The sequence below is a fragment of the Streptomyces sp. NPDC088707 genome (assembly GCF_044752725.1).
Lineage (GTDB): Bacteria > Actinomycetota > Actinomycetes > Streptomycetales > Streptomycetaceae > Streptomyces.
The window spans coordinates 1-51,677 of record NZ_JBIVLV010000020.1; the positions used below are offsets into that span (position 1 = coordinate 1).

The following is a 51,677-nucleotide window of genomic DNA, read 5'->3' on the forward strand; positions in this document are numbered from 1 at the left end:
CCCCGCCCCCCCTCCCGGCGCGCCGCGGGGGGCCCGCCCCCTCGCCCGGGCACCACCTTCCCCGCTTAGCCGGTGGGGGCCCGGGTGGGTGCCCCCCCCCACCACCGGAAGGGGTGAATGCACGTAACTTTCCCACCCCGATGGCGTTCTGTCGCGGTACGCGCCAGAACGGTCACGGAGGGTCAGGCGACGGCCAGTTCCTGGCGTCCCTCACGGCGCAGTTCCCGGCGTTCCGTCGCACGGACCGGGTCGAGCGAGGGGACGGCGGCGAGCAGTTGCCGGGTGTACGGGTCCCGGGGCGCGCCGTACACCTCGGCGACCGTGCCCTGCTCGACGATCCGGCCCGCGCGCATGACGGCGACCCGGTCGCTGACCTGCCGGACGACGGCGAGGTCGTGGGCGATGAAGACGAGTCCGAGCCCGAGTTCGGCCTGGAGTTCGGCGAGCAGCGCGGTCACCTGGGCCTGGGTGGTGACGTCGAGGGCGGAGACGGGTTCGTCGCAGACGACGATCCGGGGTTCGGCGGCGAGCGCGCGGGCGATGCCGACGCGCTGGCGCTGCCCGCCGCTGAACTCGTGCGGGTAGGCCTCGTACCGGTCGGGGTCGAGCCCGACCCGGTCGAGCAGCTCCCGCACCCGGCCCCGTATCCGGGTCTCGTCCCGCTGCCCCGCCACCCGCAGCGGGTCGGCGATCGACTCGCCGACGGAGCGGCGCGGGTTGAGCGAGGCGACCGGGTCCTGGAAGACCATCTGGAGTTCGTGGCGGTACGGGCGCAGTTCCCGATCTGACAGGGCGCCGATCTCCTGTCCCCCGTAGCGGAGTTCGCCGCCGGTCGGGTCGAGGAGCCGCACCAGCATGCGGCCGAGGGTGGTCTTGCCGCTGCCGGACTCCCCGACGATGCCGAGGGTCTCGCCCGCGTGGAGGGTGAGCGAGGCGCCTTCGACCGCGGTCACCGCCGTGGATCCCCGCCCGAACACCCGCCGCAGGTCGTGGACTTCGAGCAGCGGCTGCCCCTTCTCCGCGGGCTCGCGCACGGGTCCGTCGAGCCGGGGCACGGCCGCGAGCAGCCGCTTCGTGTACGGCTCCGCCGGCGCGCCCAACACCTCGCCCACGGGGCCGCGTTCGACCTCTCTGCCGTCCTGCATGACGAGCACCTCGTCGACGCTCTCGGCGGCGACGCCCACGTCGTGGGTGACGAGCAGCAGGGCCGTGCCCGTCTCGCGCCGCAGCTCGTGCAGCAGGTCGAGGATCTGGGCCTGCACGGTGACGTCGAGGGCGGTGGTCGGTTCGTCGGCGACGACGAGCCGGGGCTCGCAGGCGAGCGCCATCGCGAGCAGGGCCCGCTGCCGCATGCCGCCGCTGAACTCGTGCGGGCGGGAGCGGGAGCGGCGGGCCGCGTCGGGGATGCCGACCCGGTCGAGGACCTCGACGGCGCGGGCGCGGGCGGCCCGCCGTGAGCCGCCGGCGTGGACGCGGTACACCTCAGCGATCTGGTCGCCGACGGCGTAGTAGGGGTCGAGGGCGGACAGCGGGTCCTGGAAGACCATGGCGGCGACTCCGCCGCGCAGCCGCCGCAGCTCGCCGGGGCCCGCCGTACCGACGTCGATGCCGCCGACCCGTACGGTCCCGCCGACCCGCGCGCCCGTTCCCCGGTGGAGGCCGAGGAGGGCGCCGGCGACGGTGGACTTGCCGCTGCCGGACTCGCCGACGAGGGCGAGGGCACGGCCCTCGCCGAGGGTGAAGGAGAGGCCGTCGACGGCCCGTACGGGATCGCCGGACCGGGCGAACTCGACGGTGAGGTCCGTCACTTCGACGATCGGGGTCACGTCAGGACCACCCTTCGGTCGGCGGCCGCGTACAGCAGGTCCGCGAGGACGTTGGCGAGGACGACGAACGTGCCCGTCACCATGACCACGCCCACCACCACGGGCAGGTCGATCGCCTTCACCCCGTCGATGAGGGTCTTGCCGAGCCCGGGGATCCCGAAGAGGGACTCGGTGAGGACGGCCCCGCCGAACATCGAGCCGAGGTCGACGGCGCTGATCGCGATGACCGGCGGGACGGCGCCGCGCAGCGCGTGGCGGGTGACGACGGACCGCTCCCCCACGCCGTAGGCGCGGAAGGTGCGGATGTGGTCCTCGGCGAGGGTCTCCAGGGTGGCGCTCCGGGTGAGCCGGGCGTACTTGGCGGATTCGAAGAGGCCGAGGGTGAGCCAGGGAAGGAGCAGGTTCCAGCCCCACTGCTCGGGGTTCTCGCCGAACGGCACGTAGCTGGGGAAGGGCAGCCACTGGAGGTAGGCGCAGACGGCCATGAGGAGCAGCAGCCCGAGGATGAAGACGGGGGTGCCGCTCCCGGCGAGGGTGAGCAGGGTCAGGATCCGCTCGGTGGGGCCGCCCCGGCGGAGCGCGGAGAGCAGCCCGGTGCCGACGCCGACGACCAGCCAGACGACGAGCGCGCCGACGACGAGGGACGCGGTGGCGGGGAGCCGTTCCAGGACGAGCTGGGTGACCTGCTGGTCGCTCTGGTACGAGAGCCCGAGGCAGGGCGCGTCGCAGTGCACGAGGGAGATGCCGGTGGAGTAGTCGCGGCCGACGAAGACGCCCTGGAGGAAGTGCAGGTACTGGACGGACATGCTGTCGTTCAGGCCGAGTTGCTCACGGACCTGGGCGATCTGCTGCGGGTTGCAGCGCTCGCCGCAGGCGAGCCGCGCGGGGTCGCCGGGCGCCAGGTAGAAGAGCGAGTACACGAGGACCGAGAGGGCCAGCAGGACGAGCACGGCAGCCGCGAGCCGCTTGAGGACGAAGCGGGTCATCAGGAGGCCTCCTTGCGGGTGCCCACGCGCAGGCGGCTCGCCTCGCGCGGGTCGAGGGCCGTGCGGACCGCGTCGCCGAGGACGGTGAAGGCGAGCACGGTGACGAAGAGCAGTCCGGCGGGCAGCAGGACGTACGCGGGGTCGGCCCGGAACCAGGTCTGCGCGGTCGACAGCATCTGTCCCCAGGACGGGGTGGGCGGGGTGACGCCCACGCCGAGGAAGGACAGCGACGCCTCGACGACGATGTTGGTGGGGACGAGGATCGCCGCGTAGGTGATGACGGGCGCGGCGAGCGAGGGCAGCAGTTCGCGGCGGGCGGTCCGCCACGGCTTGGAGCCCGCGAGCCGGGAGGCCGCGACGAAGTCGAGGCTCCTGAGGGTGAGGGTCTGGGCGCGCACGATGCGGGAGGTGCCGGCCCAGCCGAGGAAGCCGATGACGAGGATCAGCAGCAGGGGCCGGGGGAAGCCGCGGGGGACGACGGCGGTCAGCGCGACGGCGAGGACGAGCATCGGCAGGGCGACGAGGACGTCGGTGATCCTGCCGAGGACGCCGTCGATCCAGCGGCCGCCGAGTCCGGCGGCGAGTCCGACGAGGACGCCGATGAGGATCTGGACGGCGGTGGCGCCGACGGCGACCAGCAGGGAGATCCGGGCGCCGTAGAGGAGGCGGACGAACAGGTCGCGGCCGGTGCCGGGCTCGACGCCGAGCCAGTGGTCGGCGCCCGCGCCGCCGAAGGCGCCGTACGGGACGCCGCCGCGGGCCGAGTCGACGAGGTCGTCGTGGTACGTGTTGGCGTCCTGGCCCTCCAGGGCGGCGAACAGCGGCGCGCCGAGGGCGAGGAGGACGAGCAGGAGGAGGACGGCGGCGGAGACGAGGGCGGTGGGGCGGGTGCGGAGCCGTCGCCACACCTGCCGGGCGGCGCCCGTGGCGGGGAGGCCCGCCACGGGCGCCGTCGTGTCGGTCAGAGCGGTCACTTGACCGAGACCTGCGAGATGTCGAGGACGCCGGTCCAGTCGCTGATGACGACGTTCTTGACGTTCTTGCCGACGAGCCGCTTGTAGACGGGGTGGAAGAGCGGCACGTCGAGCGCCTGCTCGCCGATCTTCTTGTCGAGGGCTCCCCAGCGGGCGGCGGCGGCCTTGAGGTCGGTCAGCTTGTTGATCTCGTCGATCTCCTTGTTGACCGCCGGGTCGTTCAGCTGCGCGTGGTTGTAGTTGGAGCCGTTGGTGACGATCTGCCGTCCGTCGAAGATCGGCGCGAGGAACGGGCCGCCGGCCGGCCAGTCGGCACCCCAGCGGGAGAGGAAGAAGCCGGGCGCGTCCTTGACGCTCCAGCGCTTCTCGTTGAAGGAGTTGGGCTGCTGGCCGTCGAGCTTGACGGTGATGCCGGCCTTGCCGAGTGCCTCCTGGACGGCGGTGGCGATCTCGGGGCTCGTGGTGCGGTTCTGGGCGGTGGAGTGGAGCAGGGTGATGGTGAGCCCGTTCGGGTGGCCGGCCTCCTTCAGGAGCTGCTTGGCCTTCTCCGGGTCGCCCGTCTTCCCGGCAGGGAAGTGGTCGTACGGCGTGAAGCCGAAGGCCTTCTGCTCGGGCAGGAAGGTGGTGGCGGGCTCGGCGAGCGCGGAGCCGCCGGCCGCGTTGACGACGCTGGTGCGGTTGATCGCGTACGAGATCGCCTGGCGGACCTTCGGGTTGTCGAAGGGCTTCACCTTGGGGTTGAAGGCGATGTAGTTGGTGAAGCCGAAGTGGCCGGTGCCGACGCGGGCGGCGAGGGCCTTGTCGGAGCCCACCTGGGCGAGCTCGGCCGGGCCGAGGTTGGTGTCGGTGGTGATCGCGGAGGCGTCGGCCCCGGTGGAGGTGGCGAGGCGCTGGTTGATCACGGCCTCGTCGAGACCGGACCGGACGTCGATCTTGTCCGGGTAGGCCTTGCGCTCCTCGTCGGTCTTGGGGTCCCAGTGCTCGTTGCGCTCCAGGGTGAGGCGCTCGCCGTCGTTCTCGTTCTTGACGACCTTGTACGGGCCGGAGGAGACGGGGTGCTCCTCGTACTTCGCACCGGTGTCCTTGGCCTTCGGGACCGGGGCGAACTGGGTCTGGGTGGCGACGAAGGGGAACTCGCCCTCGGGCTTCTTCAGCTTGAAGACGATGGTCCGGGCGTCGGGGGTGACGATGGACGCGAGGCCCTTCCCCTTCTTTCCGTCGGACGCAGCCTTGTACGGGCCCTGGTAGGTGTCGCCGCCGACGAGCCAGTCACGCAGGTACGGCGCTCCGCCGGAGAGTTCGGCGGCGAAGGAGCGCTCGATGCCGTACTTGATGTCGGCGCTGGTGATGGGCGTGCCGTCCTCGAACTTCAGGCCCTCCTTCAGCGTGTACGTCCACTCCGTGGCGTCCTTGTTGGGGCGGCCGGTGTCGGTGGCGAGGTCGGGGACGACCTGGGTGCCGGCGGCGCCCGCCTCGCGGTTGCGGGTGGTGAGCGTACGGAAGACGAGGGAGGGGACGTTGCCGCCGCCGGAGGTGTAGAGCCGGGCGGGGTCGAAGTCGGTCTGGGCCTCGGTGTTGAGGACGGTCAGCGTGCCGCCCTTCTGCGGGGCGCCCGCGGCCTTGCCGGAGGTGCCGCCCTTGGCGCCGGTGTCCTCGGGGCCCGCGCAGGCGGCGACGCCCAGGGTCAGGACGAGACTGACGGCGGTCGCTGCCACGCGGCGCGAAACGACGGACGATTGACGCATCGGAGAAAACCTCTCGGAGGACTGCGGGTACGGGAAAGGGAATTCCACGCAGGCAGCGGCGAGCGGCGGTATCCGAGGGGAATGACCGGGCCTGGGAAATCAGAGGAGAATGCCGCGCCTGCGGGGAGGAGACACCGGGCGCGGAGAATCGTCGGTAATGCGGGAAGGCAGGGCCGACGGGGCGCTCGGGCCGGGGGTCCGCCCGGGCCGCCAGGCCCGGGGGGAGTCAGCTACAGAGAATGTCGGCGACGGAATGTCCGGCCACGCCGATGAGCGCCAGCTCGAAGGCGGCTCTATCGGAGACGACGTGACGGTGCGACATGCCGAGAAATATGAACGAACGCGCGAACGATGTCAACGCGGTTCGCATGATTCCTGAGACGCACGTCTCAGGATGTGATCACCGGAGGAACGGGTCGGATCTCAACTCGCGGGGTGTACCCAGGGGTTGGGACGGCACTTGATTCCGCCGATGTTCAGGGACTTCGTCTGCTGCTGCATCACCGGCGCGAGCGCGCCGGGAGTGGCGCAGTTCACATGGCCGTACCCGAGCCGGTGTCCGACCTCGTGGTTGATGAGCATCTGGCGATAGGCGAACATCGCCTTGGGCCCGAAGGTGTCCGAGCCCTGCGCCCAGCGGTACGCGTTGATCATCACGCGGTCCGTCTGCGCCGAGTCGCAGGACACGTTCTCGGCCAGGGTGTCGAGCCCGGACTTCTCGCACCAGACGCCGGTGGTGCCGGGGCTGGCCAGCGTGATGACGAACTGCGGCTCGCCACTGGAGATGCGCTCGAAGGTCATCTCGCCGTTGCCGGCCCAACTGCGGCGGTCGTTGAGCGTCTTGAACACGGCCGTGGCGAAGAGGTTCTGATCGAGACCGAGACCCTCCTCGACGTCGATCCGGTAGCGGACCAGATTCCCCTTGCCGGGCGCCTTCTGGAAGCCGGGCACGGCCGCGAACTTGCCGGAGCCCTTGAGCTTCGGGTCGATCGGGTACTGGCGGGCGATCAGCTGCTCGTACGTCGGCGGCGGCGCGGCGGTCGGAGCGGCCGCGGCCGGGCTCGACGGGGTGGCACGCTCGTCGGAACGGGAGGCGGAGGTGTCGTCCGAGGCCCGCTCGTCCGGCTGCCCGGCGGCATGGGCCGCGCCCGGTGCCCCGTCCTGGTCGGCGACCTGTCCGGTGACGACGACGGCGAGGACGGTGGCGACGGCGGCGGCCGCGACGCCGGTCAGGGTGCGGCCGAGGCCGCCCCTGGCGGCCGGCTCGTCGGCCTCGGGGAGGGTCTCGCGGCGCGGGCCGGGGATGAACGGCGCCTGCGGAGCGGCCTGTTCGGTCTCCTCGGCGCGCGGCGCGCCGTGCCGTCGGGCGTACGGCCGGGGCGCGGCGCCCTCCGCGTGCGGCGGATGCCCGCCCCGTACGGAGCTTCCGTAGACGGGGACGCCGTGCGCGGGGGTCCCGAGGGCCGCGTGCGCCCCGGTGTCGTAGCCCCCACCGCCGTACCCGGGACCGCCGGAGGCGGGAGTCCCGTGCGCGGGGGTGCCGTACATCGGCGTGCCGTGCGCCGGAGTCCCGTACATCGGGGTGCCGTGCGCCGGAGTCCCCGCCGGGTCCTGGCCTCCGCCGCCCGCGGTCCTGCGGCGGCGTCCCGTGCCGCCCTGCGGCGGACGGCCCGCCTGCGCGCCCGCTGCCCCGGCCGCCGGCTGCGCCTGTGGGGCCGCCGCCTGCTGTCCGGTGTCGGCCACCGAGGGCGCGGAGCCCTTGCGACTATGTCGTCCCACGCCCCGGATCAGCTCCCGCCGTGATCGGCGATCAGGTCCCGGGCGGCCTGCGCGACCGTCTCGGGGTACTCCATCATCGCCACGTGCCCCGCCTCGGGAAGGGTCAGCAGACGCGAGCCGCGGAAGGCCGCGACCGCCTTCCGGGCCATCCGGTACGAGACGAGCTGGTCGCGCCCACCGTAGACGAGGAGGGTCGGCGCGAGAACCCGTTCGGCCTGCCTCCACAGTCCGTGCTGGCCACCGAGGGTGTACGCGTCGACGATGCCGCGCGAGGAGCGGGCCATGACGTCCCAGAAGTAGGGGAGTTCAAGGCGCCGCTCCATCTCCTCCACGGCGTGGCGCAGCCCCTCGTCCGTGACCTGGCCCGGGTCCCCGTAACAGAGCGCGAGGACGCCGCGGACGCGCTGCTCGGCCGTCCAGCCCTTGGTGAGCTTCGCGAAGGCCGAGGCGACGCCGGGCACCGCGAGCAGCGCCGTGGGCCAGGCCGTGCGCTGGGCGCGCAGCTCGGGCAGCGCCGGCGAGATGAGGGTGAGGGTGCGGACCAGGTCGGGGCGGGCCGCGGCGACCCGGGTGGCGACGGCGCCGCCCAGCGAGTTGCCGAAGAGGTGCACCGGTCCGCGCCGCGTGGAGTCGAGGAGCCGGATGACGGCGCGCGCGTGCCCGGTGACCGAGTAGTTGCCGTCGTCGGGCGGCGGCGAGTCGCCGAAGCCGGGCAGGTCGACCGCCTCGCCGTCGACGAGGTCCGCGAGCAGCGGCATCAGGGCGGACCAGTTCTGCGAGGAGCCCCCGAGGCCGTGGACGTACAGCGCGGGCGGCAGACCGGGCTCGGCGCCCGGCCGGGCACGCACGGTGAGGGTGAGCCCGGGCAGCGAGACGGAGCGGAGCTCCTCGCCGTCGGCGACCCGTACGGCGCGCGCGGGGCGCGACGCGGCGGGCGCGGCGGCGGTCCGGGTTTCCGGCAGCTCGGTCGACGACATGGCCGCAATATTACGAGACGATCACGCGCGGAGACGTGTGGGTGCCGTCACAGGTGCGTGTGCGGCGAGCCGCGTGTGCTCCTACGCTCGGAGAGAGGGCCATCGGAGAGGACCGCGACCCCGCAGCTCCGGAAGGAACCTCATGACCGTCGATCCGACCGACCCGGACACATTCACCGAGGAAGAGGACGTCGTGCTGGACCAGGAGATCCCGGAGGCCGACGCTGCCGAGCAGCACACCGAACTGCAGCAACGCGAGGACGAACCGCTCACCCATGTCGAGCGCGACTCGGCGAACGAGGCGGACTCGTCCGAACAGGCACGGGTCGTCACCCTGGACGAGGACGACTACCGCTGATCGGACGACTACCGCCGATTTGTTCGGTTTACTTTTGAATCGACTGTCGACCCGGACGTCCGGTCCGTGAAATTCTGCGTCCGCACCGCGCACAGCCGGGTTACCCAAAAGTACGATGGCGGCGCGCGCGACAGCGTGCATGGATCGATTTTTGGGAGGCCGCGTGAGCGCCATCGAGCAGACAGAGGCAGCACGCCCTCGGGGCACGCGCCTGCCGCGACGTGCCCGACGGAACCAGCTCCTCGGCGCCGCCCAGGAGGTCTTCGTCGCCCAGGGGTACCACTCGGCCGCGATGGACGACATCGCCGAGCGTGCCGGCGTCAGCAAGCCGGTGCTCTACCAGCACTTTCCCGGGAAGCTGGAGCTCTACCTGGCCCTGCTCGACCAGCACTGCGAGTCCCTCCTCCTCGCTGTGCGGACGGCCCTCGCCTCCACCACCGACAACAAGCTGCGCGTCGCGGCCACGATGGACGCCTACTTCGCCTACGTCGAGGACGAGGGCGGCGCCTTCCGGCTCGTCTTCGAGTCCGACCTGACCAACGAGCCCGCGGTACGCGAGCGCGTGGACCGGGTGAGCCTGCAGTGCGCCGAGGCGATCTCCGACGTCATCGCCGAGGACACCGGCCTCTCCAAGGACGAGTCGATGCTGCTGGCCGTGGGGCTCGGCGGCGTCTCCCAGGTCGTCGCCCGCTACTGGCTGTCGAGCGGGTCCGCGATCCCGCGCGACAAGGCGGTCGGACTGCTCACCTCGCTCGCCTGGCGCGGCATCGCCGGCTTCCCGCTGCACGCGGTGGACGGCCAGCTGAGCGCCGAGGGTCACTGAGCATTCCCGCGGGCTGTTCGCTCCTGGCGTGCGGCGGCTGAGCCGTACGCGTCCCCTCACCGGGCTAATGTGTGCAGCGTACGGCGCGGTATTCGCGCAACGCTGACCGTTCGGAGGGACATAGCCGTGGAGGTCAAGATCGGCGTGCAGCACGCACCCCGGGAGATCGTTCTGGAGAGCGGGCAGTCCGCCGAGGAGGTGGAGCGCGCCGTGGCCGACGCGCTGGCCGGCAAGGCGCAGCTGCTCAGCCTCTCGGACGAGAAGGGCCGCAAGATCCTCATCCCGGCCGAGAAGATCGCGTACTTGGAACTCGGCGAGCCCGCCGTGCGCCGCGTGGGTTTCGGCGCGCTCTGAGCCCAGGATCTGCGGGAAGGGCCCGGTGGACCGTCACGGTCCGCCGGGCCCTTCGGCATGCGGGCGCGGGTGCCGTCCCGCCATGCCCTCGGATGTCCGAATGACCACGTCATGGGGGTACGGGAGGATTGCGTTCCGGAGCGCTGGGGTAGGAGGGATCTCGACCGCACCACCCGCCCCGCACCCCTCGCGAGGTGATTCGCTGTGTTCCTGGAAGCCCTCGGCTCCGCCCTGCTCGGTTTCGCCCTGGCCTGGGCCGCCGTGCACCGGCTGCCCGACCGCCTCCCCGTCCGGGTGATCGTCCTCGCCACCGGAGCGCTGGGCGGCGTCTTCGGCGCGCTCGTCACCCACGGCGCCCTCGGCCCCGGCCATTTCCTCGCCACCCTGATCGGTGCGGTGGCGGTGGCGGCGGTGCTGCTCTCGCTGCTGATCCGGCCGGCCTCGCGCAGGCTGCGACGATCAGCGGCGGCGTGAACAGCGCCGCGCGCCCTCTTCCCGTGCGCTGGGAGCGCCTCCGTACGGGAACTCCTCCTGCGGGAGCTCCTCGTACGGGAACGTCTTCGTACGGGTGACGCTCAGGCGGCCAGACCGAGCGCGGCCATGCGCTTGGTGTGGGCCTCGGTGATCCGGGAGAACATCCGGCCGACCTCCGCGAGGTCGAAGCCGTCCGCGACACCGCCGACCAGCATGGTCGACAGCGCGTCGCGCTCGGCGACCACCCGCTGCGCCTGCGAGAGCGCCTCGCCCATCAGGCGGCGCGCCCAGAGCGCGAGCCGGCCGCCGACGCGCGGGTCGGCGTCGATCGCGGCGCGGACCTTCTCGACGGCGAAGTTGCCGTGGCCCGTGTCGTCGAGCACGGAGACGACGAGTCCGCGGGTGTCGGAGTCGAGGCGGGCCGCGACCTCGCGGTAGAAGTCACTGGCGATCGAGTCGCCGACGTACGCCTTGACCAGGCCTTCCAGCCAGTCCGACGGCGCGGTCTGGCGGTGGAAGTCGTCGAGCGCCTTCGCGAAGGGCTCCATGGCCGCGGTCGGCTCGGCGTCGACGGCGGCGAGGCGGTCGCGCAGCCGCTCGAAGTGGTGGAACTCGGCGGAGGCCATCTTCGCCAGCTCCGCCTTGTCCGCGAGGGTCGGCGCCAGCTTGGCGTCCTCGGCGAGCCGTTCGAAGGCCGCGAGCTCTCCGTAGGCGAGGGCGCCGAGGAGGTCGATCACGGCGGCGCGGTACTGCGGCTCGGCGGAAGCCGTCGCCCAGTCCTTGGCTGCGATCCCGGTGGGTGTGGCGTTGTCAGGCGTCTCCATGGAGCGCACAATAGCCCGCTCGGGCACGGGGGGAAGGCGCTGGTCAGTCAGTGTGACCGTGCCCTCATCACCATTTCTCCCAACACACATGCGCGATTCCGGGGTACAGTGATAAGGCGCCTGCTGAGTATGCGGACATGCTTTCGCACGTTCGGACGTATCCGGTGGGCCGACTCATGAATGAGGATGCCCGGTCGGTGGCCCGATCGGCTCCGGCCCGACAGCCCTTCCGGCGGACCCGCGGAAGGGTCACCTCAGCGGTACGACGCTCGAGCGACGGCAGTGGTCCCGTGCCACCCGGCAGCGATCCCCCGATCGCGCCGGCAGTTCCCGGCACGGTACGACCCCCTTCGTTCGCCTCGCACCGCGTCCACAGAAGAGGCAGCACCCTGACTACGACTTTCCGAGACCTCGGAATCCTTCCCGAGACGGCCGAAGCCCTTGAGGCGGTCGGCATCGTCACCCCCTTCCCCATCCAGGAGATGACTCTCCCGGTCGCCCTGACCGGCACCGATGTCATCGGCCAGGCCAAGACCGGCACCGGCAAGACCCTCGGGTTCGGCCTGCCGATCCTGGAGCGCGTCACCGTCCCCATGGACGTCGAGGCGGGCCGGGCGAAGCCCGAGCAGCTGACCGACGCCCCGCAGGCGCTCGTCGTCGTCCCCACCCGCGAGCTGTGCCAGCAGGTCACCAACGACCTGCTCACCGCCGGCAAGGTGCGCAACGTCCGCGTGCTCGCCATCTACGGCGGCCGGGCGTACGAGCCCCAGGTCGAGGCGCTGAGGAAGGGCGTCGACGTGATCGTCGGCACCCCCGGCCGCCTGCTCGACCTGGCCGGCCAGCGCAAGCTCGACCTGTCCCACGTCAAGGTCCTCGTCCTGGACGAGGCCGACGAGATGCTCGACCTGGGCTTCCTGCCCGACGTCGAGAAGATCATCAACATGCTTCCGGCGAAGCGCCAGACCATGCTGTTCTCGGCGACCATGCCGGGCGCGGTCATCGGCCTCGCCCGCCGCTACATGTCGCAGCCGACGCACATCCGCGCCACCTCGCCCGACGGCGAGGGCGCGACCGTCGCCAACATCAAGCAGCACGTCTACCGCGCGCACAACATGGACAAGCCGGAGATGGTCTCCCGCATCCTGCAGGCCAACGGCCGCGGGCTCGCGATGATCTTCTGCCGCACCAAGCGCACGGCGGCCGACATCGCCGAGCAGCTGGAGCGCCGCGGCTTCGCGTCCGGCGCGGTCCACGGCGACCTCGGCCAGGGCGCCCGCGAGCAGGCGCTGCGCGCCTTCCGCAACGGCAAGGTCGACGTGCTCGTCTGCACCGACGTCGCCGCCCGCGGCATCGACGTCGAGGGCGTCACCCACGTCATCAACTACCAGTCCCCCGAGGACGAGAAGACCTTCCTGCACCGCGTCGGCCGCACCGGCCGCGCGGGCAACAAGGGCACCGCGGTGACGCTGGTCGACTGGGACGACATCCCGCGCTGGCAGCTCATCAACAAGGCCCTCGAGCTGGACTTCCACGACCCGGTCGAGACGTACTCCTCGTCCCCGCACCTCTTCGAGGAGCTGGACATCCCGGCGGGCACCAAGGGCATCCTGCCCCGCGCCGAGCGGACCCGCGCGGGTCTGGGCGCGGAGGAGCTGGAGGACCTGGGCGAGCCCGGCGGACGCCGTGCGCGCGGCCCGAAGAACGACCGGACCGAGCGGACCGAGGAGCGCCCGGAGCGGACGCGGACCCCGCGTCAGCGCCGGCGTACCCGTGGCGGCGAGCTCGACGCCACGGCGTCCGAGGCCGCCGCGGCCCCGGCCGTCGAGACCGTGCCGGTGACGGACGAGGCGCAGGCCGAGTCCGGCCCGCGCACCCCGCGCCGCCGCCGTCGCACCCGCGTCGGCGCCCCCGGCTCCGCGCCGGTGAGCCAGGCCGCCCCGGCGGCTCCGGCCGCCCAGGCCGCGCCCACGACGGTCGCCCAGGCCGAGCGGAAGGCTCCGGCCGCCCGCACCGTGGTCGAGGACGCCGCTCCGGCGCCCGTGACCGAGGCCGTCGTGGTCGAGGCCGCCGTGGTCGAGGCCCCGGCCGCCGAGCCGAAGGCCCCGCGCCGCCGCAGCCGTACCGCCGGCCGTCCGGAGGCCGTGCGCACCGCGCCCGCCGCCCCGGCCCCCGTGGCCCAGGAGGCGACCCCGGCCCCGCGCCGCCGTCGTCCCCGCATCGCCCGCCCGGTCGAGGACACCGTGTCGTTCCAGACGGTCGAGACGGCCGCGGCCGCCCTGCGCGCAGCGAAGGCCGCGCCGGTCGTCGAGGCGTCCGTCGCCGCGGCGCCGGTCGTCCAGGCGCCGGCCGTCGAGGCCCCGGCCGAGGAGCCGAAGAAGGCCCCCCGTCGCCGTACCGCCAAGAAGGCCGTCACGGAGCCGGTCGCCGAGACCGTCGCCGCCGCTCCCGTGGTGGTCGAGCCGGTCGCGGCGGTCGTCGCGCCCGTCGCCCCCGTGGTCGAGGCCGCCGCGGCGGTCACGGCCGAGGTTCCCGCGCCGCGTCGTCGCCGTGTGGTGCGGAAGGCCGCCGGTTCGCCGGTGACCTCCACCCCGGTCGCCGAGCCCGTCGTCGAGCCGGCGCCCGCGCCGGTCGTCGAGGAGGAGCCGAAGAAGCCCGCCCGTCGCCGTGTGGTCCGCAAGGCCGCCGGTTCGCCGGCCACGTCGACCGCGGCCGCGACCGTGATCGTCACGACCCCGGTCGCCAAGGCGGCCACGGCCGTCGTCGAGGCGCCGGTCGTCAAGGCCGAGCCGGTCGTCGAGGCGCCCGTCGCCGAGGCCCCGCCCGTCGAGGCCCCGGCCGAGGAGCCGAAGAAGGCTCCCCGCCGCCGTACCGCCAAGAAGGCCGTGGCGGAGCCGGTCGCCGAGACCGCCGCCGTCGAGGCTCCGGCCGCCGAGGAGGCCCCGAAGGCTCCCCGTCGCCGCGCGGCCAAGAAGGCCGTCGTCGCCGAGGCGCCCGACGCCTCGGAGCCGAAGACGCCGACCCGTCGCCGTACGACGAAGAAGGCCGCCGCGGAGCCGGTCGCCGAGGCCGCCGAGGCCGAGGCCCCGAAGGCCCCGCGCCGTCGCACCACCAAGAAGGCGGCGGCCGCTCAGCCCGAGAGCTGATCCCGCCCGCCCTCGTGACCGCGGCCCGGCCCCTCTCCAGGGGCCGGGCCGCGGTCGTGTGATCAGGGACGGTCGCGGCCGTGTGATCAGGGACGGTCGTCGGCGGGCGTCGAACGGGCAGGGGCACGGGCCGTCCTCGGTGCGCGCGGTTACAGTCCAGACATGAGCAAGCCCCGGTCCCTCGTCCTGCCGCCCGGCACCCGCGCCCGCCACCTCGTGACCGCGCGGGGCGACTTCGCCGTGCTCGACACGGAGCCCCAGGGCGAGCGGCGCGGGACGGTGCTGCTGCTGCCGGGGTACACCGGCAGCAAGGAGGACTTCCTGGCCCTGCTCGGCCCGCTGAGCGAGGCCGGGTACCGGGCCGTGGCGGTGGACGGGCGCGGTCAGTACCAGTCCCCGGGCCCCCGCGGGCGGGCTGGCTACCGCCGCAGGGCGCTCGCGCTCGACGCGGTGGCGCAGGCCTCGGCGCTCGGCGACGGCCCGGTCCATCTGCTCGGCCACTCGTTCGGCGGCCTGGTGGCCCGCGCCGCCGCCTCGCTCGCCCCTGCCGCCTTCCGCTCCCTCACCCTGCTCTCCTCGGGCCCGGGCCGGGTCGCCAGGCCGCAGCGCGTCCGGGTGCGGGTGCTGCGCGTCGCCCTCGCGTTCCTGCCGAAGGAGCGGGTGTGGCAGGCGATGTGCTGGCTCGACAGCCGGGGCGAGGAGCCGGACACGGACGACGCGCCGCAGCTCGCGGGCTTCCTGCGGCGGCGCTGGATGCGGACCCGGATCGCACAACTGGCGGGTGCGGGGCGGCTGCTGCTCAGCCGTCAGGACGGGACGGCTGAGCTGGCCGCGCTGCGGATGCCGCTGCACATCGCGTACGGGGCGGACGAGATGGTCTGGCCGACGGCCGCGCTCGCGGCGACGGCCGCCCGCACGGGCGCGCACCACACGGTGGTGGCGGGTGCCGGCCACTCCCCCAACGTGTCGCACCCGCAGGAGCTGACGGACCGCCTCACCGGCTTCTGGGAGCGGACGGCGGCCCCCACCGGGGCCCGCAGCACCGCCCGCTGACCCCGAACCCGCGGGCAGCCGTCAGAACTGCCCCTTGAGGTGCTGCCAGAAGCCGTCCCGCAGGGCCCGCCGGAGTGCGGCGTGGCCGCGCAGGGACCGGCTGAGGAGGCGCTCCGCCTCGACGAGCAGGTCCTGGTCGACGGACCCGGGCAGATAGGGCGCGCCCGGCAGGAGTTCGGCGAGCCGGTCCCGGCCGCGTTCGCCGAGCCAGGTCGCCGCGATCTGGGCGCCGACGAACCGCACCTCCTCGCGGGACGGCGGCGGCTCGCCCTCGTTCTCGTAGGTGGTGACGGGGCGGCGGGTGACGTACGGGCGGCAGAAGTCGAGCTCGAAGGTGCGCTGGCTGTCGACCTCCCAGAGGAGCGCCTCGGCCTGGTTGCGGCCCTCGGCCGCCTCGATGCCCCAGAGGTGGACGCGGGCTCCGTAGCCCTGGGCGGCCTCGACGGCCGAGACGAGGTCCTCGTCGCCGCCGACGAGGGCGGCGTCGCTGATGGCGCGGTGGCGGGCGAGGGACTCCAGATCGGTGCGGATCAGGGAGTCGACGCCCTTCTGCTGGTTGTTGGCGTTGAGGTTGCCGAGGCGCACCTTGACGTCGGGCAGCTCGGCGATGGCCTGCTGCTCGGGGGTGTGGATGCGGCGTCTGGCGCCGTCGTACCAGTAGACGCGGAGCAGTCTGCTGTCGGCGAAGATCGTGCGGGCCTTGTCGATGAAGGCCTCGATGAGGCCCTCGGCGTCGAGGTCGAAGGAGCGCCGGTCCTCGGTTCCCGTCACCAGCAACCCGGCCGCAGCATGGACGTAACCCGCGTCGACGAAGATGGCGTGGGTGGAGGGAGTCTTGGCGACCTCGGCCAGCATCCGCTGGAGGAGCTCATTGGTGCGCTCCAGGCGCCCGTCGAGGGCGCGCAGGCGGGCGTCGGTCTCGGTCACCTGAGTGGTGTCTGCGTCGTTCATACGGGGCTCATTGTCCGCCGCCCCGGGCCCGGCCGCCACACCCTCCTACCCGTCAGTAGTTAGACATCCGAAAATTTTCCTTAGCGTAAGGAATGTTTGCAGGATGCATGTCGTTGGACCCGTACGTAACGCAGTTCTCCATCAGGAGGATCAACTCAGACGAAGGGAGAAGCCTGTGCGCTTCGAAATCCTGCGACTCGACGACATCGACGGCACGCCCGTCGACCGGACCGTCGTGGACGCCGCCTCCGTCAACCGGATCGTGCAGCAGGCCGCCTCGATCGGCCAGCGCATCTGGATCCGCCCCGCCGAGACCTCGGCCTCGTAACAGGCCCGGTCCACACCACGCACCGCGCCCCCGCACGGACTTCGCAAGAGCGGAATCCGTACGGGGGCGCAGTGGTGTCCGGGGCCCGGCGCGCCGGTGGGCGCGCCCCCGGCGCGTCAGGCGTTCTGGATCACCTGCGTGATGCCGTTGATGATCTGCTGCACCGCGATGGCGGAGAGCATCATGCCGGCGAGCCGGGTGACCAGGACGACGCCGCCGTCCTTGATGACCCGGATGATCAGCAGCGAGTACCGCATGGTCAGCCAGAGCACGACGTGCATGGCGACGATGGCGGCCCAGACGGAGACCTGCGCGGCCGCGCCGTCGGCGTTCTGGACGGCCAGGATGACCGAGACGATCGCGCCGGGGCCGGCGAGCAGCGGCATGCCGAGCGGCACCAGGGCGACGTTGACGTCCTTGGTCTGCTTGGGCTCGTCGGTCTTGCCGGTGAGCAGGTCGAGCGCGATGAGCAGCAGCAGGAGGCCGCCCGCGATCATCAGCGCGGGGACGGAGACATGCAGGTAGTCGAGGATCTGCTGGCCGAGCAGACCGAAGACGGTGATGACACCGAAGGCCACGGCGACGGCCTGCCAGGCCATCCGGCGCTGCACCTTGGCCGCGCGGCCGGAGGTGAGGGCGAGGAAGATCGGGGTGATCCCGGGGGGATCCATGATCACGAAGAGGGTCAGGAACAGCGAGCCGAAGACGGCGACGTCGAACACGGTGGGGTGCCTTGCGGGAGAGGTCGAACGGTGGGGTGTGGCCCGGCGGGGCGGAATGCGGGATTCCGAAGGCAGGGCAGGAAGAGCGCCACCCCGCGTCACGGCAGGGAGCCGTGAGGGGGCGGACCAGAAGAGGGCAGGCCACCGGGCAGACCGGGGACGGGCCGCACGACCCGCACCGGACACGAGGCAGGGCACGGAGCGCGCCGGACCTCCCGGCCGAACCGGCCGGGAGACGGGTCCCGCGGAAGGGTCCGGACCCCGTGGAGCCCGGCAGCCGGAGGCTAGGCGGTGGGTCCCCCCGCGCCGGGGACCGGGAAGGCCCCCGCGGCACGGCGGGTGATCTCGCCGTAGATCTCGGGGTCGGTCGTGTACTCGCCGAGGCGGCAGGTCTTGCGGCTGCCGTGGTAGTCGCTGGAGCCGGTGGTCAGCAGACCCAGCTCCTTCGCGAGCCCGCGCAGCCGTGCCCGCGTCGCCTCGTCGTGGTCCATGTGGTCGACCTCGATGCCGTCGAGTCCGGCCTCGGCGAGCCGGGCTATCGAGGCCTCGGGAAGCACCTGGCCGCGCTTGACGGCGAGCGGGTGCGCGAACACGGTGACGCCGCCGGCCGCCTTGACCAGGCGGATGGCCTCGATCGGGTCGAGCTCGTGCTTCTCGACGTACGCCCGGCCGCCGTCGGCGAGCCACTCGGGCGTGAACGCCCCGGACACGTCCGGTACGACCCCGAGCTCGACGAGCGCCTCGGCGATGTGCGGTCGGCCCAGGGAGCCGTCGCCGGCGATCCGGGCGACCTGCTCCCAGGTGACGGGGACGCCGAGCTCCTGGAGCTTGCCGACCATGGCACGCGCGCGCGGGACCCGGTCGTCGCGGACGAGCTCCCGCTCGGCGAGGAGCGCGGGCTCCTCGGGGTCGAAGAGGTACGCGAGCATGTGCAGGCCGATGCCGTCGACCCGGCAGGACAGCTCGGCCCCGGTGACGAGGGTCAGCCCCTCCGGCAGTGCCGCGATCGCCTCGGCGTGGCCGCGAGTGGTGTCGTGGTCCGTCAGCGCGACGACGTCGAGCCCGGCGGCGGCCGCGTTGCGGACGAGCTCGGCCGGCGAGTCCGTACCGTCGGAGGCCGTGGAGTGGGTGTGCAGGTCGATGCGCACGACGCGGTACTCCAGGACTTCGGCACGGACGAGGGACGCTCCAGCATAACGGGCGAATCGAACACGCCCGTACGGGAGAAGCCGCCCGGACCACCCGGGCGCGCGTCAGCTCAGCAGCCTCGGCGTCAGCGCTCCGCACGGCAGGAGTTCGACCTCGGCGCCCGCGTCGCGCAGGTCCGTCAGGACCAGCTCGTCGTACATCAGGAGGCCGGACTGCTCGGGCCAGACGATCGCCCACAGCCAGAGTCCGCGCGCCTCGCCCGCGAAGACCGCGCGGTCCTGCGGAGCGCCGTTGACGTGCCAGAGCGGGGTCGGGCGGCCGGCGGCGAGCACCTTCGTCTGCGGGGGCCTGTCGATCGCCATGCCCGCGCCGGGGTCGGGGCCGTCGATGCCGGCGTACCGGGCGCCCAGACCGACGCCGAGCTCCTCGGCGACCAGGAGCAGCTCACCGATGCCGCCGAGGGGTCCGGGTCCCGAGCAGGCGACGGCGGTCGCGCGTCCACCGCTGCGGTCGTCACCGGCGTACGCGACTCCGGTGAACAGCCAGCCGACGGGCAGGGGCCACGGCATCCACACCGGCACGTGGGACCGGTGCACCACCACGCCGAGGGCCTCGACGCTGGGCGGGATCACGGGCTGGAGCGGGTGCACCGCGCCGTGCACGTCGCACTGCCAGGAGTCGGCGAACAGCCCGGGCGCCCTGACCCGGCCACCGCACTTCGGACAACTGGGTTCGCCCCTCATAGGGCTCAACGGTCCTACCACCGGAGCCCCGCGTCAAGGACGATCAACCGACGATCACCCGTCCGGCCCGTGGCGTTCACCCCCTGCCGCCCGCGGATATAGATGTAACTTGCACTCATTAGTTCCTCTAACTTATTCTGTGTATATCGCAGCCATCTCGACGCGGAGGAGCGCACCCATGGAGAGAGCAGAAGAGAACGCGGGCGGGGGCAGCATCCTGCGTCAGCCGCCGGCCGTCTGGGCCACCGCCGGCGCGTCCGTCGTCGCCTTCATGGGCATCGGCCTCGTCGACCCGATCCTGCCGTCGATCGCCCAGGGCCTGGACGCGACACCCAGCCAGGTGTCGCTGCTCTTCACCTCGTACTTCCTCATCACCGCCGTCGCGATGCTGGTGACCGGCGTCGTCTCCAGCCGCATCGGGGGACGCCGGACCCTGCTCGCCGGACTCGCACTGGTCGTCGTCTTCGCGGCCCTCGCCGGTACCTCGGACTCCGTCGGCGAACTCGTCGGCTTCCGGGCCGGCTGGGGACTCGGCAACGCGCTCTTCGTCTCGACCTCGCTGGCCGTGATCGTCGGCGCGGCGGCCGGCGGCAGCGCGGCCGCGATCCTGCTCTACGAGTCGGCACTCGGCCTCGGCATGGCCTGCGGGCCGCTGCTCGGCGCCGTGCTCGGCGACGCGAGCTGGCGCTACCCCTTCTTCGGCACGGCCGCGCTGATGGCGATCGGCTTCCTGTGCATCGCGGTCTTCCTCAAGGAGCAGCCGAAGCCGGCCCGCCGGACCTCGCTGCTCGACCCGATCCGGGCGCTGGGCCACGGCGGACTCGCCTCGGCCGCGGCGGCCGCGTTCTTCTACAACTACGCCTTCTTCACGGTGCTCGCCTTCACCCCGTTCGTGCTGGACATGACGCCGTACAAGTCCGGCGCGGTGTTCTTCGCCTGGGGTGTGCTGCTCGCCGTCTTCTCGGTCCTGGTCGCACCCCGGCTCCAGCGGCGCTTCGGCTCGCTCACCGTCCTCGTCGGCTCCCTGCTGCTGCTCGCGGCCGACGTGGTGGTGCTCGGATACGGCGACCACACGACCGCGGTCGTCTGCACGGTCCTGTCGGGCGCGTTCATCGGCGTCAACAACACCGTCTTCACCGAGCTCGCCCTCGGCGTCTCCGACGCCCCGCGCCCGGTGGCCAGCGCGGGCTACAACTTCGTCCGCTGGTTCGCCGCGGCGGCCGCCCCGTACTTCGCCCCGAAGATCGAGGAGTGGAGCGACGTCCACATGCCCTTCGTGGTGGCGGGCGTGGCCGCGGTGCTCGGCGCCGTGGTCGTCCGGGTCCGCCGCGCGGCCCTCACCCACGAGGCCGAGGACCTGGCGCCGAAGCACGCCACGGAGGACGGCGTCGGGGTCTTCGCCGGCTGACCGCACCACGGACCGGCCGCCGGACGGGACGGACCCGCCGCGGCCGGTTTGCGCCGGGGGGCTCGGGCAAGACGGAGCCCATGAGAGGCATCGACTCCGTCATAAGAACCGTCGCCCACGTCCTCGTGGGCATCCTGGTCGTGTGGATCGCCCTGGACCTGCTCGACGCCAACCGCGCGAACACCGTCGTCGGCTGGTTCCACAGCGCCGCCGACTGGCTCGCGGGCTGGTCGATCGGGCTGTTCGACGTCTCCAACCACACCGTTCAGGTGCTGCTCGACTACGGCATCCCCGCAGTGGTCTACGTGGCGATCGCCAATCTCGTCGCCAGCAGGACCGCCGCCCGGACCTGAACCGGAGTGCCCGGTGGACGGAACGCCTTCCGGGCATCCGCCGCACCAGCCGCACCGTCCGCAGCGGCCGGCCCCGTCCACCCCGTTCGCACCGTCCGCACCGTCCGCAGCGACGGGCCCGGTGTTCCGTCAGTCCAGATTCACGGACCTGCGCAGTGGATCGCGCAGGTCCGTCCCCTGCGTCAGCCAGCGCTCCTCCAGAGCCTGCGCCCCGTGGACCCGCTTCCACGCCGCCTCGTTCGAGGTCATCGGGAGCAGCGGCAGGAACCGCACCGGGTCCATGGGCTCGTCCAGCTCCAGGTCCTCGACCAGCCCGCCGGACTCCGCGACCAGGACCGAGCTGAAGGCGGCGCCGGGCCAGAGCGGATCGCCGACGTCGAGCGAGGCGCCCGCGGCCACGATGACGCCCTCGACCTGCGGGGTCGCGGCGAGGACCGCGAGCGGGCGCAGCACCTTGTCGGTGTCGGCGAGGCCGGCCCGTACGGTCAGGACGAGCTCGGCGCGCGGCCCCTTGACCGGGTCGGCGAGCGCGGCGGTCGGGTCGGCCATCGGCTGTGCGGACATGCCGAGGGTCGCGTACCGCACGAGGTCGCCGTCAATGAAGCGGAGCACCTCGATCCGGTCCGTGCCGAGGAACGTCACCGCGGCCCGCGCGTCCGGTTCTCCGAGCGCCGTCCGCAACCGGGCCTCGACCAGAGCAAGAACTTCTCCCATGTCTTGAGCATAAAGCGCGTACGGAACGGGCAAAGGAAGGGATTGACCCTCAGTCGGCTGATAGTCTTGGCCGCTGGTCGGGAGTCCCGAACTCCCGACTACTCGTCACACGTCATCCCTCACGAGGGACCGGCCGGAGGAGGTGGGGCTGCGATGGACCGAAGTCGGTCGGGCAGTACCAGCCGCTCTTCCGCCCCGCACCCGAGCCCGGTGCGTACGTACTTCCGGTGATTCCCGGCCCGTATCCGTACGGACCCGCCTCTCCGGCATCTCGCACGACGGAAGAGCATCTCGCCTTTGCCTGTCTGTAGCGAACGCCGTCACCGCGACCTCCCGGTGCCGCCCGCTTTGTGGACGACGTAGCTCCACGTCCCCATTCCGGGCTGTTCCACGATCGCCGACGGCTTCTCCGTGAAGGAGCATGCCCATGTCGATGATCCGTGACCTGCGCGCCGCCGTCCGTCCGAGCCTGCGGCACCCCCTGCGCAAGACCCCCACCACGTACACCTCGTACGACCCCACCCGCGACCACACGGCCTCCAGCGCCGTGGTCGACTGCGCCGTCTACCGCGACGGACGCCGCGTCGACGACCGCGAGTGCCTCACCCCGCGCGGCGCCATGAGCCGCGTGCGGGAGAACGGCGGCTTCGCCTGGATCGGTCTGCACGAGCCGACCGAGGCCGAATTCGCCGGTATCGCCGCCGAGTTCGGGCTGCACCCGCTCGCCGTCGAGGACGCCGTCCACGCCCACCAGCGGCCCAAGCTGGAGCGGTACGACGACACCCTCTTCACCGTGTTCAAGACGATCCACTACGTCGAGCACACCGAACTCACCGCGACCAGCGAGGTCGTCGAGACCGGCGAGGTCATGTGCTTCACCGGACCCGACTTCGTCATCACCGTCCGGCACGGCGGCCAGGGCTCCCTGCGCAACCTCCGGCACCGCCTCCAGGGCGAGCCCGAGCTGCTCGCCAAAGGGCCCTCCGCGGTGCTGCACGCCCTCTCCGACCATGTCGTCGACGGCTACATCGCGGTCGCAGACGCCGTCGAACTCGACATCGACCAGCTGGAGATCGACGTCTTCTCGCCGGCCGCGAAGGGCTCGACGCGCGGCACGGACACCGGCCGGATCTACCAGCTGAAGCGTGAGGTACTGGAGTTCAAGCGGGCCGTCACGCCGCTGCTCCGCCCGATGCAGCTGCTCTCCGAGCGGCCCATGCGGCTGGTCGACCCCGACATCCAGAAGTACTTCCGGGACGTCGCCGACCACCTCGCACGGGTGCAGGAGCAGGTCGTCGGCTTCGACGAACTGCTCAACTCGATCCTCCAGGCCAACCTGGCGCAGGCGACCGTCGCGCAGAACGAGGACATGCGCAAGATCACCTCGTGGGCGGCGATCGTCGCCGTCCCCACGGCGGTCTGCGGCGTGTACGGCATGAACTTCGACCACATGCCCGAGCTGCACTGGAAGTACGGCTACCCGATGGTGCTGACCGGCATCGTCGCGATCTGCTTCACCATCCACCGCACGCTGAAGCGCAACGGCTGGCTGTGACCGCTCGGCCGCCGGGGGACATCCCCTAGGCTTCGGGCCATGACTGAAGAGCTGCTCGGGTCCGCCCTCGTCGAGGAGGCCACCAAGAAGTCCGGCCTGGTGTGGGTCCGCGGCACCGGCCCGGCCCGCGCGCTCTGGCACGTCTGGTCCGACGGCGCCGCGTTCGTCGTCGGCGACGGCCCCGGTGAGCAGCCGCTGCCGGGCCTGGTGGACGGCGGCACGGCCGAGGTCACGGTCCGCAGCAAGGACAAGGGCGGCCGGCTCGTCGCATGGACGGCCGCCGTGCGCGAGGTCCCGCCCGGTACCGAGGAGTGGGACGCGGCGGTCGCCGAGCTGAAGGGCAAGCGCCTCAACGCACCCGACGGCGAGGCCATGACGGGCCGCTGGGGGCGGGAGTGCCGGGTCCTGCGGCTCGACCCCCGGTCCTCGACCACGGAGCTGCCGGACGGCTCCCTGGCGGCCGTACCGCTGCCCTCGGCGGCCACGACCCGCGACCCGGTGCCGTCCGGCCTCCCGAAACTGCTGCTCAAGCGCCGCAAGCGGCGCTGAACCCGGCCCGGGCCCGGTCAAGCGACGCTGAACCCGGCCCGGGCCCGGTCAAGCGACGCTGAACCAGCCCCGGCCCCGCCCCGGGCTCAGGTCCTGGGCAGCTGCTTGCCGTAGTCGAGGATCTCCTCCTTCGACGGCTCGGCGAGCGGGAAGTCCTTGTTCCACTCGGAGAGGACCACCAGGCCCGCTCCCCCGCCCCGCGCGAACCGCAGCGGGTACGGGTCGCCCTGCAGCGCCACGTCGAGGGTGCCGCCCTCGCCGTCCGCGCCGCCCTTGACCTTGACCGTGCGGATCCCGCCGATCTGGTCCCGGTCGCCCTTGACCTTCTCCCCGTGCAGCCCGGTCAGCCCGGCGAGCAGCAGGTCCATGTCGGTGAAGCCGCGCAGCTGCTTGTACGCGGGGTCGCCCTGCGGCACCTTCACGTACTTGTCGTCGAGCTTGTCGGCGGCCTCGGCGTCGGCCTCCGTGGGCTCGTCACCGCCCGTGGTCTCGTGGGACCAGAAGTCCGCGTCCGCCTTCAGATAGAGCGCCTCACCGACCCGCAGCAGCTCGAAGGTGCTGTTCTTCGTCGTCACCGAGCCGGTGGCGCCGTCCTGCTTGAGGCGCATGTTCAGCTTGAAGGTGTCGCCCTTGCTGACCAGGCTGCCGGAGAGCCGTACCGCCGTCGCGGTGTCCGCGGCGGTCCGCGCCTTGCCCTCGATCTCGGCCGCGGAGAGCTTCCCGACCCCGTTGGTCCCCTCGTCCGGATCGGCGGCGCAGGCGGTGAGCGCCACGGTCAGGCCGGCGCAGAGCGCGAGCGGCACGACGGCCCGGTGGATACGCGACGACGCGGCACGAACGGCCATCAGCGCTGCCTCTCATGTCGTGGGGGACACGGACCGCGGCCCGTACGGGGGGGGACCCGGGCGGCGGTCTTCTGTTCTGGGGGTTCTGCCGGGCGGGAGGGCCGGCGTGCCGGTGGGGACGGCAGTCCGCAGCGTACCCGGGCCGGGTGACGTGCCCGGCAGCAGCCGTACGGAGGCACTGCCGGGGCGGGGCGGAACGGCACGGGCTAGCCTGAACCAGGCATAGCTCGGCAGTGACTCGAATCGTGCGGCACCGAGGAGGCGCGTGGCATGGCGGCAGGCGCCCCCCGGATCTTCGTCTCCCACCTCGCCGGAGTCCCGGTCTTCGACCCGGTCGGCGACCAGGTCGGCCGGGTCAGCGACCTGGTCGCCATGCTGCGGGTCGGCCGCAGGCCGCCGCGGCTGCTCGGCATGGTCGTGGAGGTCCTCAGCCGCCGCCGGGTGTTCGTGCCGATGACCCGGATCACCGGTGTGGAGTCCGGCCAGGTCATCACGACCGGCGTCGTCAACATGCGCCGGTTCGAACCGCGCCCCACCGAGCGCCTCGTCCTCGGCGAGCTCCTCGACCGGCGCGTCCGCCTCGTGGGGCCCGGCGGGCAGGAGGGCGAGGAGGTCACCGTCCTCGACGTCGCCATCCAGCAGCTGCCCGCCCGCCGCGACTGGGAGATCGACAAGGTCTTCGTCCGCAAGGGGAAGGGCGGGGTGCTGAGCCGCAAGGGCGAGACGCTGACGGTCGAGTGGTCGGGCGTCACCGGCTTCTCCCTGGAGGAGCACGGCCAGGGCGCCGAGAGCCTGGTCGCCACCTTCGAGAAGCTGCGCCCCGCCGACCTCGCCAACGCCCTGCACCACCTCCCGGCCAAGCGGCGTGTCGAGGTCGCCGCCGCACTCGACGACGACCGGCTCGCCGACGTCCTCGAAGAGCTGCCGGAGGACGACCAGATCGAGATCCTCGGCAAGCTGAAGGAGGAGCGCGCGGCCGACGTCCTGGAGGCGATGGACCCGGACGACGCGGCCGACCTGCTGTCCGAGCTGCCGGAGGAGGACAAGGAGCGGCTGCTGACGCTGATGCAGCCGGACGACGCGGCGGACGTCCGCCGGCTCCTGGCGTACGAGGAGCGCACGGCGGGCGGTCTGATGACGACCGAGCCGATCGTGCTGCGGCCGGACGCCACGGTCGCGGACGCGCTGGCCCGGGTCCGGCAGCAGGACCTGTCGCCGGCGCTGGCGGCGCAGGTGTACGTGTGCCGGCCGCCCGACGAGACGCCGACGGGCAAGTACCTGGGCACGGTGCACTTCCAGCGGCTCCTCCGCGATCCGCCGTTCACGCTGGTCAGCTCGCTCGTGGACAGCGATCTGCCGCCGCTCGGCCCGGCCACCCCGCTGCCGGCCGTCACCAGCTATCTCGCCGCGTACAACATGGTCGCGGCGCCCGTGGTCGACGAGAGCGGGTCGCTGCTCGGCGCGGTCACCGTCGACGACGTGCTCGACCATCTGCTGCCGGAGGACTGGCGCGAGACCGAGTTCCACGAGGAGGGAGCCGGGCATGGCGGCTGAGCGCACGCAGGACCGCGAGCGGGACCGTGACCGGGACCGGGAGCGCGACCGGCCGGGGCCCCGCATCCGGCTCGACCTGCCGCGCGAGCGGCGGGCCAAACTCCTCCCGGAGTACGACCCCGAGGCGTTCGGGCGGCTCTCGGAGCGGATCGCCCGCTTCCTGGGGACCGGGCGGTTCCTCGTCTGGATGACCCTGACGATCATCGTCTGGGTCGTCTGGAACATCTTCGCGCCGGGCCCGCTGAAGTTCGACGAGTACCCCTTCATCTTCCTGACGCTCGCGCTGTCCCTCCAGGCCTCGTACGCGGCCCCGCTGATCCTGCTCGCGCAGAACCGGCAGGACGACCGGGACCGGGTCAACCTCGAACAGGACCGGAAGCAGAACGAGCGGTCGATCGCGGACACCGAGTACCTCACCCGGGAGATCGCGGCGCTGCGGATGGGCCTCGGCGAGGTGGCCACCCGCGACTGGATCCGCTCGGAGCTCCAGGACCTGATCAAGGAGCTGGAGGAGCGCCGGGATCTATTCCCGTCGGCCGACACCCGGGGAAGTGACGTACCCGACCGTTGACAGGCCTTTCATGGGGCGGTGGTCGGCGCCGTACCATCGTCGGTATGGCTATGGAAGACGCGGTGCTCGAAGCACTGGCGACGGTGAACGACCCCGAGATCAACAAACCGATCACTGAGCTCGGCATGGTCAAGTCGGTGGAGATCGAACCGGACGGCAAGGTCGCCGTCACGGTCTACCTGACCGTCTCCGGCTGCCCGATGCGCGAGACCATCACCCAGCGGGTGACCGACGCGGTCTCAGGCGTCGAGGGCGTCACCGGCGTCGACGTCTCGCTGGACGTGATGAGCGACGAGCAGCGCAAGGAGCTCGCGGCGGCGCTGCGCGGCACGACCGCCGAGCGCGAGGTGCCGTTCGCGAAGCCCGGCTCGCTGACCCGGGTGTACGCGGTCGCCTCCGGCAAGGGTGGCGTCGGCAAGTCGTCCGTCACCGTGAACCTGGCCGCGGCGATGGCCGCCGACGGTCTGAAGGTCGGCGTCGTCGACGCCGACATCTACGGCCACAGCGTGCCGCGGATGCTGGGCGCGGACGGCCGTCCGACCCAGGTCGAGAACATGATCATGCCGCCGTCGGCGAACGGCGTGAAGGTCATCTCCATCGGCATGTTCACCCCGGGCAACGCGCCGGTGGTGTGGCGCGGCCCGATGCTGCACCGCGCGCTCCAGCAGTTCCTCGCGGACGTGTACTGGGGCGACCTGGACGTCCTCCTGCTCGACCTGCCCCCGGGCACGGGCGACATCGCGATCTCGGTCGCGCAGCTCGTGCCGAACGCGGAGATCCTGGTCGTCACCACCCCGCAGCAGGCCGCGGCCGAGGTCGCCGAGCGGGCCGGCTCCATCGCCGTCCAGACCCACCAGAAGATCGTCGGTGTCGTCGAGAACATGGCGGGCCTGCCGTGCCCGCACTGCGACGAGATGGTCGACGTGTTCGGCACGGGCGGCGGCCAGCGGGTCGCCGACGGTCTGACGCAGACCACGGGCGCGACGGTCCCGGTCCTCGGCTCGATCCCGATCGACGTACGGCTCCGCGAGGGCGGCGACGAGGGTAGGCCGGTCGTCCTCTCCGACCCGGACTCCCCGGCGGGCGCGGCCCTCCGCTCGATCGCCGGCAAGCTCGGCGGCCGCCAGCGAGGCCTCTCGGGCATGAGCCTGGGCATCACGCCGCGCAACAAGTTCTGAGCTCGTGAAGAAGGGCGCCCCCGAGGGGGCGCCCTTCTTCATGCCGTCAGGGCCGCCAGGCCGTCAGGCCCTCACGACCGTCAGGCCGTCAGGCCGTCAGGCGTACGCGTCCAGGTCCTTGATCTGGGCGAACCCGAGCCCGTACGCGCTCATCCCCCGCCCGTACGCCCCGATGTGCACCCCGGCGGCGGACCCCGCGAGGACCCACCCGAACTCCGACTCGCGGTAGTGGAACGGCATCGGCACCCCGTCCACCGGAAGGGACAGCGTCGTCCACTCCGCCCCGTCGAGGTCGTCGGCCAGCTCGAACGCCGTCTCGGTCTGCTGGTCCAGCCAGTTGTCCCGCGTCGCGTGGTCGAGCGAGGGGGGCCAGGTGTGGACGAGCAGCCCCGAGCCTGCCAGCCAGGCCGCCGAGGACACGGTGGTGGCGTCGAGGACGCCCGTGCCGTCCCCGGTCCGCCGGACCGGGCTCGCGGCCACCGTCACGACGACCGCGAACCGCTCCTTCTCCGCGCCGCTCGCGTCCGTCTTTATCGACGGCGTCTCACCGTGCCCGGTCGAACCGTGCTGCACGCTGCCGTCCGCCGCCGTGCCCACCTGCATCAGCCAGCGCGGCCCGGTGAACGCCTCGTCCAGGCCGTACCAGGCGAACGACGCGCGCAGATAGCCCTCGGCGGTCCGCCGGGCCAGGGGTACGCCCTCCACCCGACTCGTGGTCTCCATCTCGGCCGCCTCCTCGTTCCGTCAACAGAGGGAGGATAGCCACCTGGACGCGTCGGGTTGGTGACAGCCCGTCGTCAGGTCGCGTCGGAGTCGTACGGAGGACGCTCCGCAGTGCCCGGATCGTCTCGCTTGTCCTGCTTCTTCAGCAGGTCGGGAGTGCCGTTGGCGGAGGTGACGGCGCCGGAGGAAGCACCGGCCGACGGGGAGCCGTTGACGGCCGAGGGCTGCGGCTCACGGCCGTGGACCGCGTCGGCGACGTCGTTCATCTCCTTCTTGAGGTCGAAGCTGCCGCGCAGCTCCTTGAGATCCCGGAGGTCTTCGTTCTGCTCCATCTGCTTGCGGAGGAACGTCTTCGGGTTGAGGTCCTCGAACTCGAAGTCCTTGAACTCCGGCCCCAGCTCGCTGCGGATGTCCTCCTTCGCGCTGTCCGAGAACTCACGGACCTTCCTGATGAAGCGCGAGACGTCCTGGATGACCTTCGGGAGCTTGTCCGGCCCGAAGACGAGCACGGCGAGGACGACGAGCGTCACCAGCTCGAGTGCGCCTATGTCGCTGAACACCTAGTAGCTCCTTCATGCCGGTCAAGGGCCCGGTCCACGGTACCCGCCGAAACTGCCGGACGGGTACCTCCCGGTGTCGGCCGCATGGCGCTCAGGTGCCCGTGGACGAGCCGAGCGTCAACGTCTTTGTCAGCTCTTTGCCGTCCCGGGTCAGGGTGAGCTCCAGCCGGTCGCCGGGGCGGTGGGCGCGGATCTTCACGATCAGCTCCTCGCCGTTGTGCACGCGCTGGCCGTCGACCTTGGTGATGACGTCGCCGGGGCGGAGCCCCGCCGTCGCGGCCGGGCCGCCGGGCGTGACGGAGGCGGAGCCGTCCTTGCCCTTCTCGCCGACCCGGGCGCCGTCGCCGTTGAACTGCATGTCGAGGCTCACACCGATGACGGGGTGGGTGGCCTTGCCGGTGTTGATGAGCTCCTCGGCGACGCGCTTGCCCTGGTTGATCGGTATGGCGAAGCCGAGGCCGATGGAGCCGGGCTGGGAGGCGCTGCCGCCCTCGCCCTCTCCCGAGCCGCCGCCGGCCGCGCGGATGGCGCTGTTGATGCCGATGACCCGGCCCTTGGAGTCGAGGAGCGGGCCGCCGGAGTTGCCCGGGTTGATGGGCGCGTCGGTCTGGAGGGCGTCGACGTAGCTGATGTCGCTGCCGTCGCCCTTCTCGCCGCCGGCGGTGATCGGCCGCTCCATGGCGCTGATGATGCCGGAGGTGACCGTGTTGGAGAGGTCGAACGGGGCGCCGATGGCGACGACGGGGTCGCCGACACGGACGTTGTCGGAGTTGCCGAGCGGCAGCGGCTTGAGGCCGGAGACGCCGGTGACCTGGACGACGGCGAGGTCGTAGCCGGTGTCCTTGCCGACGACCTTGGCGCGGGCGGTCTCGCCGCTGGAGAAGGTCACCGAGATGTCGCGGGAGGACTGGGCCCCGTCGACGACGTGGTTGTTGGTGAGGATGTGGCCCTTGGTGTCGAGGACGAAGCCGGTGCCGGTGCCGGACGAACCGCCGCCCTTGACGTGCAGGGTGACGACGCCGGGCAGGGCGCTGGCCGCGATGCCGGCCACGCTGTCCGGGGCCCGGTCGGTGTCACCGCCGTCCGCCTGCGGCAGTTCGACGGTGGTGATCCCGCCGTTCCGCTCGACGTACGCGCCGATGCCGCCGCCGATGACTCCGGTGACGAGGGCGAAGACGAGCGCCCCGGCGATGGCGAGCCCCTTGCGGGACTTCCTCGCGGGCAGCGGCGGCAGCCCGGCCCCGCCGGCCCCCCAGGGGTCGTACTGCACCCAGGGAGCGCCGGCCTGCGGCGGCACGCCGCCACCCTGCGCGTGCAGCGGGGGCTGGGGGTGCGGCTGAGGGTGCGGCAGCGCGTGCGGCTGGGACTGCGGCGGTACGGGGGGTACGGGGGCCTGCTGCGGCGCTACGGGCGCCGGGGGGCGCTGTACGGGCGGCGCGGGCGCCCACGGGCCGGGCTCGCCGTAGGGCGGCGTCCGGTACTCGTCGGGCGCGTGCAGGGGCGTCGGGGCGGGTGCGGCGGGCGCCGGGCCGGCCGCGGCCGGAGAGGCCTCGCCCGCCGATCCGTCGGGCGCGGATACGTTGGTCGCGGATGCGCCGGTCGCGGATCCGTCGGTCACCGGGAGGGTCTCGGTCGCCTGAGCCGCGGTCAGCTGCGCGCCGGTCACCGGGAGGGCCTCGGTCGGGGCCGCGTCCGCCGGGACCGTGTCCACCGGAGCGGGAGCCTCGCTCTTGGTCAGCAGCACGGCGGGGGCGCCGGTGGGGGCATCGGCGGGCGCGGGCGCGCCGGCGGCCCGGGGTATCACCGCGGTGTCCCCCGCCTCGGCCGCGGCCACATCCGTCACATCGGCCACGCCGGTGCCGGCGTCCGGTGCCTCGGGCGCTTCGGTCGACGGCTGCGGCGCGGGCAGCGGAAAGTCGCCGTCGGCGTCATCCGCGGCGACGGCCGTGACGCCCTCCGTGAGGTCGTCGGCCGGAGGCGGCGAGGGTATCCGTGCCGCCTCCGGTGCGCTCGACGGCCGGCTCCACCAGTTCGGCTTCCCGTTGTTCATGCTCTCCCCGCAACCCGCTGACCCGTCCGCGCCCCCTTGGGCGGGCGCCCCTGTCCCTGGATTCAACCAGGTCGCGGGTCAGCGGTGGGAGCCGAGCGGCGCGGTGGTCGGGCTGGGCGCCGGACCGGGTCCGGGCCCGAAGGCCAGTCGGAGCGCCGGCCCCGTCGGTCGTATGAACGGCGAGAGGGCCAGGAACGACTGCGTGGCCGGGTCCCGGAGCCGCACCGCCACCAGCGGCATGGCCGGGGAACGCACCGCGTCGGGCGGGACCGCGCCCGCCGGGACGGTGCCCGGACCGACCGGCGACACCGGCCCGTGCGGCAGCGCCTGCGGGGTCCCGGGAGTCAGCGGAGCCCCCGACGCCACCGGCGAGCCGTCAACGGACTGGGCACCGCGCTCGCCGGAGCGCGTACCCCGGGAGACGGCCGTGCCGCCGCCGGGGCCCGTCGCAGTGGCACGCAGCGGAGTGACCGCCGTACCGGTGCCCTGGCCGCCGCGCCCGCTCGCGTTCACCGAGGACTCCAGCGGCAGGGTGCCGCCGAGGGCGATGGCCGCGAACGAGACGGCGCTGGCCGCCGCGAAGGCGAAGCGCCGACCGCGCCAGGACGTCCCGCGGTCGCCGACCTCGTGGATGCGGAAGCCGGTCTGCGGGGCGGAGTGTCCGGGGTGCGGGGTGACGACGGCCGCCGTGGCGAAGCCGTCGGACCTCATGCCGCCCGCGCCGAGGAGTTCTTCGAGGGGGCCTCTCGGTCCGCCGGGGCCTCCCGGCTCACCGGGGCCCCCGGGTAGCCCCTGCAGCCGGGCGAGGAATCCCTCCGAGGGCGGCGGAGGAGCCGCCGAGGCGAACACGCTCTTGAGGGTGCGCTGCGCGTCGGCCTCCGCCTTGCAGCGGGCGCAGGTCGCGAGGTGGGCGAGGACCCGCTCGCGGGCGTCATGGCCGAGCTCGCCGTCGACCAGCGCGGCCAGCCGGTCCCCGAGGTGGTGCTCCGCCGGGGTCGGTGACGAGGGACGTGTGCCGCTCACGCTGTCCCTGCCTCCCATCCGACGGAGGCCAGGGCACGCTCCGCCCGTGCCTCGGGCGAGCGGTGCTTGAGGGCCTTGCGCAGGTGGGAGCGCCCCCGGTGGATGCGGCTGCGGACGGTGCCGAGCTTGACACCGAGGGTCGCGGCGATCTCCTCGTACGACAGTCCTTCGATGTCGCAGAGGACGACCGCGGCGCGGAACTCGGGCGCGAGGGTGTCGAGGGCCTGCTGCACGTCGGCGTCGAAGTGGGTGTCGTTGAACACCTGCTGCGGCGAGGGCTCACGGCTGGGCAGCCGCTCGGCGGCGTCGTCGGCGAGCGCGTCGAAGCGGATGCGCTGCTTGCGGCGGACCATGTCGAGGAAGAGGTTGGTGGTGATGCGGTGGAGCCACCCCTCGAAGGTGCCCGGCGTGTACGTCGACAGCGAGCGGAAGACGCGGACGAAGACCTCCTGGGTCAGGTCCTCGGCGTCGTGCTGGTTGCCGGTCAGCCGGTAGGCGAGGCGGTACACCCGGCCGCTGTGCGTGCTGACGATCTCCTCCCAGGTGGGTGGAGTCCACGCCTGCGATTCCGCATCCGATGCGAAGGTCGCGGTGGTGGGAGCGGAGTCGGCGGTGCGGATTCGGTCAGCGGTGTCGGTCACGGATTTCGGCTCACCCGCCGACCTGAGAAGACGCCGAAGCACTCCTCCCCGATCCCCAGGCGCAGCCGCACCTCCCCTGTCGGCTCTGGTGGTGTCCAGTGGAGCCCCTACCATAGCCACCTCGCCCGTTAGCTCCGGATAAGAATCTTTACGCGAATTTGGAGCCGGGTCCCCCGGCTTCCTCCTGCCGCGTCCTTCCCCTGGTGAACGCCCGGTCCCATCTGCGGGTTCCCGCTGACAGCGGATACAGTCACCGTTGCGTCAACTACGGGGACAGGAGAGGGCCATTACCGCCAACCGGCAGACGAGCTGGTCGTTCGCCGACGCCTTCGTCGCCGAGGACGAAGCTCTGCGCTGGGCCCGGGAGCGGGCCCGGGAGGCAGGGCTGCCCTCGGTGTCGCCGGGCACCGGTGGGGCGCTGCGCCTGCTCGCGGCCACGGCGGACGCGAAGGCGGTGGCGGAGATCGGCACGGGCACCGGGGTGTCGGGCATCTATCTGCTGCTCGGCATGCGGCCGGACGGCGTCCTGACCACGGTGGACCTCCAGCCGGAGCGGCAGCAGCTCGCCAAGACGGCGTTCCGCGCGGCGGGCTTCGCGGGCAACCGGGCGCGGTTCATCCCCGGCCGGGCACTGGACGTCCTGCCCCGGCTCGCGGACGGCGGATACGACCTCGTGTTCTGCGACGGCGACCGGCTCGAGTACCTGGACTACCTCGCTGAATCGTTGCGCCTGCTGCGGCCCGGCGGGCTCGTCTGCTTCGAGGGCGTCTTCGCGGACGGCCGCACGGTCGACTCGTCGGCGCAGCCGGCCGAGGTCCAGCGCGTCCGCGAGCTGCTGCGCACGGTGCGGGAGAGCCAGGAGCTCATCCCCTCCCTGCTGCCGGTGGGCGACGGCCTGCTGTGCGCGGTCCGCCGCGGCTGAGAGGCCCGGACCCGCCGCACCGCCCCGACGCCCGCGCCGCCGCGACGGCTTTCCGTCTCCGGCCGCGACGGCCTTCCCGCCTCCGCCCTGCCCCCTCCCCCGGACACACCACTGCCCCGGCACGGGCGTACCGTGCCGGGGCAGTGCTCAGGATGCGAGGGAAGGTCAGCCGACGACCTTCTTCAGGGCGTCGCCCAGCGCCTCGGCCTCGTCGGGAGTCAGCTCGACGACAAGCCGACCGCCGCCTTCGAGCGGAACGCGCATGACGATGCCCCGCCCCTCCTTGGTCACCTCGAGCGGGCCATCACCCGTCCGCGGCTTCATGGCCGCCATGCTTGTTCCCCTTCCTGAAACCAGCTCATTGTCAGCCGGGCAGCTCCATGACCTGGAGCACGCGTCACCGGCTTCGAACACATTGCTTCCAGGTCATTATCCCGCATGGCAGGACCCGATGACCAACATCGAATGGCATCGCTTGCGCAACGCGCTCTCTCAAAACCCCACATTTCGGCGATCGGCCTGCGATACTTCGCCGCTCGGCGTCCGGCCGAGCCCTTCAAATCTTTGACGCAGCTCACATGGGCGGGGCGGGTGATGTCCGCCATGCTGTGCAGGTCAACCACGCAAAGAGGCGAAGGGAACCCCATGGCCGACACGGTGCTGTACGAGGTGAGCGACGGGCTCGCCACCATCACGCTCAACCGCCCCGAGGCCATGAACGCGATGAACGTCGCGGCGAAAGTCGCCCTCCGCGACGCGGCCGAGACGGCCGCGGCGGACCCCGCCGTAAGGGCGGTGCTGCTCACCGCGGCGGGCGAGCGGGCGTTCTGCGTCGGTCAGGACCTGAAGGAACACGTGGGTCTGCTCGTGTCGGACCACGAGAACGGCACCCAGGAGACCATGAACACGGTCCGGGACCACTACAACCCGATCACCAGGGCGCTCGCGGGCATGCGGAAGCCCGTCGTGGCCGGGGTGAACGGTGTCGCGGCCGGGGCCGGCTTCGGCTTCGCGCTCGCGGCCGACTACCGGGTGGTCGCGGACACCGCCTCGTTCAACACCTCCTTCGCGGGGGTCGCGTTGACCGCCGACTCGGGCATGTCCTGGACGCTCCCCCGGGTGATCGGCCCGAGCCGCGCCGCCGACCTGCTGCTCTTCCCGCGCTCGATCACCGCCCAGGAGGCGTACGAGCTGGGCATCGCGAACCGCGTGGTCCCGGCCGCCGACCTCCCCGCCGAGGCCCAGAAGGTGGCCCGCAAGCTGGCGGAGGGCCCGACGGTGGCGTACGCGGCCCTGAAGAAGTCCCTCGCCTACGGCGCCGACCACTCCCTGTCCGAGGCCCTGGACATGGAGGAGGAGCTCCAGAACCGCGCGGGCGCCTCCGAGGACCACACGATCGCGGTCCGCGCGTTCATCGCCAAGGAGAAGCCGAAGTACCTGGGCCGCTGACAGACCCCGGAACCGGTTCGTACGGGTGGTGGGCGCGTCTATAAGATCCGCTCACCGTTCGTACGCACTTACCTGGGGGGTTCCGTGCGTCCTTCTCCTTCGGCGCGCCTTCTTCGCGGCGCGCTGACGGCGGGTCTGGCCCTGGGCCTGTCCGCCACCGTCCTGTCCTCGACCGCGCAGGCGGCCGGCGGCGCCGAGCGCTGTCCGCAGGGCTCTCTCTGCGTCTTCAGCCAGCCGCTGTACCAGGGCGACATGCTCGTCATCAGGACGCCGATGCTGTCCCTGGGCGCCTGGGACAACCGCATCCGGTCCTTCGTCAACAACCACGACGGCGTCTACGCCGTGTGCTTCTACCCGGAGCCCGGTCTCGCCCCCGAGGGCTCCGTCTGGCTCTACAACTCGACTTCCTTCGACGAGAGCCAGAACCCCGAGCTCGACAAGACGATCAGCTCCATCGACATCGGCCCCGAGTCGGACGACTTCTGCGGCTGGGAGAGCCGCTACCCGACCCTCTCCGAAGCCCTGGAGCCCCGGCCCACGCCGCTGCCCGCGACGGGCGCCTTCGGCGACATCGACCGCGACGGATACGCCGACGTCCTCAGTCGCGACTCCTTCGGCCGGCTGTGGTCCGTACACGGCTCGGTCCCGCACAGTCCCAGTACCGGCCGACTCCTGGGCGGCGGCTGGAACGCCATGACGATGCTGACCCGGCACGGCGACCAGGACGGCGACGGCAACGAGGACGTCTACGCCCGCGACGGTGCCGGCTCCCTGTGGCTCTACCCCGGCGACGGCAAGCGCGCCTTCAAGCCCCGCCGCCTCATCGGCGGCGGCTGGAACTCCCTGCGGGACCTGACCGCGGCGGGCGACCTGACGGGCGACGGCAAGGGCGACCTGCTCGCCGTCGACACGACCGGAGTCCTGTGGACGTACCCGGGCAATGGCAAGGGCTGGTTCGGCGCCCGCACGAAGGTCGGCGGCGGCTGGAAGGCGATCAACGAGCTCGTCGGCGCCGGGGACATGAACTCCGACAAGAAGGCCGACCTGATCGCCCGCGACACAGCGGGCAAGCTCTGGCTCTACCCCGGCAACGGCCACGGCTGGTTCGGCGCCCGCAAGCTGATCGGCAGCGGCGGCTGGAACGGCCACAAGGAGCTCGCGGGCCTCGGCGACATCACCGGCGACGGCCGGCCCGACCTGGTCGCACACGCCTCGGGCGCCCCGTTCGGCTGGGACGGCCACACCTACCTGCTGGTCTACCCAGGCACCGGCGACGGACGTCTCCGTGCCCCGCTGTCCTTCGGCCAGCTTCGCAGCAGCAGCTTCGTCTTCTGACCTTCCTCCGACCAGGAACGGATCCCGTGCCATGACGCGCACCTCTGGAATCCGGCGCGCCGTCGCCGCCGCCGTGACCACCGCGGCCACCCTCGCGACGATGCTGGCCTCCGCGCCCGCCGCGTCGGCCGACGAGTACCGCTGCCCCGCGGGCAGCTTCTGCGTCTTCCAGTACCCCCGCTTCGGCGGCCAGATGAAGATCGTCTCGGTCAGTCAGCCCACCCTGGGCACCTGGAACAACACGATCTCGTCCTACATCAACCGCAGCAACAGATGGGCGGTCGCCCACCAGGACGCCCACTACGGCGGCAACAACAGCCTGGTCATCGGCCCCCGTCAGCCCGTCGGCTCCGACCTCAGCTGGGAGTCCTGGTCCGAGCTGGACAACTCGATCAGCTCGATCCGGATGGCGGACACCCAGTGGGAGGCCGAGACCGGTCAGGCATGGATCGACTGGGACACGAGCACCACTCCACGCCCGGACGGACTCCCGGCCCAGTCCAGGTTCGGCGACCTCGACAACGACGGCACCGCCGACCTGCTCGAACGCGACGGAGCCGGCCGGCTCTGGTTCCTCGACGGCGTACGCGACGCCGACGGGAGGACCAAGGGCGTCCTGGTCGGCGGCGGCTGGGGCGCCATGAACGCGCTCGTCCGCCACGGCGACCACGACGGCGACGGCAACGAGGACGTCTACGCCCGCGACCGGGCCGGCGTGCTGTGGCTCTACCCGGGCAACGGCAAGGGCTGGTTCAAGCCCCGCCTCAAGGTCGGCGGCGGCTGGAACACCATGAAGGAGATCGAGGCCGTCGGGGACATCACCGGCGACGGCCGCCGCGACCTTGTCGCCCGGGACACCGCCGGTGTCCTCTGGACGTACCCGGGCAACGGCCGCGGCGGGTTCGGTGCCCGCACAAAGGTCGGCGGCGGCTGGGGTGCCATGAACGCGCTCGCGGCGCCCGGCGACATGAACCGGGACGGCAGGTCCGACCTGGTCGCCCGCGACGGCTCCCGCACCCTCTGGCTCTACCCGGGGAACGGCCGGGGGTCCTTCGGCGCCCGCGTCAGGCTGCCGTACGCCTGGCCGTCGGACACCCTGCTCATCGCCACCGGCGATGTGACCGGAGACGGCCTCGGCGACATCATCAGGACGATCGAGAGCTCCTCGCTGTACGTGTACGCGAACAACGGCTCCGGTGGCCTGCGCACCCCGGAGTTCGAGACGGGCTACGACACCACCTCGGACTCCGTCCACGTCTTCTGACCTGACGGGCACAACGGCCCGGGGCTACGTCCCGCCCCGGGCCACGCAGCCCTTCACATGGTCGTCGACCAGCCCGCACGCCTGCATCAGGGCGTAGGCCGTCGTCGGGCCGATGAAGCGGAGGCCTCGCTTCTTGAGGGCCTTCGACAGGGCCGTGGACTCGTCCGTGACCGCCGGGACGTCCGCGAACGTACGCGGGACGGGGCGGGTCCTCGGATCGGGGGCGTACGACCAGATCAGCTCGTCCAGTTCGCCCGGGGCCCAGTCGGCCAGCAGCTTCGCGTTGGCCAGGGTCGCGTCGATCTTGGCGCGGTTGCGGATGATGCCCTCGTCCACGAGGAGCCGCTCGCGGTCCGCCTCGCCGAACTCGGCGACCGAGGCGATCCGGAAACCGGCGAACGCCGCCCTGAATCCCTCGCGGCGGCGCAGGATCGTGATCCACGACAGACCCGACTGGAACGCCTCCAGGCAGAGCCGCTCGAACAGCGCGTCGTCGCCGTGGACCGCGCGGCCCCACTCCTCGTCGTGGTAAGCCACGTAGTCCTCGGTCGACAGGCCCCAGGGGCAGCGCAGCCGCCCGTCCGGGCCCGGCACCGCCCCGCCGGCCGTCACGCCCGCCCGTCCTCTCCGTCACCGGCGGCGGCCGCTCCCGCGAGCGCCTCCTCCAGCTCGGAGATCCGGGCGTCCCGCTCGGCCAGCTCGGCGCCGAGGCGGACCAGCACGTCGTCCACGTCCGCCATCCGGTAGCCGCGGACCGCGACGGGGAGACGGAGCGCCTCGACGTCCGCGCGGTCGACCGGCCGGGCGGCCGGGAGCGGGTCGACGAGCTCCTCGGGCGCCACGTCGGGCAGCACCTCACTGTCGCCGCCGCCGACCACGGCCAGGGTCACCGCGGCCACGACCACGACCATCGTGATGAGCAGAAACCAGAACACCTGCGTGCCTCTCCCCGGAGTGGAAAACGTCCCGTGCCGATCGTGCCATGTGCCACCGACAGCTAGGGTCACAGGCGAACGGACACGAGGGAGGACAAAAGGGATGCTGCGCTTGGGACGGCGTGAATTCGGGCCGCACGAGCCGGTGATCATGGCGATCGTGAACCGGACCCCGGACTCCTTCTACGACCAGGGCGCCACCTTCCGGGACGAGCCGGCGCTCGCCCGCGTCGAGCAGGCCGTGGCCGAGGGAGCGGCGATCATCGACATCGGCGGGGTGAAGGCGGGCCCCGGCGAGGAGGTCACGGCCGAGGAGGAGGCGCGGCGCACGGTCGGCTTCGTCGCCGAGGTCCGCCGCCGCCATCCCGATGTCGTCATCAGCGTGGACACCTGGCGGGCGGACGTCGGCGCGGCGGTCTGCGAGGCCGGTGCGGACGTCCTGAACGACGCGTGGGGCGGGGTCGACCCCGGACTCGCCGAGGTCGCCGCGAAGTACGGGGCGGGGCTCGTGTGCACGCACGCGGGCGGCGCGGAGCCGCGGACGCGGCCGCACCGCGTGGAGTACGAGGACGTGATGGCCGACATCCTGCGCGTGACCGTGGGGCTCGCGGAGCGGGCGGTCGCGCTCGGGGTGCGGCGGGACGCGATCATGATCGACCCGGGCCACGACTTCGGGAAGAACACCCGGCACAGCCTGGAGGCGACGCGGCGGCTCGGGGAGATGACGGAGACCGGCTGGCCGGTGCTCGTGTCCCTGTCCAACAAGGACTTCGTCGGCGAGACGCTGGACCGGCCGGTGAAGGAGCGGGTCCTCGGGACCCTGGCGACGACCGCCGTGTCCGCCTGGTTGGGGGCGCGGGTGTACCGGGTGCACGAGGTCGCCGAGACGCGTCAGGTGCTCGACATGGTGGCGTCCATCGCAGGGCACCGGGCGCCGGCCGTGGCGCGGCGCGGGCTGGCGTAGCCGGGCGCGGGGCGGAACCCGGCGGGCCGGACGGGGCGGAAGGGAACGGGGCGGGGGCGACGGGAGACCGTCGCCCCCGCCCCGGGACCGCTACTTGCCCGTCTCCTTCGTCACCAGCGCCACCGCCTCGTCCACGTCGTCCGTGACGTGGAAGAGGAGCAGGTCCCGCTCGGAGGCCTTGCCGCCCGCGACGACCGAGTCGCGGAGCCAGTCCACCAGGCCCTTCCAGTACGCGGTGCCGAAGAGGACGATCGGGAAGCGGGTCACCTTGCGGGTCTGGACCAGGGTCAGCGCCTCGAAGAGCTCGTCGAGGGTGCCGAGGCCGCCGGGCAGGACCACGAAGCCCTGCGCGTACTTCACGAACATCGTCTTGCGGACGAAGAAGTAGCGGAAGTTCACGCCGATGTCGACGTGCGGGTTGAGCCCCTGCTCGAAGGGGAGCTCGATGCCGAGGCCCACCGAGACGCCCTTGGCCTCCCGGGCCCCCTTGTTGGCCGCCTCCATGGCGCCGGGGCCGCCGCCCGTGATGACCGCGAAGCCGGCCTCGACGAGCGCCGTGCCGATCCGTACGCCCGCCTCGTACTCCGGCGAGTCCGGCTTCGTGCGGGCCGAGCCGAAGACGCTGATCGCGCTCGGCAGTTCGGCGAGGGCACCGAAGCCCTCGACGAACTCGGACTGGATGCGCATGACCCGCCAGGGGTCGGTGTGCACCCATTCCGAGTCGCCCTCGGTGTCGAGCAGCCGCTGGTCCGTGGTGCCCGGCTGGACCTGGTCCCTGCGCCTGAGCACCGGCCCGAGCCGCTGCTCCTCCGGCTTCGTCTCCCCTTCAGGGATACCCATGGCCTGCTCCCTCCGTCGATCCAACGATCTTCTGGTCCGGTCAGCGTAGGACCACAGAGGTGACGAAACGCGAAATTACGGGAGTCGGGACGAGGGAAGTCGGGCGGTCAGGCGGTCAGCCAGTCACGGAGCCGTGCCTCGCAGTGGTGGATCCGGTCGACGGGCACGTGCTCGTCCCGCTTGTGCGCGTAGATCGGGTCGCCGGGGCCGTAGTTGACCGCGGGCACCCCGAGGGCGCTGAAGCGGGCCACGTCGGTCCAGCCGAACTTGGGCTGGGCGCTGCCGCCGACGGCCTTCATGAAGGCCTCCGCCGCCGGGTGGGAGAGGCCGGGCAGGGCGCCGGGGCTCTCGTCGTCGACCACGAGGTCGGCGATGTCGCAGTCGGCGAAGAACTCGCGGACGTACGCCAGCGCCTCGGCCGGCGAGCGGTCGGGGGCGTAGCGGTAGTTGACCGTGACCGTGCACGCGTCGGGGATGACGTTGGTGGCGACGCCGCCCTGGATCGCGACGGCGTTGAGGCCCTCGTGGTACTCCAGGCCGTCGATGACGGGCTTGCGCGGTTCGTACGCGGCGAGGCGGGCCAGGATGGGGGCGGCGGAGTGGATGGCGTTGGAGCCCATCCAGGAGCGCGCGGAGTGGGCCCGCTCACCGGCGGTGTGCAGGATGACGCGCAGCGTGCCCTGGCAGCCGCCCTCGACCTGGGCGTCGGAGGGCTCCAGGAGGACGGCGAAGTCGCCCTCCAGCCAGTCGGGGTGCGCGTCGGCGATCTTCCCGAGGCCGTTGAGGTGGGCGGCGACCTCCTCGTTGTCGTAGAAGACGAACGTGAGGTCGCGGTTGGGCTCGGGGACGGTGGCGGCGATCCGCAGCTGGACGGCGACCCCGGACTTCATGTCGGAGGTGCCGCAGCCCCACAGGATGCCGTCCTCGTCGAGCCGCGAGGGCACGTTGTCGGCGATCGGCACGGTGTCGATGTGGCCGGCGAGCACGACCCGCTCGCCACGGCCGAGGCTCGTACGGGCCACGACGTTGTTCCCGTACCGGTCGACCGTGAGGTGCGGCAGGGCGCGCAGCGCCTGCTCGATGGCGTCCGCGAGCGGCTGCTCGGTCCCGCTGACGGACGGGAAGTCGACGAGGGCGGCGGTGAGCGCGGCCCCGTCCTGGGACAGGTCGAGGGGCGTGTCGAGCGGGGTGATGTCAGCCATGTGCCGACCCTAACGCGGCCTCCAGTACGGTGGGCCCCGTGTCCGAGCCCATCCGCCCCCGCCGTCGCGGCCGCCTCGCCCGTTCCGCGGCCGCCTTCGCCGCGCTCCTCGGCCTTGCCTCGTATGTGGCTTTCCACCAGATGACGGGGAGTACCGGTACGCCCCGGTGCAGTGTCGGCACCGGGGACAACCGGTACGAGTTCACCCCGGAGCAGGCGTCGAACGCCGCGATGATCTCCGCTGCGGGCACCACCCGGGGCCTGCCGGAGCGGGCGGTGACCATCGCCCTCGCGACGGCGCTCCAGGAGTCGGCGCTGCGGAACATCGAGCACGGCGACCGGGACTCCCTCGGCCTCTTCCAGCAGCGGCCCTCGATGGGCTGGGGGACGCCGGCGCAGATCATGGACCCGGTGTACGCGTCGGGGAAGTTCTACGACGGTCTCGAGAAGGTCCCGGGCTATTCGCGGCTGCCGCTGACGGTGGCGGCGCAGAAGGTGCAGAAGAGCGGCTTCCCGCAGGCGTACGCGAAGCACGAGCCGGACGCCACGCTGCTTTCGGCGGCGCTGACGGGCCGGTCCCCGGCCGCCCTCTCCTGTACGGCGAGCGACGCCGAGGGCCGTCCGGGCGATCCCGAGAAGGTGCGCGCGGAGCTGGTACGCGCCTTCGGCGAGAAGGCGGCGCCGACGGCCGTGACGGGCGGACCGAGCGCGGGCCGGTCGGCGGCCGAGCCGCCGGTGCTCGTGGTGCCGGTCCGGTCGGCGGCCGGGTCCCGGGACGCCTCCGCGGAGGCGCGGCGCGGCTGGGAGCTGGCGCAGTGGGCCGTGGCGCGGGCGGAGACGCTGCGCATCACGGAGGTCGTGTACGGGGACCGGGTGTGGCGCGCGGGTGAGGCCCGGGGCGGCTGGGCGAAGGTCGCGGGGGCGTCGGGGTCCGGCGGAACCCTGGGCGCGCCCGCCTCCGGCGCGGGGTCCGTCCGCATGCGACTCGCCCAGTAGCCGCTCGGCCCTCGGCCTCCGGCACTCGATCTCGGGCCGGCCTCCGGCCCGTCCCTTGCCGGTTCCCGGGATTCTCGGACCGGTCTCCGGCACTCCGGCCCGTCCCGTTCGATTGAGGTCGGTCGGCAGCCGATCACCCGTACGGCGATTCACTCGCCCGTGGCATGACACCGGTGCGTGTCCGGAGAGATTCGCGACCCTTCCGCGCCGCCTTTCGCGCGTCGCGCCCCACCCTCTCAATCCCCTTGCAGGGCAAGGGAAGTGACGGTTCGGCAGGCAGCCACACAATGACGCGTTCGTCCGTTTTCCTCCCCACCCGACAATACGACGCATTGCCAAGTCTTTACCTTCGACCGCCGCAACCCAACCCGCCCCAGAGCCGGTTGTCACTGCGTCCGAACCACACCTCGCACCTCGTCGAAGGAGCACCATGTCCCTCCCCCTGACCCGTCGGATCGCCCGCGCCGCCCTCCTCATCGCGGCCGGAGCAGCCCCCGTGGTCGGTGCGGCCGGCTCCGCGAGCGCCCTGGACCACAGCCTCGCGCCGACCGGCGCCCTCGGCGGCGTCACCGCCCTGGACGCCGCCGGTGCGGGCACCGCCGTCGACAGCGCCTCGCAGACCGCCACCGGCGTCGTCGGCGCCACCGGCAGCCAGGCCGTCGGCACGGCCGTCCCCGCCGCCGGCAAGACGGTCGGCGCGGCGGGCAAGACCGCCACCCCGGCCGCCCAGCAGGTCGCCGGTGAGACCGCCGGCAGCGCGGGCGAGGTCGTCGGCAAGACCGCCGGCGCCGCCACCGAGAGCGCGGAGGGCCCGACCGGCGGCGCCCTGGGCGGCGGCCTCGGCGGCCTGCCGACCGGCCAGACGCTCGGCGGCCTGCCCGTCGGCGGCTGATCCGACCGGGAACCGTCACGCGGAAGGGCCCGGGGAGCGGATGCTCCCCCGGGCCCTTCCGTATGCCGTGGACGGCCGTGGCCGGTCAGCCGAGCCGCTTGACCGCCGCCGCGACCCGCTCGTCCGTCGCCGTGAACGCGACGCGCACGAACCGCTCCCCCGCCTCGCCGTAGAAGTCGCCCGGCGCCACGAGAACGCCCTTCTCCGCCAGGTACGCCACGGTCTCCCAGCACGGCTCGTCCCGGGTCGCCCACAGGTACAGGCTCGCCTCGCTGTGCTCGATCCGGAAGCCGTGCGCCTCCAGGGCGGCCCGCAGCGCCGCCCGGCGGGCCGCGTACCGCTCCCGCTGCTCGGCCACGTGCGCGTCGTCGCCGAGCGCCGCGACCGTCGCCGCCTGCACCGGCGCCGCCGTCATCATGCCGCCGTGCTTGCGGATCTGGAGCAGCTCACCGAGCACGGCCGCGTCGCCCGCGGCGAACGCGGCCCGGTAGCCGGCCAGGTTGGAGCGCTTGGACAGCGAGTGGACGGCGACGATGCCCTCGTACGAGCCGCCGCAGACGTCCGGGTGCAGCACGGAGACCGGGTCGGCCTCCCAGCCCAGCTCCAGGTAGCACTCGTCGGAGAAGACGAGGACGCCGTGCTCGCGCGCCCAGGCCACGATCCGGGTCAGCTCGTCCTTGGAGAGGACCTTGCCGGTCGGGTTGGACGGGGAGTTGAGCCAGAGCAGCTTGAGCCCCGCCGGGTCCAGCAGCGTCGGGTCGTCGTAGACCACGGGCGTCGCACCGCAGAGCCGCGCGCCGACCTCGTACGTCGGGTACGCGAGCCGGGGGTACGCCACCCGGTCGCCCGCGCCGAGACCCAGCTGCGTCGGCAGCCAGGCCACCAGCTCCTTGGAGCCCACCACCGGCAGCACGTTCTCGTGGGCGAAGTCCACCGCGCCCAGCCGCCGCTCGCACCAGCCGGTCAGCGCGTCCCGCAGCTCCTTCGTCCCCCACACCGTCGGATAGCCCGGCGAGTCCGCCGCCGCGACCAGTGCCTCCTGGATCAGTGCGGGGACCGGGTCGACGGGCGTGCCGACCGAGAGGTCCACGATTCCGTCGGGGTGCGCCACGGCCGTCTTCTTGTACGGCTCCAGCTTGTCCCAGGGGAAGACGGGCAGGCGCGAAGAGACTGCGCTCACGGGTTGGCTCTCACTTCCTGTACGTGCGCGGGTGAGGCGTCGGGAAACGCCTCGGCCCCGTACGGCGGCCGACGCCGTACGGGACCGGGTGCGACCTGAAGCGGTCGATCAGCCGTTCTGCGGCGGCAGGGCGGCGATGAAGGGGTGGTCGCGCTCGATCTCGCCGAGCTTGGAGGCACCACCGGGCGAGCCGAGCTCGTCGAAGAACTCGACGTTCGCCTTGTAGTAGTCCTTCCACTCCTCCGGGGTGTCGTCCTCGTAGAAGATCGCCTCGACCGGGCAGACCGGCTCACAGGCCCCGCAGTCGACGCATTCGTCCGGGTGGATGTACAAGGACCGCTTGCCCTCGTAGATGCAGTCGACGGGGCACTCCTCGATGCACGCCTTGTCCTTCACGTCGACACAAGGCTGCGCGATGACGTAGGTCACGCTGTCGTTCCTCCTCGATAGGGCTGGTCTGCGCGGGAGCGCGGCGTCGTCGATGCCCGCACCTAGTATCTCCGTTCTCGGGGGCGATCCGAACAGGAGGGGCGGAGAAGCTGTGGAATTCACCGGCGGAGGACGCCTTGAGGTCCGAATTACCGGCGCTGACGTGGGAAAACGTGTCTCCGTTCGGTACGTGACGGACTCACCGGCCGCGGGTGAGAAGTTCACCGACGCGGTCGGCGTTCTCACATCATGGGACAACTCTGTGCTGCTGATCACACGAAAGAGCGGCGAGAGCGTCCGGATCGCGGAATCCACCCTGGTCGCCGGGAAGATCGTCCCGGCCGCCCCGGCCCGCCGGCGCGGCCCCTCCGCCACCTTTCCCGAGCTGGCCCGCGCCACCGCGCGCGCGTGGCGGCCGGTCGAGAGCGAGATGCTCGGCGAGTGGACCCTGCGGGCCTCCGACGGCTTCACCCGGCGGGCCAACTCGGTGCTCCCGCTCGGTGACCCGGGGCTGCCGGTCGCCGACGCCCTGACGCACGTACGCGCGTGGTACGAGGCCCGGGGGCTCCCCGCGTACGTCCAGACCGCCACCGGCGCCGAAGGCACCCAGGAGCTGCTCTGCGCGGCCCTCGACCGGCACGGCTGGCGGCGCGAGGTCTCCGCCGAGGTGCGGATCGCGGCACTGGCCCCGATCGGCGACCTGGACGCCGACATCTCCGCCGTACGCCTCTCCCGGACCGTCGACGAGTCGTGGCTCCGCCGCTATCAGCGCTTCGGCGAACCGGGCCCGGCTGTACGGTCGGTGCTGACGTCCGGCCCGAGTGTGTGGTTCGCATCCGTGGCGGGCACGGGAGAGGTACCTGCGGCGATCGGACGGTGCGTGGTCGACGGACGCTGGGCCGGCTTCATGGCCGTCGAGGTGGACCCCGGACAGCGGCGCCGGGGCCTGGCGACGTCCGTCATGACGGCGCTCGCCCGGCAGGCCCTCGACGAGGGCGCGTCGGCGGCCTGGCTCCAGGTGGAGGCGGACAACGACGGCGCGCGGACGATGTACGACGGGATGGGCTTCACGCCGCACCACCACTACCACCACTACCGATGGGCGGAGGCGTGACGGAGGCGTGACGGAGGACGTACCACCACCGGAGGACGGGCCGGAGAACGGACCGGAGGACGGAGCACCACGGCGGGACGGGGCAGCGGGCGAGGACGCCCGCGAGAGCCCGGAGCCGCCCGACTGGCGGCGGGAGTTCGCGGAGGAGGCGCGGTCGGAGCGGCCGGACCTCGCCCGGCTCTGCCTGCTGATCGGAGCGGTGGCCGACCCCACCGTCACCCGGCACGTCCTGAACGAGGCCGAGATCGAACTCGACCGCCTCGCCGGGCTCGTCCCGTACGCCACCCGGATCGTCGGCGACTGGGCCACCGCCCTCGCCGACCTCCTCGGCACCCGGGAGGGCTTCGAGGGCGTGCCCGCCGACTACCAGCGTCTGGAGTCCTCGCTCCTGCACGAGGTGCTCCGACGCCGCCGCGGCCTGCCCATCCTGCTCTCCGTGGTCTGGATGGAGGTCGCACGGCGGGCCGGCGCCCCCGTGTACGGGCTCGGACTGCCCGGCCACTTCGTCGTGGGCTTCGGCGACCCCGCCGACCTGAACCTCGCCGACCCGTTCGCGGGCGGTCGCGCCATGACGGGCCCGGACGCCGAGCTCCTGGTGACGAGCGCGACGGGCGAGGCCCTCGACCGCTCGATGCTCCGGCCCGCCGAGCCCGGCGCGATCGTGCTGCGCGTCCTCAACAACATCCGCGCCTGGGCGGCCCCCCGCCCGGAGCGCTCCGACGTGGCCCTGTGGGCGGTGGAACTCTCCCTGCTCCTCCCCTCCCACCCGGCGAGACTCCGCTACGAGCGCGCCGAGCTGCTCGTCCAGCGCGGGGACTTCCTGACCGGAGCGGCGGAGATGGAGGCGTACGCGCAGGTCATGGACGCGGTGGACCCGGAGTCGGCGACCACGGTCCGGCGCCGGGCGCAGGCGGCGCGGGCACGGCTCAACTAGGACGTGACCGCAGGGACGGATCGCGCGGGAGGGGCGCCCAAGTCGGCGCACCCGTACAGCCCTTAGACTCCCCAGGCGTTCTCGGGGGAGGGTGACGACAGCATGCAGCCACGCGGGCCGAACGATCCGTCGCAGGTGGGGCCGTTCCGTACGGTCGCGGTGCTCGGGCAGGGCGGGATGGGCCGGGTCCTGCTCGGGACGGCGGCGAACGGACAGCTCGTCGCCGTCAAGCAGGTGCACGCCGACCTGGCCGACGACGCCGGGTTCCGGTCGCGGTTCCGGCGGGAGGTCGACGCCTCGCGCCGGGTGTCGGGCGCCTACACGGCACCGGTGGTCGAGGCCGACCCCGAGGCGGAGACGCCCTGGCTGGCGTCGCTGTTCCTGCCGGGGCCCTCGCTGAGCGAGGCGGTGGCCGCGTCGGGGGCGGGCGCGGCAGCGGTACCGGCGTCCACGGCGGCGCCCGCGTCGGCAGGCCTGCCCGAGGAGGCCGTACGGCGGCTCGCCGCAGGCCTCGCGCAGGCCCTCGCCGACATCCACCGGGCCGGACTCGTCCACCGCGACCTCAAACCGTCCAACGTGCTGCTGACCGACGACGGGGTCCGCGTCATCGACTTCGGCATCGCCCGCGCCACCGACCAGATGACCAAGCTGACCCACACGGGCGCGCTCATCGGCTCCCCCGCCTTCATGGCACCCGAGCAGGTCAGGGGCGAGGCCCCGACGCCCGCCACGGACGTGTTCGCGCTCGGCGCCACGCTGGTGGTCGCCTGCACGGGGACCACACCGTTCAGCGGCACCTCGGTCCCCGCCCTCATGCACTCCATCGCCCACGCCGAACCCGCCCTCGACGGCGTGCCGCCGGGCCTGCGCGGGATCGTCGCGGCCTGCCTGGCCAAGGACCCGGCCCTGCGGCCCTCGCCGCAGGACGTCCTCGCCATGATCGGCCCGGTGGCTCCGCTGCGGCAGCCGTGGCCGGAGGGCGTACAGCGGCGGATCGCGGAGCAGGCGGCGGAGGTCGAGCGGCTGGTGAGCACGGTCCCGGCACAGGCGGGACCGGCCGCGACCGTACCCGTGCCCGTGCCCGTACGGCGTTCCCGACGGCAGCGCCGGTGGATCGCCGCCGCCGTGGCCGCCGGGTCCCTCGCCGTCACCGGGGCGGTGTTCGCCGCGACGGGCTGGGCGGCCGAGATGTACTACATGGTCGTGCCGGAACCCGTACCGACGCCGGGGAACGTACCGCTGAACCAGGTGGCCGACACCTACAAGGGCACGATCCCGAGCTGCGCGGAGGCCGGGACGGCGATGAAGCGGCCCGCCGGCTTCACCCCGTTCCCGGTCAAGGGCGGCGGGCCGCCGACCACCTCGGCGGACGGACAGCAGAACCAGTGCACCTGGAACACCCGCTCGGGCGACGAGATCGTCGTCATCTGGAGCGTCTACCGGTCGAAGAACGGCGGGCTCACCGGAGCCGAGCAGTCGAAGTCCCACTACGAGGGGATGTACATACGCGGCAAGACCCTGCGCGTCTCCACGCTCGGCTTCGTGCAGGAGGCCCTCTGGTACAAGCCGGACGGCAAGTACTGCGTGCTGTACGGCCGGGACGTGAACGCCGAGCTGTTCGTCCTGGTCAAGGGCACGAACTACCCCGTGGGGACGTGTGAGGCCGTGACGGAGGACCTCGGGAAGCAGGCCATGGCCGCGCTGAAGGCTAAAGCCCATGCGAAGGCCCAGGCGCAGGCGCAGGGCGCCCGGTGATGCGGCCCCTGGGACCCACCGACCCGCGCACCGCCGGCCCGTACCGGCTGCTGTCCGAGCTCGGCCGCGGCGGCATGGGACGCGTGTTCCTCGGCGCCGCGCCGGACGGACGGCTCGCCGCCGTGAAGCAGGTACACGCGCGCCTCGCCGCCGACGAGGACTTCCGCGCCCGGTTCCGGCGCGAGGTCGCGGCCTCGCGGAGGGTGTCCGGCGCGTGCACGGCGGCCGTGATGGACGCCGACACCGAGGCCGCCACGCCCTGGCTCGCGTCGGTGTTCGTCGCCGGGCCGTCGCTCGGCGCGGCGGTCGAGCGGACCGGGACGCTGCCCGTGGAGACGGTACGGCGACTCGCCGTGCAACTGGCGACGGCGCTGGAGGAGATCCACCGGGCGGGGCTCGTACACCGCGATCTGAAGCCCGAGAACGTGCTGCTGGCGGAGGACGGGGCCCGGGTCATCGACTTCGGGATCGCACGGGCGGCGGAGGCGGGAGCCGGGCACGTCACCGAGCTGACGGGGACGGGACTGGTGGTCGGATCACCCGCGTTCATGTCGCCCGAGCAGGCCGAGGGGAAGGAACTCGGCCCGGCGAGCGACGTGTTCTCGCTCGGCTCGGTCCTGACGCTCGCGTCGACCGGGGCGAGCCCCTTCGCCGGACCCTCGACCTTCCAGGCCCTGTACAACGTCGTCCACACGGAGCCGGACCTCACCGCCGTACCGGCCGACCTGCGCCCGCTCGTGACGTGGTGCCTGGCGAAGGACCCGGGGGCCCGCCCGACGCCCGCACAGCTCCTCGCACGACTGGGGCCGGCGGCGCCGGCGGCACGGCAGTGGCCGCCCGCGGTGCACGCGGCGATCGGGGAACAGCGGCGGAGCGTCGACCGGCTACTGGCCGGCGCGGACGACGACCGGGCCGGGGAGCGGACGGTGATCCTGCCACCGGGCGGCGGGGCGGCCGCACCGACCGCCGTGGCCACCCGGGTGGACGCGGCACCGGCCCGCCGCCCCCGCAGGACCGGCAGGTTCGTCGCCGCCGGGGTGGCTCTGGCGGTCGTGGGCGGCGGGACCTGGTGGTACCTGAAGGACGATGTCCTCGGCGCCGGACCGCCGGACCGCTTCATCGCCATGCCGGTCTGCTCGGAGGTGGCCGCGGCCCTGCCGGTGCCGGGGGAACGACGCCCCGACCAGGACCAGTACATCGACTACTCGGACCGCGCGGAGACCAGGTGTTCCTGGAACGACAAGGACGAGCCGCAGCCGGACGGCTGGAACTACTACGCGCACGCGGTGGTCCGCTGGGAACTGCGCCGCAGCGCGGGCACGAAAGAGAACGGCACACGGCGCCAGGAGCAGGAGTTCGCCGACGAGGCGAAGGGCGAACGCCCGGAAACGGGCATCGCCTTCGCAGACGAGGCCTTCTGGAGCGCTCCGCGCAGCGGTGACACGACGTGCACGCTGTACGTCCGCGCAGGAAACCTGAAGGTGGTGGTGTCCTTGGGCGGGAAGCGCCACCCGGCGGAGACGTGCGAGGAGGAGGCCAGGAAGATCTCGGCGGCGGCGGTGTCGGCGATGCCGAGCGGGTCCTGAGGGGGCTGGGGCAGGGTCGGGCAGGGTGGGGGCGGCCGGCCAGGGACGAGGAGCAGCGGCGCGGTGGAGAGCAGAGCCAGGGCGTGGGCTGTCCGCCGGCGCACGGACGCCGCCTCCGAGGGGTAAGGGGGCGGGGCGACCGGATTCGAACCGGCGTCCTCCGAGATGTCATCGCGGCGCACTACCTCTGTGCTACGACCCCGCCCTTGGGATGACCTTAACGGGGGAAGGGACGGGGGGCCGAAGGGATCTCGGAGAAACCCTCGCCTGCGGTCACGAGCACCTGGGCGGTCCAGGACTCGTGGGCGTGGGGCAGGGGGAAGGGAGGCTTCGGCTTCTGCGGGCGCCGGTGCTGACGGGCCATTGATCGACCTGGGTCCAGGGGGTTGGGGTCTGGGGGTTTCTGGGGCGAGTGCGCTTGTGGGCTTCTGGTGCGGCCGCCCTCTTTCCGAGTGTGGCGGCCTCCACCACCGCGTCAAGGGCGCTCCTGCGTCGCGTCGGCTTCGCCGATGGGCTGCGCCCACCCTTGACCCGGCGGCGGAGGCCGCCTTTTCACACTCGGAGGGCGGCCGAGGGGCGTGGCCACGCGGGGGCCCGGGCAGTGGCCGCTCGCCGCTTGCGTCTGACGGTCGGTGGGTGGGGGCTTGGTTTGTGGCGGGGCGGGGTGGGCTTCCGTCGGTCGGTTCGGGGTGCGCGGTCGTTGAATGGGGCGGCCCGGCTCGGCTTGGCGAGTCGCGGTAGCCGGTTGGCTGGGCTTCAGGCCCCGCTGGTCACTCCCGGTGGGTGGTGAGGAGTGGTCGGCGTGAGTTTCTTGCACTTTCATCGCCCGATAATGGTGATTCGCCCCTTATGAGGCTTAATCCGGGGAGTGTTACTCGGAGTAGCGCGCAGTTGTCCACGCCTGACCCAACCCCACCCACCGGGAGTGACCAGCGGGGCCTGAAGCCC

Annotated in this window: 50 protein-coding genes, 1 tRNA gene and 1 pseudogene; 25 read left to right on the top strand and 27 right to left on the bottom strand. The window is 72.6% G+C overall.

Going from position 1 to position 51,677, the window contains the following annotated elements; genetic code table 11:
- Positions 1 to 182: 182 nt before the first annotated feature.
- From ACIP84_RS37470 to ACIP84_RS37500, 7 genes are all read right to left on the bottom strand, one after another.
- Positions 183 to 1,826 carry a dipeptide ABC transporter ATP-binding protein gene (locus ACIP84_RS37470; RefSeq protein ID WP_401804637.1) on the bottom strand — a complete coding sequence of 548 codons (1,644 nt, stop codon included), beginning with the start codon at positions 1,824 to 1,826 and terminating at the stop codon, positions 183 to 185.
- Positions 1,823 to 2,812 carry an ABC transporter permease gene (locus ACIP84_RS37475; RefSeq protein ID WP_355962427.1) on the bottom strand — a complete coding sequence of 330 codons (990 nt, stop codon included), beginning with the start codon at positions 2,810 to 2,812 and terminating at the stop codon, positions 1,823 to 1,825. The genes ACIP84_RS37470 and ACIP84_RS37475 overlap by 4 nt, the downstream gene beginning before the upstream one ends.
- Positions 2,812 to 3,786, bottom strand: coding sequence for an ABC transporter permease (locus ACIP84_RS37480; protein ID WP_401804640.1), 975 nt, complete (start codon positions 3,784 to 3,786; stop codon positions 2,812 to 2,814). The genes ACIP84_RS37475 and ACIP84_RS37480 overlap by 1 nt, the downstream gene beginning before the upstream one ends.
- The gene (locus ACIP84_RS37485; RefSeq protein ID WP_355962422.1) at positions 3,783 to 5,531 is read right to left on the bottom strand and encodes an ABC transporter substrate-binding protein; all 1,749 of its coding nucleotides are present in this window, start codon (positions 5,529 to 5,531) and stop codon (positions 3,783 to 3,785) included. Before ACIP84_RS37485 ends, ACIP84_RS37480 begins: the two co-directional genes overlap by 4 nt.
- 226 nt (positions 5,532 to 5,757) lie before the next feature.
- The gene (locus tag ACIP84_RS37490; protein ID WP_401804643.1) at positions 5,758 to 5,901 is read right to left on the bottom strand and encodes an Ms4533A family Cys-rich leader peptide; all 144 of its coding nucleotides are present in this window, start codon (positions 5,899 to 5,901) and stop codon (positions 5,758 to 5,760) included.
- A 53-nt stretch (positions 5,902 to 5,954) separates the two neighbouring features.
- A complete protein-coding gene (locus ACIP84_RS37495) occupies positions 5,955 to 7,310 on the bottom strand; it encodes a DUF3152 domain-containing protein (RefSeq protein ID WP_401804646.1) in 1,356 nt (451 codons plus the stop codon).
- Between the two features lie 8 nt (positions 7,311 to 7,318).
- Positions 7,319 to 8,287, bottom strand: coding sequence for an alpha/beta hydrolase (locus ACIP84_RS37500; RefSeq protein WP_355962416.1), 969 nt, complete (start codon positions 8,285 to 8,287; stop codon positions 7,319 to 7,321).
- A gap of 142 nt (positions 8,288 to 8,429) precedes the next feature.
- Between ACIP84_RS37500 and ACIP84_RS37505 the strand changes: the two genes are divergently transcribed.
- From ACIP84_RS37505 to ACIP84_RS37520, 4 genes are all read left to right on the top strand, one after another.
- Complete coding sequence (locus ACIP84_RS37505; RefSeq protein ID WP_355962414.1) at positions 8,430 to 8,645, top strand: hypothetical protein; 216 nt, start codon at positions 8,430 to 8,432, stop codon at positions 8,643 to 8,645.
- Positions 8,646 to 8,808: 163 nt separating this feature from the next.
- Positions 8,809 to 9,468, top strand: a complete 660-nt coding sequence (locus ACIP84_RS37510) for a TetR/AcrR family transcriptional regulator (RefSeq protein ID WP_030320731.1) — start codon at positions 8,809 to 8,811, stop codon at positions 9,466 to 9,468.
- 126 nt (positions 9,469 to 9,594) lie between these two features.
- Positions 9,595 to 9,822, top strand: a complete 228-nt coding sequence (locus tag ACIP84_RS37515; protein ID WP_401804650.1) for a DUF3107 domain-containing protein — start codon at positions 9,595 to 9,597, stop codon at positions 9,820 to 9,822.
- Between the two features lie 204 nt (positions 9,823 to 10,026).
- Positions 10,027 to 10,296, top strand: a complete 270-nt coding sequence (locus tag ACIP84_RS37520) for a hypothetical protein (protein WP_030320729.1) — start codon at positions 10,027 to 10,029, stop codon at positions 10,294 to 10,296.
- A 101-nt stretch (positions 10,297 to 10,397) separates the two neighbouring features.
- On the opposite strand, the gene ACIP84_RS37525 is transcribed toward ACIP84_RS37520, so the two are convergent.
- Positions 10,398 to 11,120 carry a ferritin-like fold-containing protein gene (locus tag ACIP84_RS37525; protein ID WP_055599553.1) on the bottom strand — a complete coding sequence of 241 codons (723 nt, stop codon included), beginning with the start codon at positions 11,118 to 11,120 and terminating at the stop codon, positions 10,398 to 10,400.
- Positions 11,121 to 11,602: 482 nt separating this feature from the next.
- Here ACIP84_RS37525 and ACIP84_RS37530 point away from each other — a divergent pair, with 482 nt between their 5' ends.
- Entirely contained in the window at positions 11,603 to 14,263 is a 2,661-nt protein-coding gene (locus ACIP84_RS37530; RefSeq protein ID WP_401804652.1) for a DEAD/DEAH box helicase, read from the top strand.
- A 162-nt stretch (positions 14,264 to 14,425) separates the two neighbouring features.
- Positions 14,426 to 15,316: an alpha/beta fold hydrolase gene (locus tag ACIP84_RS37535; RefSeq protein ID WP_401804654.1), complete on the top strand. Its 891-nt coding sequence runs from the start codon at positions 14,426 to 14,428 to the stop codon at positions 15,314 to 15,316.
- Between the two features lie 21 nt (positions 15,317 to 15,337).
- On the opposite strand, the gene ACIP84_RS37540 is transcribed toward ACIP84_RS37535, so the two are convergent.
- A complete protein-coding gene (locus ACIP84_RS37540; protein ID WP_355962404.1) occupies positions 15,338 to 16,267 on the bottom strand; it encodes an NYN domain-containing protein in 930 nt (309 codons plus the stop codon).
- A 175-nt stretch (positions 16,268 to 16,442) separates the two neighbouring features.
- Here ACIP84_RS37540 and ACIP84_RS37545 point away from each other — a divergent pair, with 175 nt between their 5' ends.
- Complete coding sequence (locus ACIP84_RS37545; RefSeq protein WP_086024648.1) at positions 16,443 to 16,595, top strand: hypothetical protein; 153 nt, start codon at positions 16,443 to 16,445, stop codon at positions 16,593 to 16,595.
- A 116-nt stretch (positions 16,596 to 16,711) separates the two neighbouring features.
- Here the strand turns inward: ACIP84_RS37545 and ACIP84_RS37550 are convergent, their stop codons facing one another.
- From ACIP84_RS37550 to ACIP84_RS37560, 3 genes are all read right to left on the bottom strand, one after another.
- Positions 16,712 to 17,317 (bottom strand): MarC family protein, encoded by a 606-nt coding sequence (locus ACIP84_RS37550; protein ID WP_055599557.1) that lies wholly within the window; start codon positions 17,315 to 17,317, stop codon positions 16,712 to 16,714.
- A gap of 284 nt (positions 17,318 to 17,601) precedes the next feature.
- Entirely contained in the window at positions 17,602 to 18,465 is an 864-nt protein-coding gene (locus ACIP84_RS37555; protein WP_401804656.1) for a PHP domain-containing protein, read from the bottom strand.
- 105 nt (positions 18,466 to 18,570) lie between these two features.
- Positions 18,571 to 19,209, bottom strand: coding sequence for a DUF6758 family protein (locus ACIP84_RS37560; protein WP_266969022.1), 639 nt, complete (start codon positions 19,207 to 19,209; stop codon positions 18,571 to 18,573).
- A gap of 178 nt (positions 19,210 to 19,387) precedes the next feature.
- On the opposite strand from ACIP84_RS37560, the gene ACIP84_RS37565 reads away from it, so the two are divergent.
- Entirely contained in the window at positions 19,388 to 20,617 is a 1,230-nt protein-coding gene (locus ACIP84_RS37565; protein WP_401804660.1) for an MFS transporter, read from the top strand.
- An 80-nt stretch (positions 20,618 to 20,697) separates the two neighbouring features.
- Complete coding sequence (locus tag ACIP84_RS37570; protein ID WP_355962394.1) at positions 20,698 to 20,970, top strand: hypothetical protein; 273 nt, start codon at positions 20,698 to 20,700, stop codon at positions 20,968 to 20,970.
- 129 nt (positions 20,971 to 21,099) lie between these two features.
- Here ACIP84_RS37570 and ACIP84_RS37575 read toward each other — a convergent pair whose 3' ends face one another.
- Positions 21,100 to 21,684: a suppressor of fused domain protein gene (locus ACIP84_RS37575; protein ID WP_030320716.1), complete on the bottom strand. Its 585-nt coding sequence runs from the start codon at positions 21,682 to 21,684 to the stop codon at positions 21,100 to 21,102.
- A gap of 427 nt (positions 21,685 to 22,111) precedes the next feature.
- On the opposite strand from ACIP84_RS37575, the gene ACIP84_RS37580 reads away from it, so the two are divergent.
- Together ACIP84_RS37580 and ACIP84_RS37585 are read left to right on the top strand one after the other, a co-directional pair.
- Positions 22,112 to 23,239, top strand: a complete 1,128-nt coding sequence (locus ACIP84_RS37580; RefSeq protein WP_361859262.1) for a magnesium and cobalt transport protein CorA — start codon at positions 22,112 to 22,114, stop codon at positions 23,237 to 23,239.
- Between the two features lie 39 nt (positions 23,240 to 23,278).
- Positions 23,279 to 23,788, top strand: a complete 510-nt coding sequence (locus ACIP84_RS37585; protein WP_355962389.1) for a hypothetical protein — start codon at positions 23,279 to 23,281, stop codon at positions 23,786 to 23,788.
- Between the two features lie 86 nt (positions 23,789 to 23,874).
- Here ACIP84_RS37585 and ACIP84_RS37590 read toward each other — a convergent pair whose 3' ends face one another.
- Positions 23,875 to 24,633 (bottom strand): hypothetical protein, encoded by a 759-nt coding sequence (locus tag ACIP84_RS37590; protein ID WP_401804665.1) that lies wholly within the window; start codon positions 24,631 to 24,633, stop codon positions 23,875 to 23,877.
- A gap of 270 nt (positions 24,634 to 24,903) precedes the next feature.
- Here ACIP84_RS37590 and ACIP84_RS37595 point away from each other — a divergent pair, with 270 nt between their 5' ends.
- Genes ACIP84_RS37595 through ACIP84_RS37605 form a run of 3 tightly spaced genes read left to right on the top strand, consistent with a single transcriptional unit; the run spans position 24,904 to position 27,936 of the window.
- Positions 24,904 to 26,187: a magnesium transporter MgtE N-terminal domain-containing protein gene (locus ACIP84_RS37595; protein WP_355962382.1), complete on the top strand. Its 1,284-nt coding sequence runs from the start codon at positions 24,904 to 24,906 to the stop codon at positions 26,185 to 26,187.
- Positions 26,177 to 26,758: a DUF1003 domain-containing protein gene (locus tag ACIP84_RS37600; RefSeq protein ID WP_401804669.1), complete on the top strand. Its 582-nt coding sequence runs from the start codon at positions 26,177 to 26,179 to the stop codon at positions 26,756 to 26,758. Before ACIP84_RS37595 ends, ACIP84_RS37600 begins: the two co-directional genes overlap by 11 nt.
- A gap of 44 nt (positions 26,759 to 26,802) precedes the next feature.
- Positions 26,803 to 27,936: an Mrp/NBP35 family ATP-binding protein gene (locus tag ACIP84_RS37605; protein WP_355962378.1), complete on the top strand. Its 1,134-nt coding sequence runs from the start codon at positions 26,803 to 26,805 to the stop codon at positions 27,934 to 27,936.
- Between the two features lie 96 nt (positions 27,937 to 28,032).
- Here ACIP84_RS37605 and ACIP84_RS37610 read toward each other — a convergent pair whose 3' ends face one another.
- From ACIP84_RS37610 to sigE, 5 genes are all read right to left on the bottom strand, one after another.
- Complete coding sequence (locus tag ACIP84_RS37610) at positions 28,033 to 28,659, bottom strand: hypothetical protein (protein ID WP_355962376.1); 627 nt, start codon at positions 28,657 to 28,659, stop codon at positions 28,033 to 28,035.
- Between the two features lie 74 nt (positions 28,660 to 28,733).
- On the bottom strand, positions 28,734 to 29,219 hold the full coding sequence (locus ACIP84_RS37615) for a sec-independent translocase (RefSeq protein WP_401804672.1): 486 nt from the start codon (positions 29,217 to 29,219) through the stop codon (positions 28,734 to 28,736).
- 91 nt (positions 29,220 to 29,310) lie between these two features.
- Positions 29,311 to 31,269, bottom strand: coding sequence for a trypsin-like peptidase domain-containing protein (locus tag ACIP84_RS37620; protein ID WP_401804675.1), 1,959 nt, complete (start codon positions 31,267 to 31,269; stop codon positions 29,311 to 29,313).
- A gap of 78 nt (positions 31,270 to 31,347) precedes the next feature.
- On the bottom strand, positions 31,348 to 32,292 hold the full coding sequence (locus ACIP84_RS37625) for an anti-sigma factor family protein (protein ID WP_401804678.1): 945 nt from the start codon (positions 32,290 to 32,292) through the stop codon (positions 31,348 to 31,350).
- A complete protein-coding gene (gene sigE / locus ACIP84_RS37630) occupies positions 32,289 to 33,047 on the bottom strand; it encodes an RNA polymerase sigma factor SigE (protein WP_266969000.1) in 759 nt (252 codons plus the stop codon). Before sigE ends, ACIP84_RS37625 begins: the two co-directional genes overlap by 4 nt.
- Positions 33,048 to 33,189: 142 nt before the next feature.
- On the opposite strand from sigE, the gene ACIP84_RS37635 reads away from it, so the two are divergent.
- Entirely contained in the window at positions 33,190 to 33,855 is a 666-nt protein-coding gene (locus tag ACIP84_RS37635) for an O-methyltransferase (RefSeq protein ID WP_355962367.1), read from the top strand.
- Between the two features lie 165 nt (positions 33,856 to 34,020).
- Here ACIP84_RS37635 and ACIP84_RS37640 read toward each other — a convergent pair whose 3' ends face one another.
- Positions 34,021 to 34,188 carry a DUF3117 domain-containing protein gene (locus ACIP84_RS37640; protein ID WP_009997451.1) on the bottom strand — a complete coding sequence of 56 codons (168 nt, stop codon included), beginning with the start codon at positions 34,186 to 34,188 and terminating at the stop codon, positions 34,021 to 34,023.
- A gap of 312 nt (positions 34,189 to 34,500) precedes the next feature.
- Between ACIP84_RS37640 and ACIP84_RS37645 the strand changes: the two genes are divergently transcribed.
- The 3 genes from ACIP84_RS37645 to ACIP84_RS37655 all read left to right on the top strand — a co-directional run bounded on the left by ACIP84_RS37645 (position 34,501) and on the right by ACIP84_RS37655 (position 37,903).
- Complete coding sequence (locus ACIP84_RS37645; RefSeq protein WP_401804683.1) at positions 34,501 to 35,304, top strand: enoyl-CoA hydratase/isomerase family protein; 804 nt, start codon at positions 34,501 to 34,503, stop codon at positions 35,302 to 35,304.
- Positions 35,305 to 35,388: 84 nt separating this feature from the next.
- On the top strand, positions 35,389 to 36,639 hold the full coding sequence (locus tag ACIP84_RS37650) for an FG-GAP-like repeat-containing protein (RefSeq protein ID WP_401804686.1): 1,251 nt from the start codon (positions 35,389 to 35,391) through the stop codon (positions 36,637 to 36,639).
- Between the two features lie 31 nt (positions 36,640 to 36,670).
- Positions 36,671 to 37,903 (top strand): FG-GAP-like repeat-containing protein, encoded by a 1,233-nt coding sequence (locus ACIP84_RS37655; protein WP_401804688.1) that lies wholly within the window; start codon positions 36,671 to 36,673, stop codon positions 37,901 to 37,903.
- Positions 37,904 to 37,927: 24 nt separating this feature from the next.
- Here the strand turns inward: ACIP84_RS37655 and ACIP84_RS37660 are convergent, their stop codons facing one another.
- Positions 37,928 to 38,515, bottom strand: a complete 588-nt coding sequence (locus ACIP84_RS37660) for a DNA-3-methyladenine glycosylase I (protein ID WP_401804690.1) — start codon at positions 38,513 to 38,515, stop codon at positions 37,928 to 37,930.
- A gap of 14 nt (positions 38,516 to 38,529) precedes the next feature.
- Positions 38,530 to 38,838 (bottom strand): annotated as a pseudogene (locus tag ACIP84_RS37665) (hypothetical protein); the annotation flags it as partial.
- Between the two features lie 103 nt (positions 38,839 to 38,941).
- Between ACIP84_RS37665 and folP the strand changes: the two are divergent.
- The gene (gene folP / locus ACIP84_RS37670; RefSeq protein WP_355962354.1) at positions 38,942 to 39,802 is read left to right on the top strand and encodes a dihydropteroate synthase; all 861 of its coding nucleotides are present in this window, start codon (positions 38,942 to 38,944) and stop codon (positions 39,800 to 39,802) included.
- Positions 39,803 to 39,892: 90 nt separating this feature from the next.
- Here folP and ACIP84_RS37675 read toward each other — a convergent pair whose 3' ends face one another.
- Complete coding sequence (locus ACIP84_RS37675; protein ID WP_355962351.1) at positions 39,893 to 40,642, bottom strand: TIGR00730 family Rossman fold protein; 750 nt, start codon at positions 40,640 to 40,642, stop codon at positions 39,893 to 39,895.
- A 107-nt stretch (positions 40,643 to 40,749) separates the two neighbouring features.
- A complete protein-coding gene (gene dapE / locus ACIP84_RS37680; protein WP_319310022.1) occupies positions 40,750 to 41,844 on the bottom strand; it encodes a succinyl-diaminopimelate desuccinylase in 1,095 nt (364 codons plus the stop codon).
- A 29-nt stretch (positions 41,845 to 41,873) separates the two neighbouring features.
- On the opposite strand from dapE, the gene ACIP84_RS37685 reads away from it, so the two are divergent.
- A complete protein-coding gene (locus ACIP84_RS37685; RefSeq protein WP_401804695.1) occupies positions 41,874 to 42,839 on the top strand; it encodes a hypothetical protein in 966 nt (321 codons plus the stop codon).
- A 430-nt stretch (positions 42,840 to 43,269) separates the two neighbouring features.
- Positions 43,270 to 43,731: an ATP-binding protein gene (locus ACIP84_RS37690; RefSeq protein WP_355962345.1), complete on the top strand. Its 462-nt coding sequence runs from the start codon at positions 43,270 to 43,272 to the stop codon at positions 43,729 to 43,731.
- Positions 43,732 to 43,816: 85 nt separating this feature from the next.
- Here ACIP84_RS37690 and ACIP84_RS37695 read toward each other — a convergent pair whose 3' ends face one another.
- Complete coding sequence (locus ACIP84_RS37695) at positions 43,817 to 44,911, bottom strand: bifunctional succinyldiaminopimelate transaminase/glutamate-prephenate aminotransferase (protein ID WP_355962343.1); 1,095 nt, start codon at positions 44,909 to 44,911, stop codon at positions 43,817 to 43,819.
- 108 nt (positions 44,912 to 45,019) lie between these two features.
- Positions 45,020 to 45,340 (bottom strand): ferredoxin, encoded by a 321-nt coding sequence (fdxA, locus tag ACIP84_RS37700; protein ID WP_015035968.1) that lies wholly within the window; start codon positions 45,338 to 45,340, stop codon positions 45,020 to 45,022.
- 112 nt (positions 45,341 to 45,452) lie between these two features.
- Here fdxA and ACIP84_RS37705 point away from each other — a divergent pair, with 112 nt between their 5' ends.
- The 4 genes from ACIP84_RS37705 to ACIP84_RS37720 all read left to right on the top strand — a co-directional run bounded on the left by ACIP84_RS37705 (position 45,453) and on the right by ACIP84_RS37720 (position 50,729).
- On the top strand, positions 45,453 to 46,454 hold the full coding sequence (locus ACIP84_RS37705) for a GNAT family N-acetyltransferase (RefSeq protein WP_401804698.1): 1,002 nt from the start codon (positions 45,453 to 45,455) through the stop codon (positions 46,452 to 46,454).
- A gap of 7 nt (positions 46,455 to 46,461) precedes the next feature.
- Positions 46,462 to 47,388: a tetratricopeptide repeat protein gene (locus ACIP84_RS37710; RefSeq protein WP_401804701.1), complete on the top strand. Its 927-nt coding sequence runs from the start codon at positions 46,462 to 46,464 to the stop codon at positions 47,386 to 47,388.
- 102 nt (positions 47,389 to 47,490) lie between these two features.
- The gene (locus tag ACIP84_RS37715) at positions 47,491 to 49,143 is read left to right on the top strand and encodes a serine/threonine-protein kinase (protein WP_401804704.1); all 1,653 of its coding nucleotides are present in this window, start codon (positions 47,491 to 47,493) and stop codon (positions 49,141 to 49,143) included.
- Positions 49,143 to 50,729, top strand: coding sequence for a serine/threonine-protein kinase (locus ACIP84_RS37720; protein ID WP_401804707.1), 1,587 nt, complete (start codon positions 49,143 to 49,145; stop codon positions 50,727 to 50,729). Before ACIP84_RS37715 ends, ACIP84_RS37720 begins: the two co-directional genes overlap by 1 nt.
- A gap of 129 nt (positions 50,730 to 50,858) precedes the next feature.
- On the opposite strand, the gene ACIP84_RS37725 is transcribed toward ACIP84_RS37720, so the two are convergent.
- A tRNA-Val gene (locus ACIP84_RS37725) sits at positions 50,859 to 50,933 on the bottom strand.
- Between the last annotated feature and the right edge of the window lie 744 nt (positions 50,934 to 51,677).

What these genes read in the sequence shown, in the direction of transcription:
- ACIP84_RS37585 (WP_355962389.1), top strand. Translation starts at nt 23,279, where the DNA reads ATGACTGAAGAGCTGCTCGGGTCCGCCCTCGTCGAGGAGGCCACCAAG.
- ACIP84_RS37620 (WP_401804675.1), bottom strand. Translation starts at nt 31,269, where the DNA reads ATGAACAACGGGAAGCCGAACTGGTGGAGCCGGCCGTCGAGCGCACCG.
- ACIP84_RS37565 (WP_401804660.1), top strand. Translation starts at nt 19,388, where the DNA reads ATGGAGAGAGCAGAAGAGAACGCGGGCGGGGGCAGCATCCTGCGTCAG.
- ACIP84_RS37655 (WP_401804688.1), top strand. Translation starts at nt 36,671, where the DNA reads ATGACGCGCACCTCTGGAATCCGGCGCGCCGTCGCCGCCGCCGTGACC.
- ACIP84_RS37600 (WP_401804669.1), top strand. Translation starts at nt 26,177, where the DNA reads ATGGCGGCTGAGCGCACGCAGGACCGCGAGCGGGACCGTGACCGGGAC.
- ACIP84_RS37490 (WP_401804643.1), bottom strand. Translation starts at nt 5,901, where the DNA reads ATGCGAACCGCGTTGACATCGTTCGCGCGTTCGTTCATATTTCTCGGC.
- ACIP84_RS37610 (WP_355962376.1), bottom strand. Translation starts at nt 28,659, where the DNA reads ATGGAGACCACGAGTCGGGTGGAGGGCGTACCCCTGGCCCGGCGGACC.
- ACIP84_RS37715 (WP_401804704.1), top strand. Translation starts at nt 47,491, where the DNA reads ATGCAGCCACGCGGGCCGAACGATCCGTCGCAGGTGGGGCCGTTCCGT.
- ACIP84_RS37500 (WP_355962416.1), bottom strand. Translation starts at nt 8,287, where the DNA reads ATGTCGTCGACCGAGCTGCCGGAAACCCGGACCGCCGCCGCGCCCGCC.
- ACIP84_RS37640 (WP_009997451.1), bottom strand. Translation starts at nt 34,188, where the DNA reads ATGGCGGCCATGAAGCCGCGGACGGGTGATGGCCCGCTCGAGGTGACC.
- ACIP84_RS37540 (WP_355962404.1), bottom strand. Translation starts at nt 16,267, where the DNA reads ATGAACGACGCAGACACCACTCAGGTGACCGAGACCGACGCCCGCCTG.
- ACIP84_RS37525 (WP_055599553.1), bottom strand. Translation starts at nt 11,120, where the DNA reads ATGGAGACGCCTGACAACGCCACACCCACCGGGATCGCAGCCAAGGAC.
- ACIP84_RS37675 (WP_355962351.1), bottom strand. Translation starts at nt 40,642, where the DNA reads ATGGGTATCCCTGAAGGGGAGACGAAGCCGGAGGAGCAGCGGCTCGGG.
- ACIP84_RS37605 (WP_355962378.1), top strand. Translation starts at nt 26,803, where the DNA reads ATGGCTATGGAAGACGCGGTGCTCGAAGCACTGGCGACGGTGAACGAC.
- ACIP84_RS37485 (WP_355962422.1), bottom strand. Translation starts at nt 5,531, where the DNA reads ATGCGTCAATCGTCCGTCGTTTCGCGCCGCGTGGCAGCGACCGCCGTC.
- ACIP84_RS37580 (WP_361859262.1), top strand. Translation starts at nt 22,112, where the DNA reads ATGTCGATGATCCGTGACCTGCGCGCCGCCGTCCGTCCGAGCCTGCGG.
- ACIP84_RS37475 (WP_355962427.1), bottom strand. Translation starts at nt 2,812, where the DNA reads ATGACCCGCTTCGTCCTCAAGCGGCTCGCGGCTGCCGTGCTCGTCCTG.
- ACIP84_RS37535 (WP_401804654.1), top strand. Translation starts at nt 14,426, where the DNA reads ATGAGCAAGCCCCGGTCCCTCGTCCTGCCGCCCGGCACCCGCGCCCGC.
- ACIP84_RS37690 (WP_355962345.1), top strand. Translation starts at nt 43,270, where the DNA reads ATGTCCCTCCCCCTGACCCGTCGGATCGCCCGCGCCGCCCTCCTCATC.
- ACIP84_RS37505 (WP_355962414.1), top strand. Translation starts at nt 8,430, where the DNA reads ATGACCGTCGATCCGACCGACCCGGACACATTCACCGAGGAAGAGGAC.
- ACIP84_RS37595 (WP_355962382.1), top strand. Translation starts at nt 24,904, where the DNA reads ATGGCGGCAGGCGCCCCCCGGATCTTCGTCTCCCACCTCGCCGGAGTC.
- ACIP84_RS37645 (WP_401804683.1), top strand. Translation starts at nt 34,501, where the DNA reads ATGGCCGACACGGTGCTGTACGAGGTGAGCGACGGGCTCGCCACCATC.
- ACIP84_RS37720 (WP_401804707.1), top strand. Translation starts at nt 49,143, where the DNA reads ATGCGGCCCCTGGGACCCACCGACCCGCGCACCGCCGGCCCGTACCGG.
- sigE (WP_266969000.1), bottom strand. Translation starts at nt 33,047, where the DNA reads ATGGTAGGGGCTCCACTGGACACCACCAGAGCCGACAGGGGAGGTGCG.
- ACIP84_RS37575 (WP_030320716.1), bottom strand. Translation starts at nt 21,684, where the DNA reads ATGGGAGAAGTTCTTGCTCTGGTCGAGGCCCGGTTGCGGACGGCGCTC.
- ACIP84_RS37530 (WP_401804652.1), top strand. Translation starts at nt 11,603, where the DNA reads ATGACTCTCCCGGTCGCCCTGACCGGCACCGATGTCATCGGCCAGGCC.
- ACIP84_RS37590 (WP_401804665.1), bottom strand. Translation starts at nt 24,633, where the DNA reads ATGGCCGTTCGTGCCGCGTCGTCGCGTATCCACCGGGCCGTCGTGCCG.
- ACIP84_RS37570 (WP_355962394.1), top strand. Translation starts at nt 20,698, where the DNA reads ATGAGAGGCATCGACTCCGTCATAAGAACCGTCGCCCACGTCCTCGTG.
- dapE (WP_319310022.1), bottom strand. Translation starts at nt 41,844, where the DNA reads ATGGCTGACATCACCCCGCTCGACACGCCCCTCGACCTGTCCCAGGAC.
- ACIP84_RS37560 (WP_266969022.1), bottom strand. Translation starts at nt 19,209, where the DNA reads ATGAGGGGCGAACCCAGTTGTCCGAAGTGCGGTGGCCGGGTCAGGGCG.
- folP (WP_355962354.1), top strand. Translation starts at nt 38,942, where the DNA reads ATGCTGCGCTTGGGACGGCGTGAATTCGGGCCGCACGAGCCGGTGATC.